The following is a 57,671-nucleotide window of genomic DNA, read 5'->3' as shown; positions in this document are numbered from 1 at the left end:
AAAGAAGCCCAATACCGGCTGAACCGCGGAAAATCCGACCTGTTGATGGAAACCGTAGTCGGTGAATATCAGAAAGTTGCCAAAGATGTAGATGTAGTGGTTATTGAAGGGCTTGTTCCGGATCGTCGTGAAGCCTATATCGCCAGACTCAACGTGGAAGTCGCGCGCAACCTCGGATCGGATGTCGTGCTGGTTAGTGCTCCTGGCAATAGCAGTCCAAGCGATCTGGACGAAGAGCTGGATTTCTCTGCCCGTCTGTTTTCCGATGCTTCTGCGCAGGATGTGATCGCCGTTATTCTCAATAAACTCGGTGAGCCCGAAAGATCTGGGTTGGAACCGTACAGCAACATCAGCCAAACTGAAGGTGAAACCCCTGATTACCGGAATGAGTGCAAGGTTTTCCGGGATGGTCGCTTCCGTTTACTTGGCGAGATCTCGTGGCAGTCCGACTTATTAGCGCCACGGGTCTCTGATATTGCTCGCGAACTTGATATGCCGGTGTTGCATGAAGGACAAATGCACTTGCGGCGCGTTCAAAAGGTATCTGTGTGTGCCCGCTCAATCCGCAACATGACGGAGACTCTAAGCCCAGGCACGCTCATGGTCACCCCGGGTGATCGGGAGGACATTATAGTGGCAACTGCTGTTGCGGCTTTAAATGGTGTTCCCATGGCTGGCCTCATGCTAACAGGTGGTCTTATGCCGGATCAGCGCGTTATTGATTTGTGCTCGCGCGCACTGCATACAGGGTTGCCAGTGCTGAGTTCCTCCGCCAATACCTACGAAACAGCCCACATGCTGGCAAACCTCTCCACCGCCATCCCCACCGACGATCCCGACCGGGTCGAGAAAGCGATGGAAGCAGTGGCAACGAAAATTGATACCGACTGGCTTCAAGAGCACCTTCGCGTTCAAGTTCAGAGCCGTTTATCCCCGCCGGCTTTTCGCTATCAGCTTTCTGAAAGAGCCAGAGCAGCGAACAAACGCATCGTGCTACCCGAAGGCAGTGAACCTCGCACGGTTGAGGCAGCAATCATTTGCCACCGACGTAAACTTGCACGCTGCGCTTTAATCGGCGATGAAGGCGAAATTCGTGGTGTTGCAACATCTCTGGGTTTTGAGCTACCCGATGATATTGAGATCATTGACCCGGCCCAAATGCGCAAAAACTACATCGCACCCATGGTTGAATTACGCAAGCACAAAGGACTCGCCCCAGATATGGCTGAGGCGATGCTAGAGGACAACGTGGTTCTGGGCACCATGATGGTCGCCCTCGATGAGGCCGACGGCCTTGTTTCAGGTGCTATTCACACCACCGCGAACACCGTGCGCCCTGCCCTGCAGCTGATCAAGACCCACGATCACGCGCGGGTTGTGTCGTCGGTTTTCTTCATGCTGCTACCCCAGCAGGTAGTCGTATACGGTGATTGCGCCATCAACCCAGATCCCAACGCAGAAGAGCTGGCTGATATTGCTATTCAAAGTGCGGAGTCTGCAGAAGCATTTGGTGTGGAACCTGTGGTCGCTATGATCAGCTATAGCACCGGTGAATCGGGCAGCGGGCACGATGTGGTTAAAGTTCGTGAAGCCACCAAAATTGCCCGTCAACGCCGGCCAGACCTACTCATTGACGGCCCTCTACAATACGACGCTGCGGCTATTGAAAGCGTGGCCAAGAGCAAGGCTCCGAACAGCAAAGTAGCGGGCAAAGCGACGGTATTTATCTTCCCGGATCTCAACACCGGCAATACCACCTACAAGGCGGTTCAGCGTAGCGCTAACGTGGTAAGTATTGGCCCCATGCTGCAGGGTTTGAGAAAGCCGGTTAACGACCTTTCAAGGGGAGCCTTGGTAGAGGATATCGTATTTACTATCGCACTGACGGCTGTTCAGGCAAAGCAGGTAGAGGATGCGGGGCTGGCCTAAGCCGCCCCGTCTGAATGTGAAGAAGACCTGTCAGCGCTTGAGGCTTTTCTGACGAGTCTTTTTAACTTTCCGCCCAGCCTTCAAATCATTATCCTGCTTGACCTTCTGCCGGGGTGTTTTACGGTCAACTTTATTGGCAAAGGGGTTCTCACTGGAACGGAACTCAAACCGTATCGGAGAGCCCGTAACCTTAAGCACGTTACGGAACGTATTTTCCAAATACCGCTTATATGATCCCGGCAAGGCGTCTGTTTGGTTGCCATGGACAACAATAACCGGTGGGTTTGAGCCACCTTGGTGAGCGTAGCGCAACTTGATCCTACGCCCGCGAACCATGGGCGGCTGATGCTGGGCAATAGCATCTTCGAGTATGGCTGTCAGGCGGTTCGTTGGCCATTTCGCCATAGCGGATTCATAGCATGCCTCTACCGATTCGTACAAAACGCCAACGCCTGAGCCATGGAGCGCAGAGATATAATGCTTGTCGGCATAATCCAAAAAGTCTAGGCGACGCTTCACCTGCTCTTTCACCTTGGCGCGATCTTCCGCATCCATGCCATCCCATTTATTGACCGCAACCACCAATGATCGACCGGCATCGAGAACAAATCCGATCAGGTGTAAATCCTGATCGACCAAGCCTTCCCGCGCATCGATAACCAGTATCACAACATGGGCATCATCGATTGCCTTCAGCGTTTTGATAATGGAGAATTTTTCCACCGCTTCATTAACGTTTTTTCGACGCCTGACACCGGCAGTATCAATGAGAGTGTACTGCTTTTCGTGACGCTCATAAGGAATATAAACGCTGTCCCGAGTCGTGCCCGGCATGTCATAAACGACGACTCGCTCCTCACCCAGCATCCGGTTAACCAGTGTAGATTTGCCAACGTTCGGGCGCCCAACAATACCTATGCGAATGCCCGGGTAGCGGTCCGCATGGTCAGCCGCTTCACGGTCTTCTTCGGAGGGAAGCAGCAACTCCAACATCGACCGAACGCCACGGTTGTGGGATGCAGCTATCATAAACGTTGAGGCGAAACCGAGACTATAGAAGTCCGCCGCTGCAACGTCCGGGTCCTGACCATCGGTCTTGTTTACGACCAAATGCGCTTGTTTACCCGACCGACGCAGGTGATCGGCAATCATTTCATCACCGGCAGTCAAGCCTGAGCGGCCATCAACCAAAAACAGTACTATGTCTGCTTCATCAACGGCTTGCATAGACTGGCGGGCCATTTCAAGATCCAGCCCTTCCTCTGTGCCTGTCAAGCCGCCGGTATCAATAACGATAAAGCGTTGGTCTTCGTAAGTGCCCTCACCATACTTACGATCGCGGGTTAGGCCGGGAAAATCCGCCACCAGAGCATCGCGGGTACGCGTCATCTGGTTAAACAATGTCGATTTACCAACATTTGGCCGGCCGACAAGGGCAATTACTGGGGTCATAATGGTTCGCTATACAGTCGTTTTAGGCTCTGCATGCGGCAGAGCGTTGGAGGCGAGGATCAGTTCCGCGTCTCCAGTTTGAATACAGACAGTTTGCCGCCGTTTCCGAAAACCATCAGGTTTCCGTTGGCCATGCGTTGCAATGGAACCCGCAGGCCATCACCGTCATAACTTTTTTGGCCCACAAGGCTTCCGTCCTCTCTTGAGAGCACATGCAGATAACCTTCATAGTCGCCCAAAACCAAATAGTCCTCATACACCGCTGGCTGGGTCGGCTGACGCCAGGACAAAGCACCCTGAAGCCATAATTCCCTGCGATCGGAGCCGCGGTATGCGATGACATCCCCGTTAGCGGAGGCTAGATAAATATTACCGCCGCCCACCATTGGGGCGTGCAAGCTGGACGCCTTACGACTCCAAATTTCCTGACCGGTACGAATATCCACCAGTGCGAGTTTACCCTGATAACCGGTAACCATCACCGCAGTATCAAGAACAAGCGGCTGGCCAGCTATGTCTACAAGCCTTTCAAGTTCCGTGCGCCCTTGCGGCTGCCCAACTTCGTACTGCCACAAAGGTTGGCCTGCATCGGCCGATAACGCCATGAGTTTTCCATTGGAAAACGATGCTATCACCACGTCGCCACCCACCAATGGAGCTGCAGCGGCACGCAGGGACAACACGGGTACCACGCCTTCATACTGCCAGCGCTTCTCGCCCTTAGCAGCATCAAACGCAAGAACCCGCCCATCTGTGGTTTGAGTGACCACCAACGTGCCGTTCGATTGCGGGGCTGCCAAAGCTTCTGTGGGCAAAGCACTGCGCCACAATTCTTGCCCGTCTTCACGGGAAAGAGCCACTAAGTCTGCTTCACGAGTAACCAGATAAAGCCGTTCCAAATCGCCGCCAACACCTGCAAAGATGCGGTTTTCCAGCTGTCGCTTCCATTTGCGCTTTCCAGTCTCGGCATCCACGGCAACCAACTCACCGTCAGCAGACGCCGCATACACAATGTCGCCAGTGTTCAGCGGTGCCAGATAAAGAAAGTCACCATCGTGTCCGTCTCCTACAGACCGGCTCCAGACTGTTTTGAACTCAACCGTTTCGTCCACTTCTGGGACAGGCACCGGCTGCTCAAAGGTATCTGTTGAGCTGCAACCGCTAATGCCCAGTGCTGCTACTAGAGCCGAGAAAACACCAGCATGAAACAGTCTGTTGCCCGCTAACAGCATCAGGCTTCCTCTCCAACACCGAGATCAGACAACTTGAGTTCCAAAATGCCACTGCGACCTTGCTGGCTTTGCTCGCGGGCGGCCAGATAAGCCTCTCGAGCACCTTTCTTGTCGCCCTGCACTAACAGAATATCGCCACGCAATTCGGAGAAAATCGCTGCAAAAGCTCCGGTGTTATCTATGCTTCCGGCGCTATCTATGGTGGCCAGTGCATCATCATAACGTTCTGCAGAGAACTGGGCGCGAGCAAGGCGATTACGCACCACCAAAGACAGCGCTTTGTGCTCCCCTGCTTTCTCTAGCGCCCATTGCAATGAACCAATGGCCGCTTCCGCATCGTTGTCTTCAACCAATTGCTGACGCGCCAGAATCAGGTTGCCGTATACGGCATAGGCGCTGTCGGTATAATCCTCACGCAGAGTATTCGCAACAAAGGCAACAGTTTCACCTGCAGTTTCATCTGCCTGATTGCTAAAGGCATTCAACAGACTTGCAAACTGGTTAGCGGCTTCGGCACGCTGCTGGTCCTGATGGTTTTGCCAAGCCTGCCAGCCAAATACAATTGCAAGAGCGGCACCGATACCAATCAGCAGAGAACTGCCATTTTTTTTCCACCAGTCTTTTATCGCCTGTACCTGTTCTTCTTCGGTGCGCAGTTCCGCCATGATAACTCCTGTAATAGGTTTTTACTTTTATAGTTGTGCGAATCAGTTCGTCAGAGCTTTCGCAAGCACAGTTGCTAGGTCAGCCTGACGCACACTGGTCTGTTCTTCATCTGAACGCAGTGGTTTAAGGCCTACTGTTGCGTTCTCTACTTCGATTTCGCCAAGAATGACTGCGTAACGGGCACCACTTTTATCCGCTTTTTTCATCTGGCTTTTGAAACTGCCACCACCACAATGGCTGATAACGATTCGACCTTGAAGCTGATTACGCAAGTTTTCGGCAAGCGCCAACGCAGGCGCTATGGCTGTGTCACCCATAGCCGTTACATAGACATCTGCATTGCTGTTAGCTTCTTCAGGCACCAACCCCAAGGTGTCCAGCAACAAGATAAGGCGTTCAAGACCCATGGCAAAACCAACGGCCGTTGTAGGCTTTCCACCAAGTTGCTCTACCAAACCATCGTAACGACCACCTGCGCAAATAGTACCCTGAGCGCCAAGGCTCTCAGTTACCCATTCAAAAACCGTCTTACCATAGTAATCAAGACCGCGCACAAGGGCCGGATTGACGGTGTAGACAATGCCGGCCGCATCCAACAGATCTTTTAACCGGGCAAAGTGGTCCCGCGATTCCTCATCAAGATAGTCTTCCAGACGCGGCGCATCTGCGAGCAACTTGCGGGTCCCGGGATCTTTGGTATCCAGAATACGGAGCGGGTTGGTCTCCAACCGCCTTTGGCTGTCTTCATCAAGTTCCGCTTTGAACTGGCTCAAATAATCCACTAAGGCACTACGAAACTCTTTGCGCGCAGCCGATGAGCCAATAGAGTTGATCTCTAGGCGAGCATGATTACCAAGCCCTAACTCTTGCCAGAGCCTGGCGGTAAGAATCAGTAGTTCCGCATCAATATCCGGGCCTTGAATACCAAAGCACTCAACGCCAATCTGATGGAACTGGCGATACCGCCCTTTTTGCGGACGCTCGTGCCGGAACATGGGCCCCGTATACCACAACCTGCGAGTCTGGTTGAATAATAAGCCGTGCTCTTCAGCCGCACGAACGCATCCGGCAGTGCCCTCGGGCCGCAATGTCAAGCTGTCGCCGTTGCGATCCTCAAAGGTATACATCTCTTTTTCAACGATGTCTGTCACTTCACCTATGGAACGCTTGAACAGATCTGTCTGCTCTACAATGGGCATCCGAATTTCTTGATAACCATATTGCCGCAACACTTTGCGCGCCGTGGACTCAACAAACTGCCAGACCGGTGTTTGCTCTGGCAGGATATCGTTCATCCCACGTATTGCCTGAATCTTAGCCAATGTAAACCCTTAATGCTTTCTGGATAGTCGTGCCTAACGAAGTGAACCGTTCACTTGTCTGAGCGCGCGATAATGGACTCTTCCTGTTCTTTTTTACGGGCGATCTCTTCACGTATTAGCCGCTCAAGATCATCCGTCAGGTTGGCATTATCAAGTTTTTGGTTTGGTTTTCCGCCTCTGTAAAACAGGTTTTTAGGGCTCCCCCCGGTTAGACCTATGTCAGCCACTTTGGCTTCACCGGGACCATTCACAATGCAGCCGATTATGGCAACGTCCAACGATTCGTTTACATCTTCTAAACGCACTTCAAGATCGTTCATGGTCTGAATAACATCGAAGTTCTGGCGAGAGCAACTTGGACAAGCAATAAAGTTAATGCCCCGACTACGCAAACGTAGGCTTTTGAGGATGTCGAAGCCCACCTTGATTTCCTGTACCGGATCCGCTGCTAGGGACACTCGGATGGTATCGCCGATGCCATCCATTAAAAGCATACCAAGGCCAATAGATGACTTAACCGTGCCTGATCGGAGGCCCCCGGCTTCGGTGATGCCAAGATGTAGGGGCTGGTCAATTTGGGTCGCAATTTTACGGTAGGCGTCAACTGTCATGAATACTTCAGACGCTTTAAGGCTAACTTTAAAGTTCTGAAAGTCATGCCGGTCAAGAATATCGATGTGGCGCATCGCCGATTCAACCAGCGCATCCGCTGTGGGTTCCCCATATTTACGCTGCAGTTCTTTTTCAAGAGAACCGGCATTTACGCCTATTCTCATGGGTATATTGCCGTCACGACAGGCGCTGATTACAGCACTCACGCGATCTTCACGGCCTATATTGCCGGGGTTGATACGCAGACAGTCAACCCCAAGCTCCGCAACCCGTAACGCGATTTTATGATCGAAGTGAATGTCTGCAACTAACGGCAAGGACACTCGCTCTCTGACCTTCCCGAAGGCGTCGGCGGCCTCCATGGAAGGTACAGATACTCGGACAATGTCGGCACCCGCATCTTGCAAAGCAGTTATCTGGCCCACCGTGGCATCCACATCACAGGTATTGGTGTTGGTCATGCTCTGGACCGCAATTGGCGCATCACCACCAACAGGTACGTTCCCAACCATAATTTGGCGGGATTTGCGTCTCTTGATCGGGGATTCGTGTTTCATGTGCTTACGACCGAAATAGGTAAGTGCAATAAAATAATCAGATTGTCAGCGTGAACTCTGAGCGGTTGTTCACCACAGGAAAGCCACCTATGTCCACAGGTTCGCCCTGAAAGCTGATGGCAGCAACCGTATCAACAGCACCGATTACTACTTTTAGCGGGGCTTCGCCGGAAACCTGCAGCTTGTCTCCTGCTCTTTGCAGTGAACTTGCAAGGCGGTTGCCGCTTGCATCGCGCACCTGAACCCAGCAGTCCCCGGTAAACTCGATTTCCAATACTCCCGATACCGGGCCTGCCGGTTCGCTGACAGACGGCTGCGCCAAAACAGGTTCAATAACTTCAGCTACAACGGGCACCTGCTCGGCTAATTCGGGCTGTGCAGGCTCAACATCCGAATCAAGTTGTTTATCGGCAGAGACACCAACCACAGAGGTAGGCTCAGGCTCAGGCTCAGCATCAACATTGTCATAGCCGGTAGTTTCAGATCCGCTAATGTTTTGCTCGGGTTCCAGCAGTGGCTCCGGCGTTTTCACCTCAGGTGCTGGGTCTGTTACCGCAGACAGTTCCTCACCTACATCTTCAGGGTTGAGCTTCGGCAAAACCACCCTGACAACTACGGCGGCGATAATCGCAGCTACTATGATCAGTAACAGCAACTTAGCGATTCTACGCTTTCTGCGTCTGCGGCGTTCAATATTAACCAGCGGGTTGGCTTCCAATTCCCGTGCTTTTTGAAGGCGTGCGGGCTCTAGCTCAATGTTGAGGTCGGCAATGATAGAATCGGCGTTGAGCCCCACCTGTTTGGCATAGGTACGGACATAACCCTTGAGAAAGAGCTCGCTATCTATTTGCTTGTAATCACCGCTTTCGATTGCTTGAATAACGCCGTTTCGTAAATGCTGTGCTTCAGCAATTTGGGAAACGCTTAAACCCTGCTTTTCCCTTGCCTTCTTCAGCTGCTGGCCAACGGATTCATTCCCTGCACTGTGTTGATTGTCTTCACTTGTCATTAGAAATCAGCGCCTTGTATTGTTGGTACTCTACTGACTCCGGGTAATTGTTTTTCAATTGCAGCCTCAGGCTGGCTTCTTGATTCCTGTCTCCTAAGTGCCGTGCAATACGAATACCTGTAAAGAGGCTCTCGGGTGAATGCTTCAATTTCGGATTACGCTGCATGATTACTAGCAGACGCCTGTAATAACGCGATGCACCCGCCACATCGCCTGACTCAACCATCACCCGAGAGAGCGAGAGCAAGGAACGCGGATCGCCACGCGTCAATTCTGAAGCGCGACGATACGAAGCAATTGCTTCTGTTTGTTGCCCAAGGCGCTCCTGCGTCATACCCAGATTGTAGAAAATGGAACCGCGATCTTTATAGTCTGTATCTTTGGAAGCCGCACGAAACTGGTCACGCGACTCCTCCAGCCGACCTTGTGCGTAGAGAAACGCACCATAATACACCCGCGCACGGGTGTATTTGGAGTCTTCGGAAATCGCCCTTTTAAAGCTCTTTTCGGCAAGCTCGGGTTCACCATCGCTGTTATAGATCAACCCTAAAGTTGCGAGAGCTTGGGGGCTATCGGGCTCAAGCTCCAGTGCCCTGTCCAGATGGTGTCGCGCGCGCTCGATGTTACCCTGACCAATATACGCAGAGGCGAGCTGAACGTAGTTTTCAACCGCTTTTTGGCGATCCGCCTCACGTGAAAAACGGCTATCTGTTGTGGTAACACACCCGGTGACCAAAAGAGCGACCAGCAAGGCTGCCAAGACAGCAAAGTGTTTATGTACCGATCTTATAAGCACAGAATGCGTTCCTCGCTGGTTAATCGTGGCAAGTGCCCACTCAGGTGTTCACCTGTTGAACATTAATATACCGCTGACTTCTACGGGTTCGATCTTCCACCTGCCCCACCAACTGGCCACAAGCCGCGTCTATATCGTCGCCACGGGTTGTTCTGATTGTAGCGACATAACCCGCTTCGTTAAGAACAGCCTGAAAGCGCCGGGTCGCATTCATGCTCGGCCGGCGGAAGTCGCTCTCGGGGAACGGGTTAAAGGGAATGAGATTGATCTTGCATGGAAGATCACGTAGCAATTCCGCCAGCTCGTGAGCGTGCTCCGGTTTATCGTTCATTCCCTCGATAACCGTATATTCTATCGTCGCTTTACGTTTTTCAGGAAGACGGCTGAAATAACGTTTTGTAGCCGCCAGAAGCTCTGCGATAGGGTATTTTTTGTTAAGCGGTACCAGCTTGTTTCGTAGCTCATCATTGGGTGCATGCAGCGAAATGGCCAGTGAAACATCCGTAACTTCCGCAAGACGATCAATGCCCGGAACAACGCCGGAAGTACTCAGTGTTACCCGCCGTTTGGAGATACCGTATGCGAGATCTTCCATCATCAGGTTCATGGCATCTACCACGTTGTCAAAGTTCATCAGGGGTTCACCCATCCCCATCATCACAACGTTGGTGATTGGCCTATCCGGGCCCGGCTCAAACGGCATAAAAGCTTTACGCGCAACCCACACCTGCCCAATAATTTCTGCGGCAGTCAGATTACGGTTAAAACCGCGCTTACCGGTGGAACAAAACGTACAGTCAAGGGTGCAGCCAATTTGCGAAGACACGCACAAAGTGCCGCGCTCACCGTCTGGGATAAGCACAGTTTCTACACTGTTGCCGTTGTCCATACGCATGACCCACTTACGGGTACCGTCTTTTGACGTTTCGTCGTAAACAACTTCCGGGCCGCGAATCACGGCAACTTGCTTGAGTTTGTCCCGCAGGGATTTACTCACATTGGTCATTTGATCGAAGTCATCCACACCGCGCTGGTGCATCCATTGCAGCAACTGAGTAGCGCGAAAACGTTTTTCACCCAAGGTTTCGAAGAAAGCCTCAAGCTTGTCTCTCGGCATTCCCAGAAGGTTGGTTTTTTCAGCGGCCGCTGTCATTTTATAACCTCGATCAGATAACCAATGCGGGGCTGCCTTTGGCAACCCCGACCAACAAAATCAACCGCGCGGGCAGATTTCGTTGTCATTGAAGAAGTATGCGATTTCACGCTCTGCAGACTCAGCAGAGTCAGAACCATGTACCGCGTTAGCATCGATTGATGTGGCGAAATCGGCGCGAATTGTGCCAGCATCAGCTTCTTTCGGGTTGGTAGCACCCATCAAGTCACGGTTTTTAAGGATAGCGCCTTCGCCCTCCAAAACCTGAACAACAACCGGGCCAGACGTCATAAATGCAACCAGATCGTTAAAGAACGGACGCTCTTTGTGCTCTGCATAGAAGCCTTCAGCCTGCTCTTGGGTAAGGTGCATCATGCGCGATGCAACAATGCTCAGGCCAGCCTTCTCGAAACGGCTGTAAATCTCACCGATAACATTTTTTGCAACTGCATCGGGCTTGATGATGGAAAGCGTACGTTCGTTAGCCATGGTATTTCTCCAGTAGGGTTGAGGTTAATGAGATTCAGGTAAATTTCAGGCCTGCGATTATACGCAGTCAAAGGCCCACTGCCTACCGCACTGCGCGAAGGCGGGTAACAACATCAACAATTTGCGCGCTGGCAAAAGCCATTTCGTCGGGCGTTGTGTAGCGACCAACAGAAAACCGTAGTGCCCTATGGGCCTGCTCATCGCTCAGCCCAATACCTCGAAGCACATAAGAAGGCTCAATAGTTGCTGAAGCACAGGCGGAGCCGGATGATACCGCCAAATTCCGCAAGCCCAGCATGAGAGATTCCGCGTTCACACCATCAAAGGACAGATTAATAATACCGGGGACACGAGAAACTTCAGAGCCATTGAGTGTCACTCCCGAGAGTCCGCTCAGCCCCTGCAAAAACGACGCGCGCAGGCTTTCCAGCAGGCGGGCTTCCTCGTCAAGGGTGCTCTGTGCGATAGCAAAGGCTTTTCCCATGCCGACTATTTGGTGGGTTGGTAAGGTACCGGATCGCATACCACGCTCATGGCCTCCACCGTGAATTTGCGCCTCTATGCGCACGTCCGGAGAACGCCTTACATAAAGAGCCCCCACGCCTTTGGGCCCGTATACTTTATGGCCGGAAAGTGCCATGAGATCCACCGACAATTCCGTAACATCCACAGGAAGCTTGCCGGCAGCCTGAGCTGCATCCACATGAAACAAAATGTCGCGCTCGCGCAACTCTTTACCAATAGTGGCTATATCGTTCACAGACCCCAGCTCATTGTTTACAAGCATCAGGCTAACCAGCGAGGTTTCCGGCCTAAGGGCTTCGAAGACTTGCTCAGGCAACACCACGCCATCACTGCCCGGCTCTAGCCAGGTAACCTCAACACCGCGTGTTTCAAGCCACTTACAGGTATCAACAACCGCTTTATGCTCGATTTTTGATGTTACAACGTGCGCTTTTTCGCGACCGGTAACCGCACCTTTGATAGCAAGATTGTCCGATTCAGTTGCGCCGGAAGTCCAAACAATTTCGCGAGGATCTGCGTGGATGAGGCTTGCTACTTGACCTCTAGCTGCCTCGACGGCAGCTTCTGCTTGCCAGCCAAAGCCATGAGAGCGAGAAGCCGGGTTACCAAAAACACCATCCGGCGTGAGGTATTTGATCATTTCTTCAGCGACAGCGGGATCAACGGGCGTCGTTGCCGCGTAATCGAGGTATACGGGCTTTTTCATAAATTACAGAGGCTTGATTCAGGCGGGCGCCTGATCTTTCAGACGCTCGGTGTTAATCGTGTCGGAATCCCCATCGGCCTGACGGCGATTCTGTCTGTCCGCAACTTGGCGGATTTCATGTCTTTCCATCAGGTCTCCGAGGCTAATCCCACTGAGAAACTGATGAATCTGGTCGCTAAGATCAGACCATAGGTGGTGAGTCAGGCATTTCTCGCCATTCTGACAGTCGCCTTTATTCCCACATCTTGTGGTGTCGAGTGACTCACTTACTGCGTCAACAACATCGGCAATGTAGATGTCGGCAGCTCCGCGACTCAAACGGTAACCACCGCCTGGCCCACGAACGCTAGCCACCAACTGCTGGCGGCGAAGGCGTGAGAAGAGTTGCTCCAGGTAGGAAAGTGAAATTTCCTGACGGGCTGAAATATCCGCTAGCGTTACCGGCCCCTGCCCCCCGTGGAGAGCAAGATCCAGCATAGCCGTAACAGCGTAGCGGCCTTTTGTAGTCAACTTCATGGCATCAGCCCCGTGATGGGATTGAATCTCAATATAGGAGCCTGAGTATGAATTGACCAAGTAATTCAGTCAAGTATTCAGCCCTGACCCTCTTTCTCATCACGCACACAATCAAAATCGTCTTCGTCCAGAACGGGCAGCTCGCCATTCTGGTACTCACTATTCACTTTGCGCAGGGCTTTGCACATGATTTCGATGCGATCATCCACCGCATGCATATGATCCAGCAAGGCCCGCATTGATCGAGCCATTGGGTCCGGCATTTCTTCGGTTACGCCATAGGCGTCAAAGCCCATGCGCTCTTCCATTATTTTGCGACGCGCGTCATCTTCGAATTTCTGTCTTACGATTATCCGGCCCGGTATGCCAACCACAGTCGCGCCTTCGGGAACGCTTTTGGTAACAACGGAATTAGAACCAATCTTGGCTCCCGCTCCCACCTCAAAAGGCCCCAATATTTTTGCTCCGGCACCAACTACCACTCCGTCACCAATCGTAGGGTGGCGCTTACCCTTATTCCAGCTAGTTCCGCCGAGGGTAACCCCCTGATACAGGGTGACGTCATCACCTATAACCGTGGTCTCACCTATCACCACACCCATCCCGTGATCGATAAAGAACCGTCGGCCAATTGTCGCGCCAGGGTGAATCTCTATGCCCGTGAACCATCTAGCTAAAGTGGAAATAGTGCGGGCCAACCACTTCAGTCCAGCATTCCACAGCCAATGGGAGAAGCGGTGAATCAACAAGGCATGCAGGCCCGGATAGTTGGTAAGCACCTCAAAGGTATTTCTGGCGGCAGGATCCCGATGAAAAACGCTGTTTATATCTTCACGTAAATGCCTAAACATGGCCACTTTCCTGTCCGGTAGACTCTTTACCGGCCTGTGTTGGTTTAGTGTTTCCGGAAACGCCTGCAGATTTCTGCACCGCGCTCAGAATACCCCGGAGAATATTGATTTCCATCTGATCAAGCTTTGCCCGCTGGAACAGCCTGCGCAGCCGGGACATTAGCTGTCTTGGGTTATCGCGCCGGTGAAAATCCACATCATGCAAGGTTTGCTCAAGGTGGGTAAAAAAGCCCTCAACATCGCCCACTTTAGCAAGAGGAACATCCCAACCTGCATCGCCAGGAGACTCCATCGATCTTAAATAAGGGCTACCCTCAGATTCTTCAAGGCTGCGCAAATACAGCATCCGCAACTCATAACACATGATTTGAACCGCCATAGAGAGGTTCAGAGAACTATAATCTGGGTTTGAGGGAATATGGATGTGGTAATGGCAAAGATGGAGCTCATCATTGCTCAACCCATGATTTTCCCGCCCAAAAACCAAAGCGATGGAACCACGCTGACTATTCTCTGCCGCAATGGCAGCAGCTTCCGGTGGAGGCATAACAGGCCAAGGTATTTTTCGCCCTCTCGCGCTGGTTCCCATAACCATCACGCAATCTTCCAGCGCCTTGTCCAAAGTGGGCACTACCTGTGCTCTGTCGAGTATGTCGGAAGCTCCAGCCGCACGGGCATAGGACGCTTCGTCCGGAAAAGAGTTCGGGTTAACCAGCCATAAATTGGCCAGTCCCATATTTTTCATTGCTCGGGCAACGGCCCCGATATTTCCCGAATGAGAGGTCTCGACAAGGACAATCCGGATGTTATCCTGAAACGCGTCCGGCCCTTCCAGAGGCGGAGATGGCTTATGCATTGGCGGCTGGCCCAAAGTTAAAATTTAAGGGCGTGCATGATACCAGAAAGCACTCTCTTTCTGCGCCCCGGATATTCCCTGACTAGGTGTAATCCGTGCTTTTCCTGAGCCAAAAAACATACAAGGAGGGTGATCTTTTGCTATCATACTCGGCCTTCACACACCCGGATAACGAACACTCAGATGCAACCAGCTATCAAAATGGCCCTGCGCGTCGCGCGTCAGGGGTCGGATTACCTGAAAGCCCACTTCGAGCGCCAGGAGCCCATCGGTAAGGATGACGACGAACGTCGCCGCCAGTTGGACCGGGTCGAGCAATCCATTTATGACAACTTTGCAGAGCAACTCGAAAAGGCTTACAAAGATCATACCATCGCGCCTCTGAACGAATCAGATGCCGGTACAACCGAACGAAGCTGGCATATTTTCCCAGTTTTGGGCCGCGAAAACTTCCTGCGAGGCATTCCCGAGTTCGCTCTGGCTTTGGCGCAGAAGAAGAACAACCGTACTGAGAATCTACTGATCGTAAACCCGGTTACCGGCGAAGAATACTCTGCCAGCCGTGGTCGTGGCGCTGCGCTAAACAGCCGTAGAGTAAGAGTTTCAGACGTTAAGCATGCTGAAAAGGCGGCTTTTGCAACTAACCTGCTTGATCAGGCTCGCCAAAGCGACGATCCGCTTCTTTGGGGTGAGATGGCCGCAGTGCTGGCGCAAAACTCATCCATGTTCCGCACGTCTGGCTGTGTGGTGCTGGATATTGCACGAGTTTCAGCCGGCCTTCTGGATGCTGCTGTTATTTTCCGCCCCGACGCAGTGGACTTGGACTTAGGCGTAGTTCTGGCCATGGAATCCGGCGCACTGACTGCCGACTTTTCAGGCAACCCATCAACAGATAAAGCGCGGCAACTCGTGGTCGCCAACCCGAAGTTGTTCCGTGAAGTCCTGAAGGCTCTACACCCCTTCCGAGGCCGCATGCCTAGCTAACCTGAGCACTCGGGCTAACATCACAGCCCGATATCAGGCACAAAAAAACCGCCAACTGATTAAAACAGTGGCGGTTTTTTTGTGCCTGGACATCAGTCCGGACGCAACATTATTACATGCGATTGAGCCATTCGGGCGGCTGCTCTTCCTCCTCGGAACCCTCCACACCTTCTTTGGCAGGAACCATGAGATCTTCACGAGACACGCCCATAACCATCAGCAGATTCGCAGAAACATAGATAGATGAGTAGGTACCCACTACAACACCGATTATCAACGCAAGAGCGAAGTTATTAATCGCCTCACCGCCTAAAAAGTACAACGCCAACAAAACCACCAAGGTGGTACCGGATGTATTGATAGTACGGGCGATGGTTTGGTGAATAGATTCATTGATGATCTCCCATGAATCGCCCACCCGCATCTTGCGGAAGTTTTCACGGATGCGGTCTGCCACAACGATGGTATCGTTCAGGGAATAACCGATTACCGCCAACAAAGCTGCCAGCACGGTTAGGTCGAACGTCCACTGAAACAGCGCAAAGATTCCGAGGATGATAATAACGTCGTGAGCCAAAGGCACCACAGATGCAATACCAAACTTGAACTGGAACCGCATACCCACATAGATGAGCACAACCACAAGCGCCAGCAAAAGCCCAAGACCACTGTCCTCTTTGAGCTCATCACCGACCTGCGACCCAACAAACTCGGAGCTTATCAGCTTCAGCTCGTCTCCAGTCGCGGACAGCGTATCCACAACCTCAAGTGCCAATTGGTCATTACCGGATTCCGACAAACGTACCAGAACAATTGTATCGGCGCCAAAATTCTGCACCACAAACTGATCATACCCAGCTTCTGTGAGTGTGGAGCGAACTTCATCCAGTTGCGGCGCTTGAGCATATTCGACCTCAACCGAGGTACCGCCGGTAAAATCCATGCCAAAGTTTAAGCCTCGTACTCCCAACAGCGCGATGGACGCCACTACCAGAATAATGGAGATCGCAGAAGCGACCTTCCTGAGCCCCATAAAATCAAATGCTTGCTTTTGATCATCAGACATTGGCGAGCTTTCCTCCGATCGACAATTTCTCGACCCTGCGGCCGCCGTATACCATGTTAACGATGCTCCGGCTAACCATCAGCCCTGAGAACATGGACGTCAGAATGCCGATGCACAGCGTCACCGCAAACCCTTTTACCGGACCGGAGCCCATCGCAAAGAGAATAATAGCCACCAGCAACGTAGTGATATTGGCATCAAAAATAGACACGAAAGCGCGGGAATAGCCGGAATTGATAGCCAATTGCGGCGATATACCAGATTTAAGCTCCTCCTTTATCCGCTCGAATATCAACACGTTTGCATCCACAGCCATACCTACAGTCAACACGATACCGGCAATACCCGGTAGCGTTAGCGTGGCAGAGAGTATGGACATGCAGGCAATCAACAGCATCAGGTTTACGGTGAGCGCGATATTCGCCACAACACCAAACCCGCGATAGTAAACCAGCATGTAAAGTAGAACGAGAATAAACCCAAGCCCGACAGACATCATGCCAGCGTCGATATTTTTCTGCCCTAGGCTTGGCCCAATGGTGCGCTCCTGTACGAAATACATGGGCGCAGCAAGAGCACCAGCGCGCAGGAGAAGCGCGAGTTCCGAAGCCTCAGGAATGGAATCCAGCCCCGTGATACGGAAGCTGCTGCCTAACGCGGACTGAACAGTCGCCAGACTAATAATCCCTTTTTCTACAACCCGCTTCTCAGATTCCACCGGCTCACCATTTACCATTTTGGTTTCGGTTTCCGTGCGGAATTCGATAAACAGAACCGCCATACGTCGACCGATGGCGTTGCGAGTAGCACGATTCATAAGGTCGCCACCCACCGAGTCCATGGTAATACTCACCTGCGGCTGACCATTTTCATCAAAAGCCTGCTGCGCATTGGCAACGTTGTTACCAGTAGCAATTACGTCACGCTCTAGGCGAGCCGTACGCTGGCGCTCGTCCCGGAAGCTGAACTGTTCAGTCTCGCTAGAGGCTGCGTCTTGGCGGGCCTCCATGCGAAACTCGAGATTTGCTGTCGCGCCCAAAACCCGCTTAGCTTGTGCGGTATCTTGAACACCAGGAAGCTCAACAATAATTCGGTCGGAACCCTGTTGCTGGACTAAGGGTTCCGCTACACCGAGTTCGTTCACTCGATTGCGAATAGTGGTCAGGTTCTGCTCCAGAGCGTACTTGCGAATAGCACTGACTTCAGCTTCTGACAGGGTAAGCACGATTTGCAGCTCATCGCCTTCGGTTCTTTGATCTAGTAAGAACTCGTTGTACTGGCGCTTAATCAGGTCAAAGGCCTCGGTGCGAGTACCCTCATCACGAAAACTCAGAACAATGTCGCGAGTGCCTTTTATATCACCGCCCCGATAGCGGATGCGCTCCTCGCGAAGTTCGCGTTTAATTTGGCCAGACACGGCCTCAAGTCTTTGGCCAACCGCAGTATCCATGTCGACTTCAAGCAAAAAGTGAACACCGCCGCGCAAATCGAGACCAAGCTTCATCGGCCCTGCCCCCACACTCTTCAGCCAGGCTGGCGTGGAAGGCGCCATATTAAGCGCGACAAGATAGTCTCTTCCGAGAGCGGCTTGCACCGCAGGGCGAGCACGCAATTGGTCGTCAGAACTGGTTAGTCGGATAAGAGCGTCCCGATCCTCAAGCGTACTACTTTTAACCTCGATGCCATCCGACTCCAGCGCTTTTACGGCTCTTTCAAGCACAGCGGCGTTCACTTCGGTACTGCTACGGGCGCCGGTAATTTGCACGGCGTAGTCATCGGGAAATAAATTGGGTAAGGCGTAGATGAACCCGATCACGATCGCGATCAGGATAATCAGGTTTTTCCAAAGCGGGTACTTGTTCAGCATAGGATCCCTTGTAGCCAGCCCGGAAGCTGGCCGTGGTGTTTCAGCCAGAAAGGTTCGGGCCGGCAGGTATCAGGGCCGACCAGAGACTCCTTGCTCAGATATCTTTGAGCGTACCTTTGGGCAGCGCAGCAGCAACAGCCACTTTCTGTACCTTTACCTCTACGTTGTTGGAAATCTCAACAACGATAAAGTCGTCTGTTACTTTGGTGATCTTTCCGGCGATGCCGCCAGAGGTAACCACTTCATCACCTTTATTAAGACCAGACATCAATGCTTTGTGCTCTTTCGCACGCTTGGACTGGGGGCGCCAGATCAGGAAATAGAAAATCAGAATAAAGCCAGCAAAGAAAATAACTTGGCCCATAACGCCCATGCCGCCAGGCTGGCCAGCCGCCTGAGCCATTGCCAGTGTGGGCATCATCGCTATGAGACCGATCAAAAACAACTTAACTGATTTCATTAAAACTCTCCGTTGATTAAGCAAAAGGTTTTACTCATTACCCATGGCTGGCACTGTCTCGCCGCGCAGAGCATAGAAGTCATTTATAAAGCCCGACAATGTACCTGCTTCAATGGCCCCGCGCAATCCAGCCATCAGGTTCTGGTAGTATCGGAGGTTGTGAATGGTATTCAGTTGCGAGCCCAGCATTTCTCCACACTTATCAAGATGATATAGGTAGCTTCTCGAGAAATTCTTGCAGGTATAACAGTCACACTGCTGATCCAGAGGTGCAGTATCGTGGCGATGTCTGGCGTTTCGGATCTTGACGATCCCGGTAGATGTGAACAAGTAGCCATTGCGGGCATTTCTTGTAGGCATCACGCAATCGAACATATCCACGCCACGTCGTACCGCTTCCACGAGATCCTCTGGCCGACCAACGCCCATGAGATACCGGGGCTTGTCTGCTGGCATCTTGGTTGGCAGGTGGTCGAGTATGCGAATCATGTCCTCTTTTGGCTCACCAACGGAAAGACCACCGATAGCGTAGCCGTCAAAGCCGATATCCGTAAGACCTTCCAGTGAGCGGTCCCGAAGGGATTCGTACATGCCGCCCTGAACAATGCCAAACAGCGCCGAAGGGCTATCTCCGTGAGCGTCTTTACTGCGCTTAGCCCAGCGCAGGGAAAGCTCCATGGATTCTCTCGCCTGCTTCTCCGTTGCTGGGTAGGGCGTACACTCATCAAAGATCATCACAATGTCAGAGCCAAGATCCCGCTGAACCTGAATTGCAATTTCCGGTGACAACTCCACAGGAGATCCATCTACCGGAGAACGAAACGTTACCTTCTCTTCGGTAATTTTGCGCATGTCGCCCAAGCTGAATACTTGGAAGCCGCCGGAATCCGTAAGTATTGGCCCTTTCCACTGGGTAAAATCATGAAGGTCGCCGTGGGCTTTTATCACTTCTGTTCCCGGACGCAACATCAAGTGGAATGTATTTCCAAGAATAATCTCTGCGCCGATCTCATGGATATCACGGGGAAGCATTCCCTTTACCGTGCCGTAGGTACCTACAGGCATAAACGCTGGCGTCTCAACCGTACCCCGGGGAAAAGTGAGTCTGCCGCGCCGGGCAAGGCCATCTTCGCCCAATTTTTCAAAGGACATGAAACAAGACTGACTCACGGTGTATCTCCGATGTTGGTTGTTTGAGTGCTGTCTGGCCCTGCAGACTCGCCCGTTTCGCCAAGCAGCATACCCATACTAGGCTCCTTCGCGGTTATAAACATGGCATCGCCATAACTGAAAAACCGGTATATCTCAGTCACCGCTTCGTGGTAGGCATGCATAACATGCTCATATCCCGCGAATGCGCTGACCAGCATAATGAGGGTGGATTCAGGCAAGTGAAAATTGGTCACCAATGCATCTACTGTTTGGAACCGGTAGCCCGGATGAATAAAAATATCCGTCTCGCCCCGAAAAGCCTTCAAATGACCGCCCCGGCTTGCAGATTCGAGAGATCGTACCGAGGTTGTTCCCACAGCAACTACTCGGCCACCGCGGGCTCGGGTGCGTTCTACCGCCTCGACCGCTTCCTCCGGCACGTGCACTATTTCACTGTGCATCACATGCTCGTCTATGCGATCTACGCGAACCGGTTGAAAGGTGCCAGCCCCTACGTGAAGAGTAACGTAGGTGCTTTCGACACCTCGCGCTTTCAGCGCTTGCAATACAGCCTCATCAAAATGCAGACCTGCGGTCGGTGCTGCTACGGCACCAGCTTCCTTCGCGTAGATAGTTTGATACCGCTCGCGATCTTCTGATTCATCAGGGCGATCAACATAAGGCGGCAAAGGCATGTGCCCGATGCGCTCCAGCAGATCCAAAACCGGCTCACCGGCCTCGCTTTCAAGATGGAACAAGGCGTCGCTTCGCCCTGTCATACACAGCGCACTGCCATCCTCAAGAATGACCTTCTGTCCGCCCTTCAGTGCTTTAGACGCACGGACATGGGCAATAAGCTGGTGTTCGCCGGCCACTCTCTCAACAAGCACTTCAACTTGACCACCGGTTTCTTTTTTACCGAATAGGCGCGCCGGAATAACACGGGTATTGTTGAATACAAGGAGGTCGCCGGGCTGCAGGAGATCCGGTAGGTCAGTAAAATACCGGTGTGCAGTATCGCCGGACATGCCATCAAGACATAGTAGACGGGAAGCGCTACGCTCCCTGAGAGGGTACCGGGCGATGAGTTCATCCGGGAGATCAAAATGAAAATCGGAGACGTTCATGGACTGGGCTGTTCACGACGCCGCATTACGCGACTTTAGTATGGTAGCGGCGGGCGGACTCGAACCGCCACGCTATTTCTAGCAACGGATTTTGAATCCGTCGTGTCTACCAATTTCACCACGCCGCCAACGAAGAGTGGGGGAATTATACTTAGCTTGATCGTGAAAGCAATACACAGATCGCGCTAGTTTTAAAAAAATCCCTGTAATTACAATCGGTCGAATAGCGACAGCTGGGAAACCTGCGCAAAAGACTGTTGTGCAGCCTGCAGAACAAAGCTCTGGAAGCTAAGATTGCTGATCGCTTCTGCATAATCCACATCTTGCAGTTGCGAGCGGATTTCATTGGAGTACACCGAAGAATCTGCAAGGAAACTCTTGGTGGATTCCACCGCATTCATGCGCCCTCCAAGTTCAGTTTGCTTCAGAATGAAGCTCTCTTGGGCGTTATCGAGGTTAACGAGCGACTGAGCTACCATATCATCGTACTGAGCTCGACCTTCCGGAGTCCCCTTGTCCAACGATTCGAGGCCAGAAATGAGGTTTTCGATGGTGCCAAACACTGACTGCTTTTCATTGACCTTTAAAGTAAAAACATCTGTTGAGCCCAGTGCCATGCCTGAAATAGTTGCCTCTATACCAGCGACCACGAAAGGCTCACCGCTTTCATAGGTGGCCGGGGTAACGGGAAGTATATTGCCTAGACTGTCTTGCGCCTGAATATTATTAGCGGCATCGACAGTGATTGTAATGTCATCTGGAAATGAGCCACTGTAAGCCGCGTTAAGTGCAGCCTCATTCACTAGATTTACGCCAGAAATAAACCCGCCTGAAGCATTGGTGGTGTACTCTCCGGTGATAGCAGCAGGCACACTCATAAAAATGTCCTTGCCGTTATCGCTAATGGGTACAGTCACACCGTCATCAATTTCCAGAACTCGCTGGCCTTCGTCGCCATTGTATTCATACATACCGGCAGCGTTCTTCTGGAATGCCTGAACCGACCCCTGAAATCCACTAAAAATGTATTCGCCAGAAGCATCTCGCGTGTTCCCGATATTCGCAAGCTGCCCTAAACGCTCCTTCAGTTCAGAAGAAATCGACCGACGGTCATTGGGCGACAGAGCCCCGTTGCCAGCTTGCACAGTAAGCTCACGGATGCGCTGAATAACATCGACCGCACTTGTTAGAGCATTCTCTTCCTGACTGAGTCGGTTATCCGCAAGATTGGCATTGCGCTCATAGGTTTTAACCCGGGAAAGCTCCTGATCCAGTTTCAGAATACGGGCGGCCGCTACAGGGTCATCAGAGGGCTTGTTCACCCGCTTACCCGTGGATATCTGCTGTTGCGTGTTATTCAAGTTGCTGTTCAGCTCCTGCATCCGGTTGATACCGTTTGAAAACACCTGTTGTGATGAAATTCTGATCATGTCACATCACCTCGTCTTTTACCGGAACGTCTGCAGCAACGTGTTGAACAAATCCTGGGCTACCGAAATGACCTGTGCCGAGGCGTTATAGGCAGCCTGATACTGAATAAGCCTGCCCGCTTCTTCATCAAGATTAACCCCTGAAACTGACTCCCTTTGAGCCGTCGATTGCTCCAACAGGGTCTTTCCGGCCTCCAAATCAAACTGACTCTGGCGAGTCTTTACGCCGATGTCTTCTACCAATCCGGCGTAGCCCTCGGTAAAGTTCTGACTCTTGCCGTTCAGTATATTGGCAGTGCCAAGGGCAGCCAACAATTCGGCATTGCGATTATCTGAAACGCCGTTGCTGTTGTAAGCAATCTCAAACGTATCTCCGGCTGCGGGCTTGCCTGTCAGTTTGAATTGAAATCCCTGATAGTCAGCTCCGTCTGCCGGATCACCACTAAACACAGTATTTATTATTCCAGGATCGTAAGCCTGATTGGGCGTACCAATAACTGTGTTGGCTGGTGGTGGCCCGGTTACCGTAAATACCAGAGCTGTAGGATCGCCTGGGTCAGGCGCAAAAGTAATGGTCAAAGGCCCATTCGTCAGCTCCCCTGCCGTCTGAAATCCCGGCAACAGCGAGCCGGTAAACGGGTTGCGCACGTTCAGCATAGTGCCCTGGTCGATTTGACCGGTTCCAATGTTCTGATCACCAGTAGTGGCTCGTATCGGGCTCGCAAACGCCAAGTCCTCTTCCCGGCTCACCTGCAAGCCAATGGACTCTGCCGCATTGCGGCTGGGCTGAATTAGGTACTTGTCGCCAGCATTGAAGGTGCCTCCCTCAACACGAATATTAAAGCCGGGCATCGTGACTTCAGATTGCACAGGGTCCGGCAACCGACCCTGATTGACCACTTTTCCGGATGCCTTATCTATAAGCTCAAAGTTGCGTCCATCTCCGCTGAACTGCAAGGTCCAGCTTCCAGCAGGCAACTCGCTGCTATCGGTAATCTCAACCGCCAACTGGCCGTTATTTGGCGCAAGATTGTTGGCGTTGGCCACAACGCGGCTTCTCTGGGTGGCAAGAGCATTAACATCGTTGAAAAACAGCCCTCCGAGGTCACCCTCAAGGTCCATTCCAATTTCGTGCTGATGATTTAAGCTGGACGCGAGCCCTATGGCGATCCGGCCCAACTCATCAAAAGCAGGTTTCAGTGCCTCGCTGTCAAAGCGCCTCAAACCACCTAGTTTTCCGCCAGTGATTTGCTCGTCAATGTTGAGAATGCGGCCGCCGTTGGTAAGGTTGAACTCCAATCGCGAAGGGTCTTCTGCGCTGCGCTGTGTATCAAGCTTCGCAGCGTTATTTCCAATCACAAGGGACAATCCGTTGGACAACGATACGTTTACCTGACTCCCCTCGGTATCCGTTACCCGAATATTGACCAACTCCGAGAGCTGGCGTAACTTTTCGTCCCGTTGATCCAACAGTTCATTTGGCATTCTGCCCTGCGCCAAACCCGGAGATTCCGAAATAGCCAAATTGAGATCGGCTATACTGTTTAGCAAGGTGTTAACGTCCTTAACGCCTTGCTGCATTTGCGTTTTCACCGATTCCCGCTGCTGGATAAACTCCTGACTCAGCGCTTGAAAACGATTAACCACTTGCTGGGCCTCGCTCAGCACTAATTGGCGCTGTGGCAAAGACGTTGGGTCTTCTGCGGCGTTCTGAAGGCTTGCGAAGAAATTATTCAGAGCATTGTTTAGGCCAGTGGTCTCGCCACCGAGCAAATTATCCAGTCGGCTTAGCTCATTGTTTAACGCTTGCTGCTCTCCGGTCAGGGTGCTGTCTTCTCGAACCTGCTGAACCAAAAACTCATTCGCCAATCGACGAATATCGACAACACTGACGCCTTTGCCAATTGTACCGGCACCCGTGCGTTGTCCCTGCTGGGTTTCAAATATCACCTCCTGACGGCTGTAGCCAGGCGTGTTAGCGTTAGTGATATTGTTGCCCGTAGTGTTCAGAGCACTCTGGTGGCCAAGGATACCGGTTAGGCCAATACCAATCAGTCCCGCCATAACTATTGCTCCTCTGCCCCGCCATTCAAGGCCTTATTACCCATAGAGTCGCTGCCCATGGAAAGTGTCATCAGAGAATCACGGTTCATAATTCTGTTGATCTTGTCTCCATACTGCGGGTCGGTGGCATAGCCAGCTTCCTGCAGCTTTCTGGCAAATACATCGGGTTGATCCGCACTAGCCAGTACATCTCGGTAGCGAGGGTTAGATTCCAGAAATGCCACGTAATCACGAAAGCTGGACTCGTAATCCGGATAGGCCCGAAAATTCGCACGTTCTTTCATGGGCACCCCCTCACGAAATTCCGTGGTAGTTATGGTCACCGAATCACCCTGCCATCGGCTGTCGGCTTTGATGCCGAATAGGTTATAGCTCGGCTCGCGGGCATCGCCCTTTATCATGTGGCGCCCCCAGCCTGTCTCCAGTGCCGCCTGCGCAACCATCAGCTTCGGATTGATTCCAGTATCTGCAGCGATTTTTTCGGCAACTGGCAAGAGTGCGCTTACAAACTGCTCTGGCGACTCGAACTGCTCAGGTAACTCAGGAGTGTCAGTAGCAGGCGCTACTGTTTTATTCGCCACCACCTCGACTACCTCATCAACCCTTTGTGGCAAGTGCGGCGACATAGGCGGCAAACTGCGCTCATAATCCGTAAGGGCCTTTTTATGGGAAGCCAAGGGGTTACCGCCCTGATCTATGCCCGGAATATTTTTACCCAATTGACGTACCAGAGCATCGGCAAGGCCTGTGCCCTGCCCGCCAGCCATGGTAAGGCTCAGCTGGCTATCAAACATGTCGCGATACATCTCGGATTGGTTACTGTTTAGGTAATTACCTTCAGCAAACACGTCTCCAGCTTTACGCATGGACTTCAGCATTTCAGACAGAAAAATACTTTCAAACTGGCGTGCCACTTCCTTCAGCGCTGTCAGCTTGTCGTCCCCCGCGCTGTGCTTAAGCGCATTCAGGCCGCTGAAATCGGTGTAGACTCTGGCTTGTTGAAGCTGATAGTCCTGCATCACATCACCTAGATAACAATAAGCTCAGCGCGAAGTGCGCCAGCCTGTTTGAGTGCTTCCAACACAGCCATAACATCCCCCGGTGCAGCACCTACTTGGTTCACGGCCTGAACGATCTCATTCAGGGTAACTGCCGGTCCAAACTTGAACATGCGCGCCGGGTCCTCGGTAATCGCAATCTGGGTATCTTGTTCGATCGCGGTTGTGCCTGCGGCAAAGGGGTTGGGCTGCTGAACTTCTGGGTTTTCCTGGATGGTAACGGTGAGATTGCCATGAGTAACCGCCGCAGGATTTACTCTCACGTTCTGCCCCACAACAATCGTTCCGGTACGGCTATTAATAACAACTTTTGCTGCATCTTCTGCGGGATCTACTTCCAGGTTTTCCAAAATGGAAAGAAAGCTAACTCGCTGAGAGGGATCGCGAGGCGCGCGCACGGAGATCGATGTCGCATCGTGGGCATAGGCCATATCCGGGCCCAAACTCTCATTGACGACCTCTACAACTCGACGCGCGGTTGTGAAGTCCGGGCGCATCAAGTGAAACGTAATCGTGTCGCCCTGAGTAAAGGGGGACACGATTTCGCGTTCAATGGTTGCACCGTTTGGAATACGGCCAACACTGGGCACGTTTACAGTTATGCGCGAGCCGTCTTGACCCTCGGCACCGAACCCACCCACAACAAGGCTGCCCTGCGCCATTGCGTACACGTTGCCGTCTGCACCCTTAAGTGGAGACATCAGTAAGGTGCCGCCTCTTAGGCTGTCTGAGTTGCCAATAGACGATACGGTAATATCTATTTCCTGCCCGGCTTTGGCAAACGGCGGCAAGTTCGCGCTCACAGTTACCGCCGCTACGTTCGCCAGATTCGGATTAACGCCCTCTGGTAACGTGATCCCGAACTGGTTCATCATGTTGCGGAAGGTTTGGTTGGTGAACGGGGCTTTATCGCCTGTTCCATCCAGACCAACCACCAAGCCATAACCCACAAGCTGGTTATTACGCACGCCTTTGATCCGCGCCAGATCCTTTAAGCGATCAGCCATTACAGGTGCCGCCATTACAGCAAGTATCAGCGAAAACACTACGCATCGGCGTATAGTCATAGGGGCCACCACTCGCTGTTAAAGAAGCGGGCCAACCAGCCCATTTGATTCGCCTGATCAAAATCACCTGTGCCGCCGTAGGCTATGCGCGCATCGGCTATGCGACTGGAAGCGACAACATTGCCCGGGTCGATATCCTGAGGGCGCACAAGGCCTGTCAACCGCACATATTCGTCGCCGTTGGTCAGTGATATCCACTTCTCGCCACGGACTTTTAGTACGCCGTTTGGCAAAACCTCTGTCACCGTTACGGTGATGCTGCCCGCCAGACTGTTGCTCTGATCTGCTTCGGCTTTACCTTGGAAGTCCCTTTCACTTTTGATGGACGTTGCGATGCCAAAATTACCCTTACCCAGAATATTGGGTTCCGGCATTGAGATATCACTGTCTTTGTTGATCTTGGTTTCTGCATTTTTGCTGGCGCGGGTGGATTCATTAAGAGTGACGGTTAATACATCACCAATATTGAGAGCCACTGTATCGCCGTAAAAATTATAGTTGCGCGAACTTTGGTAAATAGCGCCAGATTCCGGATCACGCTGCATCATTGCCTGAGCGCGAACGGGGGCGTATGCCGGATCGTTAGGCTCGGCCCGAGGCCGGCTCATGGCCGTACATCCCTGTAGCAGGACCAGCAACCAAACCAACAGAAGAGTTCCTGTCGATCTGGTCAACCACGTTGATGTAGTCGGTTTCATGAGTTCTCCCCTCACATTTTTACTCTCACGCACAATTACAAACCCCATAACTTCATAGGGTTAGCCGATATTCTGCGTAATAAACTGGAGCATTTGGTCGGTGGTAGAAACCACTTTCGAGTTCATCTCGTAAGCGCGCTGGGTGGTAATCATATTCACCAGCTCTTCAACCACTTCTACGTTGGATGACTCGATCATGCCTTGCTCCAGCGAACCCAACCCAGCCAGTCCTGGCTCACCCTCAGCCGGATCACCACTGGCATTGGTTTCTTTAAACAGGTTGTTGCCTATGGCCTGTAAGCCCTGAGGATTAATGAAGTCCACCAGAGTAATCTGGCCCAGAACTACGGGAGCTGCCTGATCGTCAGTAATGGCAGAGACTGTACCGTCCTTGCCGATGGTCACGCTCGTGGCGTTCTCTGGGATATTGATGTTTGGCTGGAGTGCATAACCATCGGGTGTAACAACATCGCCGTTAGCGTTGAGCTGGAACTGACCGTCTCTCGTGTAGGCGGTCTGCCCGTCCGGGAGCTGCACCTGCAGAAAGCCGCGACCACTAACCGCTAAATCAAGGGGCTGCTCGGTAATCTGTAGATTGCCCTGACCAAACTGCTTCGCTGTGCCGACCACACGTACACCGGTACCTAACTGCAGACCGGAAGGTAGTTCGGAGTTTTGTGTGTTCAAACCGCCAGGCTGCCGGTTGATTTGGTACAGCAAGTCCTGAAACACCGCCCGATCCCGCTTAAAGCCTGTGGTATTCACGTTGGCCAAGTTGTTCGAGATGGTGGACATATTGGTGTCCTGAGCGCTAAGCCCTGTTTTACTTACCCAAAGTGCCGGATGCATCGTTATTACTCCTTGCCGTTACCTTGCGAGCGGCGAATGTTTGCCGCTTATAGCCTGGTCGGCTTTGTTTTCAATAGTTATCAGAGGTTCTGCAACAGCCGTGCCGCCGCTTCGGAATTCTCGTTTGCCGTGCGCATCACCTTCACCTGCATCTCGTACTGGCGGGAGAGTTGAAGGTTGGACACCATCTCCTCCACAGCATTTACGTTCGAGCTTTCAAGGAAGCCGGAAGCCACGCGCAAGGCAGCATCTACTGGCTCTCCGCCGTCGATAGCCTGATCGGGCTTGCGGCGAATAAAGCCGTCCAAACCTTTCTCAAGCACTTCCGGCGGCGGGTTCACCAGCTTCAGCCGATCCACTTCCACTAACTGGTCTGGCGGGCCGCCAGCAGGAACAATAGAGACAGTGCCATCGGCACCAATCTGGAGGTTATCAAAGGGGGGAAGCGCAACCGGGCCGCCATTGCCCAACACCATTTCGCCACTGGCAAGGCGCATCAAACCATTCACATCAATTTGCATGCTTCCGGAGCGGGTAAATACTTCTTCGCCAAGATTGTTCTGAATAGCCAGCCAGCCGTCGCCTTCTAATGCGACGTCCATCTTCCGGCCGGTTTGCATCAATGCCCCTGCGGAGAGATCAGTTCCGGGACGCTCTGACATGGCGTAGGCACGGGTAGGATGGTGCTCGCCGAACACAGGCATGCTGCGGGCTTGGGCAAAGTCCTTTTTGAAGCCTGTGGTGTTTACGTTAGCCAGATTGTTGGCATGGGCGCGCTGCGACAGCATATTCTGCTTGGCGCCCGACATACCTATATAAAGTGCTTTGTCCATGGGAAAACTCCTGCCGGAATTTTGACTGTTTCCAGTGCTCTTCCATAGTTCAAGCAGGAGTCATGCCAAAGTCACACTAAAGCCATTTAGCGAAGGTTGATGATGGTCTGGGTGACCGCATCGGACGTTTCGATGGTTTTCGCGTTAGCCTGATAGTTGCGCTGGGCAATGATCAGGTTAACCAGTTGGGCGGAAAGATCCACGTTGGACTCCTCCACCGAACTTGACTTGATTCCGCCAAGAGTTCCGGTATCCGGCTGACCAATAATCGGCTGCCCGGACTCAAAGGTTTCAACCCAACTGGTATCTCCCACAGGCGACAAACCGTTTGTATTATTAAACGCAGCCAAGGCAACCTGCCCCAAGGCTTTGGACTGGCCATTCGTGTACCGGGCAAAAAGCACCCCTTGATTCGAAACATCAAGCCCAGACAAGCGCCCGGTGGTGTAGCCATTCTGGCGCTGATCATTCACGCCGAAGGTTGCGCCATATTGGGTAGTGTCCCCAAGACTCAACACAAAAGCTGACGTAGTGGGTGGCTCTGGAATAGGCGTCACAACGGTCTCGCCCGGAAGCGGTGGACCGTCAGCACCGTTGGGGTCGCCATTTGCATCTCTCGGAACCCAGTCGGTTATCAAAATCTCACCGTTCGCATCGCCGTCGATAGATTGCAAAACGCCGTCTTGATCAAATCTCGCTGTGTAAGGGGTAACATCCGTCCCTGCAACCAACTCGCCGTCGATTTGCAAATACACAGACCACTCACTCACGCCAACGCCATCCCCTGGGGACGGTGCTTTAACGAAAAACTGCGTCAGCTCATGGGAATTGCCTAAGCTATCAAAAATCGAAGTGGATGTGGCGTGGTTGTAGGTTCGCTGATCGAGCGGGTTAAATGCATTAGTAATTCGGACAGGTGAAACCGGGAACTCATCCGCTAGGTTCGTGCTCGGGCCACCTGTTCCGTTAATTCCCGTAACGGTTCGGTCGGCAGTGACTTGAATACTACCCTCTGCAGTTATAGGAGCTCCGCCGTTAACCACAACACTAAGGTTTTCACCTTGGTTGTGGATAATTCTCAATTCATCTGTGCCTGTACCATCATCAACAATCGCAGCCGATATCGAAGTGTTGTCAGAGCGGTTGATTGCATCTCTTAGGTCTTGAATAGTAGAGAGGTTAGTGGGGTCAACGTTTAGTGGGCTACCGTTAATCTCAATGGTAAACGTAAACCCGGGTGCTGCGACAACGGCATCAGTGATGGGTACCGGTGCCGTGGTCGTCGCCGACGCACTCAAACCAGGTATAGCGTCTATTCTATTTACAATCTGGCTCGCACTGGTAAACGGAACCTGAGCACCACCGTTGTCTACGTCGTATAGCTGTATGGGAATTGCGGGCTCTCCATTAGCATACTCAACCTCAAATTCTTCACCATTAATAGTTGAGAATGCCAAAGGCGCGAAATCGCGCACCCGAGATTCCAGCACGGATTCGCGCGAATCGAGGTTCAAGTCAGAGCTCAAGTTCGTGGTGCGACGGGGCGCCAAATTATCGGTTGCAATTTCAAGATCCCCACGAACACCAGAAAGGTTGCCGTCATCATCTGCGGTATAGCCCTGTACACGCATAGATTGGTTATTTATCACAAAGCCGTCTTTATCAATAGTGAACTGGCCCGCCCGTGAATATCGGGTTTCGCCGCCGTTGTTCAAAATAAAGAAACCGTCGCCTTGTATGGCCATATCCAAGCCATTATCGGTAAAACTGACATTTCCCTGACTGAATGACTGTTCTATGTTCTGAACATTTACGCCGTCGCCAATCGGATTGGAGCCTCCGCTCAAAAAACCGCTGGCGTACAGGTCACCGAACTGTACTCGGCTGCCTTTAAACCCAACCGTACTGGCGTTGGCAATATTGTTGCCGGTTACGTCCAGATCTACCGCTGCCGCCCTTAAACCGCTAAGCCCCGTATTAAAAGCCATAAATCACCTCTGGTATGACACCGGTATTAATTAATTTGTTTAACGTCCGACAGAGCGATGGAACCCATGCCTGCCAAATTCAAAGTAACGGATCCGCCCTTACCCAGTGACACACTGTCTACATTGGCGCTTACGAGAGTGGGCAGCTGCACACTGCCATCAGGATAGGAAGCCTCAGCCACAATCCGGTAAGGACCGGCCGGCAAACTATTGCCGTTACCGTCTTTTCCGTCCCAGTTGAACGACTTAACACCTGCTGAACTGCTACCTAGATCGATTTGCCGCACCAACTCACCGCCGGGACTCATTACAGACAAGCGCACTCCACCGGTGGATGCAGGCACTTCAATATTGCCGGATATTTCGCCCTCGGCACCGAGAATGCCAACCTCAGAAGGCGCAAGAACCGTCTTACCAACCATCGCCGAGGCCTGAAGAGCTTGCGTGGAGCGGAACTGCCCCACCACATCATCCACAGTGCCCGACAGCTTCTGCATTTCTTCCAGCGAACTGAATTGCGCCAACTGAGAGATAAACTCGCCGTTATCCTGAGGCTCCAGAGGGTTCTGGTTTTTCAGCTGTGCCAGCATTAGCTCCATGAACTCGTTCTTGCCAAGCTCACTTTTGCCGCTAGCGCCGTCCTGTTGCTGGGTTCTGTATTGCCCCAGTACGTCAGAGGCTTCTGTTGCGTTAATTGCACTCATGGTTCAGACCCCGCCCCGTTACTGCTGACCAAGTGTCAGGATGCGCTGCATCATGGATTTGGCCGTGTTCATAGTGTCCACGTTCATCTGAAAGCTTCTTGAGGAAGACATCATGTCAGCCATCTCTTCCACTACATTTACATTGGGATAATAAACATAGCCGTCTTCATTGGCCGCTGGATGATCGGGTTCGTAGCGCATCTGCAACTCTGCATCGCTTTCAACAATGCCTTCTACACGAACTCCCGCGCTGGCATTGTCCGATATTTCTGTGCCGAAGCCTTGCTGTGTTGGGTTCATCATGGATTGCTGGATTGCCGAGAAAACGGGCTTGCGTGCGCGGTATGTGGTGTCCGTGCTTGAGCTCGCCGTTTCAGCGTTTGCAATGTTTGAGGCGGTAGTATTCAGCCGCAGCGATTGCGCTGTCATGCCGGAACCGGCGATATCAAAAATGCTGCCAAGTGACATGATGTCTCTCCTTCGCTAATCGGGAAACGGCTGCTTACTCGCCTTTCAGGGCTTTGGTCAGCCCAGTAAACTTACCATTTAGAAACTGAAAACTGGCTTGGTAATCCATCGCATTACGCATGAACCGGGTCTGCTCTGCTTGAGCATCAACTGTATTCCCATCCACAGACGGCTGGTTCGGCACTCGGTACAGCAAATCTGAATCTGCGGCACCAGAAGAGGCATCCATGTGGCCGGAGTGGGTTTTCTCCATGCCAAAACCACTCATGTTGTCCTGCGCCTTTTGCATCATGGCCTGAAAGTCCAGATCCCGGGCTTTAAAACCCGGCGTGTCTGCGTTGGCCAGATTGCTCGCCAGAACTTCAGCGCGCTTTACTCTGGCTTCCAGTGCATGCTGGTGAATACCAAGAGCGTTATCAAAAGTGATCGCCATACAACCTCCAAAATCCTGTTACCAGCAGTAAAGACCTTGCCGGTTTCGTTCTATGACAGAAACAAAGCAATGCTAATGCCAAAATTCGAAAGCCCTTAAAATTAGGGCGTTGTGGAGGGTTTCGAGAGGAAAAAGTTAGAAAAGGCAGAAGGGTAGCGGCAAATTTCGCTGAAAGCGGCAAGCTGTTTCCCCCACCGGAATAGTGAGGGAAACACTCAGGATTCTTTTATCGGCCAATGCGCGACAAATTCGGAAAGCTCGGGTCTGGGAACCGCAGGTTTAGCAGAGGACACCGTGCCTGTGTAAAGAAAGCCGATGATGGATTCGCCTTTTCCAAGGCCAAGGCCCTGAAGAACCACCGAATTATATGCCATGTCGCCCGTACGCCACATAACACCAAAACCCGCGTCTTGCAGAGCCAATGCTAAGAAACTCAGGCTTGTCCCGGCAGAAAGCACCTGCTCAACTTCCGGCACCTTAGGATGTTTTTTGGGAGAAGCGATACCAACAATGACCATTGGTGCACGCATGGCCTTTTTATGCATTTTCTCCCGCTTGGCATCATCAATATTCTCAGAGTAGGCAGCGGCAAACAGATCGCCGAGCGCTTTCAGGTCTTCCCCCGCGATAACCAGATAGCGCCAAGGCCGCAATAGAGCATGGTCTGGCGCACGCGCGGCACAAGCAAAAGCCCTTTCAAGCGTTGCGGTAGATGGGGCTGGCGCTTCCAGCCGCGGCTCAGATGCCCTATTGAGCAAAAAGTCAGTGACTGAACTCATCATAATTCATTTCCGGTAACTGAAGTCTGGTCAGTTATCATCAAAACCAGATCAGTGAATTGTGGGTTATACGTAATGCTGATAACCTTTAGTCTTACTATCGAGCGTTAGTTTTTAACATACTTTCTTTATTACCTTTAAACGAAACGGTTTCAGCGCCATGAGTGATCAGCGTACATGATGGGTGCTCCTGCAGATCTTCGCAATGCCAGCAATAGTTTAGGGAAATCTCTGGCATCCGATGCCCCGAACAGGCCTGTGGCCATTCCGCCGATGCCTGACTACAGCGGGCGCATTCTTGCGTATGCGGCCGCAGCCGCCACTATTTCGGCAGGTGTTTGGCAGGGCGTATTCCAGCCATGGAATATTTGGCTGGTTGCTGCAGCGCTCATTTGGCCGCACCTCGCACACCTGCTCACACGGCGCACCTTTCTAAGAAATTCCCCCCGCATCCGCCAGAGAATGTTAACGACTGACTGCCTTATCGGGGGCGGTTTCGCTGGCTGTATCGGTCTAGTGGCAATTCCTTCTGCCATGGTGGCCCTAATGCTTACCTTTACCAGCCTGATCATCGGCGGGGTGCGTCAGTGGTTGATCGGCTGTGGCTTCATGGCTGTTTCCACTTTGGTCTTTTTGACCATTTTTGGACCGGCAGAATCCTATCAATCACCGCTGCTTACCAGCATGCTTTCGATACTATTCACCGGTATCTTTATCTGTGTGACAGCATTTTATTCGCACCAGCAGGCCCGCGCCCTTATGCTGGCAAAAACCCAGATTCAGAACCAACGCGAGCAGTCCATAGCGCTATCTCATAAGCTATCGAAATACCTCTCCCCCCAGGTGTGGCAATCCATTTTTACCGGGGAACGAGATGTGCGCCTTGAAACCCAACGCAAAAAGCTCGCCGTTTTCTTCTCGGATATAAAAGGCTTTACCGAACTCTCGGAAGAAATGGAGCCGGAAGCATTGACCGAGTTGCTAAACCACTACTTCAACGGAATGTCTGAAGTAGCGCTGAAATACGGCGGCACCATCGACAAGTTCGTCGGCGATTCCATTATGGTATTTTTTGGTGACCCCACCAGCCGTGGCCAGCGTGAAGACGCCTTCGCCTGCGTATCTATGGCCATCGACATGCGTAAACACATGAAAATAATGCGGCAGAAGTGGCGCAGCCAAGGCATAAAGTCGCCGCTTGAAATCCGCATGGGCATCAGTACCGGCTACACAACGGTGGGCAATTTTGGCGCTGAAAACCGCATGGATTACACCATCATCGGCAAAGAGGTAAACCTTGCCAGCCGGCTAGAATCTCTGGCGGAGCCGGGTGAAATTCTCGTTTCCTACGAGACCTTCTCCCTGATCAAAGATCGAATCATGTGTCGGGACAAAGGTGAAATTACGGTAAAAGGCTTCGGCAAACCCGTGCCAATCTATGAAGTTGTAGATTTCCGTAGGGATATGGGCCCCAACCACAGCTTTATGGAGCACGAGCACAGCGGCTTTGCCATGTATCTGGATTCTGAAAAAATCACAGATAAAGAACGGCAGAGCATTCTCAGCGCGCTGGAGGGTGCCGCAGAACGTCTGCGGCACGAGGAAGACAGCGCCCGCGAATAAAGACTACTGACGAACCAACCTTGGCCCAGCTTGCTCTTCTGGCTCTGTGCTACGCCAAGGGTTGATATCCAAGCCTCCTCGGCGGGTGTAGCGGGCGCAAACGGTTAGACTCTCAGGCTTACACCGGCTCAGTAAATCGGTGAACAAGGTCTCTACACAATGCTCGTGAAAATCCTGCTTCTGCCGAAAGCTTACGATATAGCGTAACAAGCCTGCGCGGTTAATGGCTGACCCGGTATAGCTAATCAGCACCGTGCCCCAATCGGGCTGCCCGGTTACCGGGCAATTACTCTTCAAAAGATGTGAGCACAGCTTCTCGCTAACCACCGCTCCGGAAGCGGAGAGCGACTCTGGTGCGTAGTCATACACCACGTCATCAACCGCTTCGTTATCAATCAACTCGTAGCCTGCCGGACGCCCGGTCGCTGGAGCAGAATCGTCCACACTGAGAAAACGCACATTCACGGCGGCTCCGCAGGCGCTGGACAAGTCACCGGTCACGGTTTCAACAACCTGATCAGCCGATGAGAACACCGTCTGATTCAGGGAATTGAGATAGAGCTTCAGGGATTTGGATTCAATAATGGAGGGCGATGCGGCCGGAAACCGGATTTCTGCCCAGGCAAGATCCGGAACACCGCCGGGGCGTAACCAGGAAATTTCCCATGCTTGCCATAAGTCCCCACCAAACCAAGGCCAGCGCCCATCGTCAAGACCAATACGCCTACGATTCTCATCGCGCGCCACAGGGAACAGTAACGATGGATCGTAGCGATCCGGGTAATCGCTGGTTTTGCCTAGAGGCGCATTATCAAGGGCCATAGAGCTTCCTAAAAATAACTATTATTGAACAACTGTTACCGAGTTAATGCCGTATGCCCTTGCCCCGCGCCAACAACCTAAGCGCTATGAAGGTAAGCACAGCAATAAAAGCGAGAATCGTGCCAAGGGATACGAAGGGGTTTACGTCAGAAACGCCGAGTATGCCGAACCGGAACCCATTTACCATATACAGAATCGGGTTCGCCATAGATACGCCCTGCCAAAAGTCCGGCAACAGATCAATACTGTAAAACACCCCGCCAAGATACGTTAGCGGCGTTAGCACAAAGGTTGGCACAATGGATACGTCATCAAATTTGGTTGCCAGTAGCGCGTTAATAAAACCGCCCACAGAGAACAGCGCAGATGTCAGAAATACAGTCACAACAACCATTGGTAGGCTGTGAATTTTTAACTGGGTAAACGCCAACGACAACAGGGTGACGATTACTCCTATACCCAGCCCACGCGCCATGCCACCCGTTACATAGCCAGCCAATATGACCCAGTTAGGTACGGGAGATACAAGCAGTTCTTCAACGCTGCGCTGAAACTTCATGGAGAAAAACGACGACACCACGTTGGCATAGGAGTTCGTTATGACTGCCATCATAATCAGGCCGGGCACTATGAATGACATATAATCGAAACCGCCCATTTCGCCGATTCGAGAGCCGATCAGGTTGCCGAAAATTATGAAATAGAGCGTCATGGTAACGGCGGGGGGCAACAGAGTCTGTGGCCAAATGCGGGTGAAGCGGCGAATTTCACGCAACACAATCGTCGTGTAAGCGGTAAACAAAGCCTGAGCATTCATGCCCTGCCCTCCGTCTTTGTTTCGCCTTTGGGTGCATTGTGCTCCACCATTCGGATAAACAACTCTTCCAGCCGGTTTGCCTTGGTGCGCATACTGACAACTTTTACTCTCTGTTGCTCCAATTGCATAAACACATCATTTAGAGCCTGCCCTTTGTGCACATCCACCTCTAACACACCTTCGTCGTCCAGCCGACACGAAAAGCCCTCCAGATCTGGCGCGGTATCTAACGCCAACTCAGTATCCAGTAAAAATGTCTCAAGGCTTAGTTGCTGCAGAAGTTCCCGCTTGCTGGTATTCCTCACAATACGGCCATGGTCAATAATGGCGATATTACGGCACAGAGCTTCTGCTTCTTCCAGATAGTGGGTGGTAAGAATAATGGTGGTGCCCTGTCGGTTCATGTCTTCAAGAAAAGACCACATAGAGCGCCTTAGCTCTATATCTACGCCTGCAGTTGGCTCATCCAAAATTAACAGTTTTGGCTCGTGCACTAGGGCGCGAGCAATCATCAGCCTACGCTTCATGCCCCCTGACAACATACGTGCTGGCGTATTGCGTTTATCCCAGAGTCCAAGTTTTTTCAGATACTTTTCTGCGGAAACAGCGGCTTTTTTTAATGGAATCCCATAGTAACCCGCCTGAATGGTGACAATATCAAACACCTTTTCAAACTGGTTAAAGTTGAACTCCTGAGGAACAACGCCCAGATGAAGCTTGGCATCGGACAGATGGGTATCAATGTCGTAACCAAACACGCTCACCTTGCCAGCACTCTTGGTTACAAGAGAGCAGACAATGCCCAATGTGGTTGATTTGCCCGCGCCGTTCGGGCCGAGCAGCGCAAAGAAATCACCCTGCGCCACTTTAAGGTCAATTCCCTTGAGTGCTTCAAACCCGCTGCCATATGTTTTGGTAAGCCCCTCGATGTCCAGAGCATTGGTCATAAAAAGTTCCGATTGAGAATTAGCAATGTTCAGGGAACATTAATTAGTTGAGGCTTATCAAATTTTTTCAAGGCTGGTGCGCACCTTCTCAGATAAGGCAAAATCCACAAACTGCGACAGGTATCCCGATATACCCCGATTTGCCTCCCTATAATGCGGTGACAACAATTTACAGAAGGCCGTCCACCGCTGCCCAGCTGGCGTGCCCCAAACTCAGGGAATGTACAACGAACCATGGCTGCCGTTCACCTAGCTCGCCCATTAATTACCCTGCCCCGCGTGTTTTTTGCTGCTTTGTTTATCAGCCCGCTACTGTCCGGATGTTCAAGCAGCGATGGCAACAACAGCAGCGATACCAATACCGGTAAAATAAACGATCAGGGAATCAGCGGATTAACCTACGAGACCGCCAGCCAATCCGGTACAACAAATGCCGAAGGCCAGTTTCAGTACTATCCGGGAGAGACTCTCAGCCTTAGTGTTGGCAACCTGCCAATAGCCGAGGGTGTGCCAGCACAAGAGTGGATTACACCGCTGGAGTTCTTCCCCGATATCCGTACCCAACTCATGACACCCGCCGTTGATGAGGAAGGTCTCAGCACCCATGTAGAAACAGAGCAGCTACTTCTTAGAAACGTACCACTGACCAATCTCACACGCTTCCTGATGCTGTTAAACTGGACAGCCAATATCGAGGAAGGTGAAAGCATTGAAATACGTGACCGCGTTGTCGAACAGCTAAATGCAGCCCTGCCCAATCTCACTGCTCCGATTGATTTTTACGTTAGTGAAGCCGAGTTCGACGCAGCCGGCAACGCACCGTCTCCTGCAAACCAATTGCTAGCCGCCATATGCTTTTATCCAGAAGACGATGAGTTATGTACAGCGCCCCCAACAGAAGACGATATTGAGACCGCGCCGATACGCCCGGAAAACGAGGACGACTGGGACGCTGATGTGGAATACCAACAAGATTTGCGCGCCAAAAGGCAACGCATTCTTGACTCGGTACGCTCCATGGAAGACATAGATGCGGAAGATGCTAGGGCCTATTTGACGCAAGAGCTAGACAGCATAAAAACTGAAATTGGAAAGCGATACTATCTCGATAAAGATACCGCTGAATCCCCGGCCAGCGACACCGCTATCAAGCAAATCAAGATTCGCCGCATTGACAGCACTGCTGAGCTTTCAGACATAGAAGCCATAACGACGCGCCCCCAAGATGTCGTTCTGCACTCCTATAGCTGGCAAACGGCGGAGGTAGAGTATTTTGTGGCCGGTCCCGCCGGTGGCGAATCCGAGATCGTGATTAGCTTTTTGCCCGAGGATACCTACAGGTGGGTACGGAAGACACTTAGAGTGATTATTACCGAGTGATATGGCGCGGGATTAGCGGCTAATAAACCGACTGATATTCCAACGGGATTCTGCGCCGGTTACATCGTGACCGGCCGGGTTCAATCCCTCGGTTCCGTGGGCGAGGCATTCCTTGATCGCCAGTACCTCGGCCGCTGAACGGCTTTTGTTGAATTTTGCCAGATCAATAACTTTAGCGGTTTTTAGCGGCGTGTGATGGCTATCCGTCATAACCATGACTCTGGGCCATAGCCTACGCTCGGGAGAGTGCGAAACCACTACGCCACGCTGGCCATCCGTTAATTCTACAAGACTTCCTGAAGGGTAAATCCCGATCGCCTGAATAAAACCCTCTACAAGCTCATCCTGAAACTCAATATTCCTCATATCATAAAGCAAGGTTACAGCTCTTGCGGGAGTCATCGGCTCTACAACGCTTTCACGAGGCTCAATTAGCGTTTCGAAGAACTCGGCAAGCCCGGCGATTTTAGCCAGTAATGGAATCCTATCGCCGCGAATGCCTTCAGGAAAACCTGAACCGTTATGTCGCTCCCGATGCCCCTGAACAACGCTCATTACTGCCCGTGAGAGTCCGCTGTCCTCAAGCATTGCAACGCCTTTCTCAACATAAGTCCGATACACGGCATATTCTTCAGCATCATGCTGACCTTCCCGGCTGAGCAGGTCTTTAGACAGCTGGACTTTACCCACCTGAGATAACATGCAGCCCAAGCCAAGATGGTTCAACAGCCCTTCGTTCAGCCCTAACTGTCGCCCGCAAACCAACGCCCAAACGGAGGTGTTGAGAGCATGCTTATATACGTGGTTGTCGTGCTGGTGAACACGACTTAGCCACAGCAAAGCATCTGGTTGACGAACAACGCTTCGAACCATCTTACTGATAATCGAAGCAACCGGGCGCAGGTCACGCTTTTCTTGAGTATTTACCGCAGCATATAAGCGCTCAAGCGCAACCCCAGCATCTTCGAGTAAATGCTTTGAGGTTTTCATCTCACGTTTTAGCGTGGTGATCGTCTGATATTTTACAGGTTCACGAATGCTTAATGGCGGAAGATGGAGCTTTTCGCGGCCGTCATTCTTACGCTGGACTTTGGATCCGAAAGCTGGGCGAGCAATCCTCGAAAGCTCAACCGAACCACGGGTTTCTGCAACATCAATAGAAACCCATTTGCAGTATGAAACCAAAGCACGAATATCGTCCTCGGAACGGATATGAAAGCCCTGAATGGGAAACGGCGTCTGGTGCCACGGTCGATCAAGATCAGACACAAACATGCCCACCTCAAGATCATGTACCGATATTTTTTTCTGACAGACACCCACCGCTTCGCTCCCGAAGAGATACTTTTTGATTGATACTATGATCAAACGAATGCAGGGAATAGTCCATTACAATTTGGTAGCCGAAAGTTACAGCTTCGGCACAAAACGTAACGACAACTTTCAACCAGTAATGGACTGTATCAGTGTGACGGAGTTCACATAAAATCAGATTGGATCACACTCCGCACTATCAAACTTTGGCGGTCGAGCATTGAGAGATCCACGAAGTGTTTTGCGAGTATAAACGGTGTAGGGAACCGAAGATGCCCGAATATAATCAACATTTACGGCATCCTTTCCTTCACCCTTGGTCGCAGATGCCGGTTCGCACGCCACCAACAGCTCAAGCCGACCAGACACTGTGGCTATTCGTGCTTGCGGGTCACTTGCATTTACAGCCATACATTGGTCATTCGAACTTGCAACCTGACCTTCAGATGTTAAACGATCCAGGTTGCTATCCCCGCAGGCGCGGATACCTTCGCCACAACTCCCAGCCTCTGCATGGCTATCGTCAAACAACCGCCACACTCGCTCGCTACACTGGGTTTCAAGTGTTATCGGCGTGGCCCGGTTGGATAAGAACCACCAACCGGGATACTCAGCGCTCTGCCAAGACACCCTGACGGTTCGCGGTTCGCCCTGAGAGTTCTCGGCCGGAAACATGGCGTAGTGGGAGTAATACGTTGCACAACCAGACTGCACCATCAATAACCCAGCCATGACCAAAAAGCGCGAAACGCCTTTGGTCAATCTTTGAAATTGGGAATTGGTTATGAGTCGCACGTTATTCCTTAACGACAATCTCACGGTAGGACACCTATTCAATCGGCACTTTCATCAAATTGTAACCCATAACCATCGACGGTTTTGCGAACGACCACCATCTTTAGCACTGGGGCCGGCACAGGAAGACCTTGTACCTGAACATCCACCTTGTCCCCCATTTGCGGAGCGAACGGCTCATCATCAACCACGATGAATACGCCGCCATCTGAAATATCACGAGTAGAGAAAGTAAACTCTCCCAACGATTCATGGGTTATTTTCACCTTGGCACTCATTGCGGTGCGACAATGTATTCTGCGGTCATCTACAGCCATCGGCAAGGTTCCACTGCTTCACTAAGGTACGTTGTAGATTTCTGTGTTATTGCGAATCATATCTTTTATATATTAAACAGAAGAATAACACTATTTTGAGGGATTACACCAAAGGGAATATTGACTTCGGGCGAAACACAAATGAGAATGGTTGGCGTTTCTTGACAGCTGTATAGCTCAAATGCAGCTGCGACCCCAACATTCTCTTCTAAGGACGACCTTATGCGCATGAAACTCGCTGCAACTGCAGCAATCGCCCTAACTGCTTTACCTATTGCTGCCTCAGCAAGCGACGAAGTGAATATCTATTCTTACCGCCAAGCTTATCTTCTTGAACCGCTACTGAATGCGTTCGAGAAAGAAACCGGCATCAAGAGCAACGTGGTGTTTGCGAAGCAAGGTCTAGCCGAGCGCTTGGAGCGCGAAGGCCGTAACAGCCCTGCGGATATCGTGATGACAGTGGATATTTCGCGCCTCAACGAACTGGTAGAGCGCGATCTTGTTCAAGAGCTCGACAACGACGTGTTGGAAAAGAACGTCCCTGAGAACCTGCGCCACCCGGATGGCAAATGGTTTGGCCTCACTACCCGGGCCCGTTTGATTTACACCTCTAAAGAGCGCGTTGAAGAAGGCGAAATCACAACTTACGAGCAGCTTGCAGATGACAAGTGGGAAAACCGTATTTGCACCCGCAGCGGCAAGCACCCGTACAACATCGCCCTGATTTCATCCATGATCTCGCACCACGGCGAAGCCGAGACAGAAACTTGGCTCAAAGGCCTAAAAGACAATCTGGCCCGCAAGCCCCAAGGCGGTGACCGTGACCAGATCAAAGCTATCGCAGAAGGCGTGTGCGACATTTCTATCGGAAACAGCTACTACTACGGCAACATGCTGCAGGACGAAAGCCAACGCCCGGCCGCAGAAGCTGTTCGATTGGTGTTCCCTAACGCCGACGGCCGTGGTACTCACATCAACATCAGCGGTGTCGCTCTGACCAAGAGCGCTCCTAACCGTGACAGCGCTGTGAAACTGATGGAATTCCTCTCGTCTCCGGAAGCTCAAGGTATCTACGCAACAGCAAATACCGAGTATCCGGCAAACCCGAATGTGCAGCCGACAGGATTAGTTGCAGAGTGGGGCAAAATCAACCCAGACAGTTTGTCTCTGCAAGAGATTGCTGACAAGCGTAATGCAGCCGTTAAACTTGTCGACCGCGTAGACTACGACGGCGAATAAGTGTTTTTATGAAGGCGGCAGTGCCGCCTTCATTTTCACTTCTAGCAGTTCTCAATCACTATCAATCACAGGAACAAATGATTCTGATCATTGCAGCGGCAATTTGAGCTGACTACAATCGTCAACCTTCGGTCTGGCTTACCTCTTTACCAAAGAACCAGAGCCGTCGTTTTACCTCTTCCATTTTTATAACAGGAACCCTATGAGCGAGGCCGCGACCAGCGTTAACCCCGGGCTTACCCAGCCCTTGCTGGCAAAGCGCACCTCCCGCCGCTGGCTGTTCAGTGCCCTATTAACTACAGCCATTGTTGCCTTGCCGGTACTCTCCGTTATATTTCTGGCTTTTTTCCCGGAAGAGAATATCTGGCCGCATTTGCTGGACACCACCCTACCCCGCTATCTAGTCACAACCATCAAGCTGATGGCAGGCGTTGGCGCGATTACCTTGGTCATCGGCCTTTCAACCGCCTGGGCGGTTACCATGTGCGACTTCCCGGGGCGCAAGTTTTTCGAATGGGCCATGCTACTGCCTTTCGCTGTACCGGCCTATGTAATCGCTTATGTTTACACCAGCCTTTTGGATTACGCAGGCCCCGTACAGGGCGCCTTAAGGGACTTATTTGGCTGGACCAACGCAGCAGACTATTGGTTTCCTGAAATCCGTAGCCTGGAAGGCGCTACGCTAATGATAGGTCTGGTACTCTACCCTTACGTTTACCTCCTTGCCCGCGCTGCTTTTTTAGAACAGTCCCCGTCTTTGTTTGCTGTCAGCCGCAGCCTTGGCCATTCAGCGCTGAGCACTTTTTTTAAAGTAGTGTTACCCATCGCTCGCCCAGCTGTTGCAGTAGGCCTCTCGTTAGTGCTGATGGAAACGCTGAACGATTTCGGCACCGTGGATTTCTTTGCGGTACAAACACTCACTGCCGGTCTATTCGATACTTGGATGAACCTCGGGAATCTCGGTGGTGCCGCCCAAATAGCCACAACCATGCTTATCTTCGTTGTTATTCTCGTTACGCTTGAGCGCTACTCCCGGCGGCGCCAGCAGCAGTTCGCAGCAAGGGATAACCGCGACCCTATACGCAGGTTTACCATGTCGTTCCCACGACAGCTCATCTGCGTTGCCGTTTGCGCCATACCCGTAGTGCTAGGCTTCGTAATTCCCGGGGTTACACTTGGCGTGTATGCCTGGGAGTATTTTGGTGAAAGCTGGAATCCGGATTTCATCCGCAACACCTTCAACAGTCTTTTTCTTTCAGGCACCGCAGCACTAACCACGCTTTTGATCGGTATTACCCTCGCTTACAGCCGCAGGCTTCATAACACCCGTGGAATGCAAGTGCTCATGCGTCTTTCAAGCTTAGGGTATGCAATGCCGGGCGCAGTGCTGGCTGTTGGGGTGATCGTGCCTTTGGCAGGTTTTGATAACTGGCTGGACAGCTTAATGCGGGACTATTTTGGCGTAAGCACTGGCCTACTGCTCAGCGGCTCCGCTTTCGCCATTGTGTTTGCCTACACCGTGCGATTTCTGGCGGTATCAGCAGGTAGCGTGGAAAGCGCTCTGCAGAAAATCACTCCGAGTATGGATATGGCCTCCCGGTCTCTGGGGAACAGCCCTGGCAAAACACTGGTAAAGGTACATCTCCCCATGCTGCGCGGTACATTGATAACCGCTGCATTAGTGGTTTTTGTTGACTGCATGAAGGAATTACCGGCTACGCTGATACTTCGGCCGTTTAACTTTGAAACTCTGGCGACCTATGTGTACCAATTTGCCTCTGACGAGCGCCTGTATCACAGCGCCTTGCCCGCGCTTATCATTGTATTGGCAGGCATCATTCCAATCATCCTGATGAGCCGTTCAATCTCCAACACCCGTTCTATGGCGTAATGCGCCGTCACCTCAAAGCTGGGGCGCTAGCTTTGAGCGAGCATCTTGAACCACAAACCGACCTTGAAACACGGCCACAGGATCACCTTGGGGTAGGTTGTTCGGCGTTCCGCAGAATACCTCAGTGGTCAAATCCAGACGTCCTTTGCCGTGCCTTGCAAGACTCTTTCTGAAACGTTCCGGTATCTCATCGCCCGGCAGGCGGCAAATCGCGTAGAAATCTGAGGTCACCGGGTCCAGATAATCAATACTGCCGGTCTGTACCACCACGTTGCCCTTTAAACCGAGATCGGCCAGTGCAAGCTCCGTAAGCCCCCATGCGGCGGTTACAGCCACCGAGTAAACGCTACCACCAAAACCGGTGCCCTGATGGTTGGTGTTAGGCGCGAGCGGCGCACTGATAAGCAGTGAACTTCCATCCCAGAAATGCAATTCGATACCAAGCGCACGGGAAAGCGGAATTTCCTCATGAATACGCTTTTGGAATGCAGAAAGCTGAGCCATAAACCCCTCCTAATATGAGTTAATTCTATGCCCGTCATCCGCTTTTCCCTATGCGACCAATGTCGGCTCTAAAACGAATCAGGCCCGGCTTAGCCGGGCCTGATCTGAACACACTACAGCTTGCGCATTACTGCCAAACAACCTTCTTACGCTGCGCGTACCACTCGTTTACCTGATTCTCATAGGTGTTTTCAACAACGTTCCGCTTGAGCTTCAACGTTGGCGTCAGGAAGCTGTTCTCAATCGTCCACTCGTCGCTAACAATGATCACAAAGGCCAACTGCTCGTGGGGATCCACGGTTTTATTCACCGTTTCGACCAGCTCCGTCAATTCCGCTTCAAGCTCCTTGCGCACATTCGGATCACCAACCGTTGGTCGAATACCTTCGGCTAACTGAATCATGGCAAAGGGCTGTGTCTGGTTAGCACCAGACACGCAAACCAATTCAATCGACTGGTTTGCCATCAGCTTGTTTTCAATCGGCGCAGGCGCAATGTACTTACCTTTGCTGGTTTTGAAAATTTCCTTCATCCGGCCAGTGATTTTTAGGCGACCCATCTCGTCGATTTCGCCCTTATCGCCGGTTTTCAAATAGCCGTCTTCTGTAAAGGTAGATTTGGTGTTTTCCTCATCCTTATAGTAGCCCATCATAGTGGCTGGGCTCTTGATTAGGATTTCACCTTCAGGGCTTATTTTAGTGTCTACGCCTGGCATGGATTCGCCAACATACCCCGTGCGGGAACGCCCCGGCTTATTGATATGCGAGTAGGCAAAGTTCTCGGACATCCCGTAGCCTTCAAGCAGTTCCAAACCAAGGTTTCGGTACCAATCCAACACATCTCCAGCCAGAGGTGCAGAGCCACTACCGGCCAGCTTCACTTTATCCAGCCCAAGCCCTTTGAGGACTTTTTTCTTGATCAGCTTGCTGACTACCGGGATTTTCAACAGCTTATTGAGTTTCTTCTGTGGCAGCTTTTGCAAAACGCCCTGCTGAAACCTAACCCACAGTCGCGGTACCGATAGGAACAGCGTTGGTTGGGCGCGCTTCATATCGTCAACAAACGTGTCGAGAGACTCTGCAAAGAACAGATGAAATCCAGCGTACAAAGATGCCAGCTCAACAAAGGTACGTTCAAACACGTGTGCCAGCGGGAGATAAGACAACATGCGCTCTTCAGGACCTACCTGAAGGACTTCCATGCCACCCTCGGCGGCAAAAGCCATATTGCGGAAGCTCAGCATCACGCCTTTAGGCTTCCCTGTGCTGCCTGAGGTGTACACGATGGTTGCCAGCTCATCCGCATCGCGCTGAACGTTTTCTTCCAGAGGCGGGTATTTGGCAACAATGTCATCCCAGGTTTCAAAATCGTTAGGTGGGCTCAAAGGGTAAGAAATGCAGCGAACAGATTCCGGTACACCCGGCTTCATCATGTCCCAGTCATCCAGCTTGCCAACGAATAGAACGTCGCATTCTGCGTGGTTCAGAACGTATTTCACTGTGTCGGCATTCAGCGTGGGGTACAAAGGCACAGAAATGTGCCCGGCCATCCAAATGGCCCAGTCAGTCATGATCCAATGCGCGCAGTTCTTGGAAATCAGGCCAACACGGCTCTTTTCTGGTAAGTTCAGAGATTTTAGATAAGACGCCATACGGCGAGCTTCATCAACAGCTCTCCCCCAGGTGTATTCAACCACTTTGCCGTCGCCAATAGGCTGAGTCATATACAACGAGTTCGACTTGACGGACTCCCAGTGATAGACCATATCCAGCGGAAGTTTATTTTTTGTTTGCATGAACTTTCCTTGCATTCGTTATTTAATTTATTGGGGGCATTATTTAGACTTTAGTAGTGTATTTCAACACATTATGGCCCGCTAAAGCGTGACTCAGGCCAACAGATGAGAAACTCACCTAGAGAATGTCAGATCAGGCCATCACCACACTAACATGACCTATCACCAAGTTGGTGGTGCTGTGATAAACTCTCGCACCTTATTACCGCAAACACTGTAACAAACCTCGGAGATAGGCATATGGCCAAGAAAACACTGCGCACCCTGCTGGGCGCGTCATTAATGGCGTTGACGAGTCTTTCAATGGCTGCAGAGCCTCGGGTTGTCGCAATTACACAGATTGTAGAGCACCCAGCGCTAGATGCTGTTCATCAAGGCGTTAAAGATAAACTGGCCGAACGAGGCTATAAAGAAGGTGAAAACCTGAAGCTCATGCATGAAAGCGCGCAGGGTAACTCCGCCATTGCCTCCCAGATTGCCCGCAAGTTCGTGGGTGAAGGTGTAGATGTGATTGTGGCCATCGCAACCCCGTCCGCACAAACCGTTGCTGCTGCCGCCCGTAATATCCCTGTTGTGTTTGCTGCCGTAACCGACCCAGTCGGAGCCAAGCTGGTGAAGAGTGCTGAAGCACCGGGTGCGAACATTACCGGCGTGAGCGACATGCTGCCTATTGACAAACATTTGGATATGCTCATGCGTATGGTTCCGGATGCCAAGCGCATTGGCACTGTATACAACCCTGGTGAAGCCAACGCGGTGTCATTGATTGAACTGCTCGAAGAGCGCTTGCAAGCCCGCGGCCTACCTTTGGTTAAAGGTGCCGCAACTAAAACGTCTGAAGTACTGGGCGCGGCCCGTTCATTGGTGGGCAAAGCCGACGCCATTTACCTCACTACCGATAACACCGTGATCAGCGCGGCAGAAGCCGTCATCTCTGTAGGCGAACGCGCTAAAATCCCGGTATTTGCAGCCGACACAGCTACCGTTGCCCGTGGCGCTGTTGCAGCATTGGGTTTTGATTACTACGACCACGGCCGCCAAGCTGGCGTAATGGTTGCGCGCATTCTTGAGGGTGAGAAGCCGGGGGATATGGCCGTAGAAACCATGGAAAAACTCAACCTGTTTGTTAACCCGGAAGCTGGCGAGCGCATGGGCATTACCTTGTCTGATGACATCATTGCCGAAGCTGCAGAAATCGTTGAGAGCGACAAGTAACGCCTGACTTACACGGGCGGGTTCTGTATAAAGGGCCCGCCCGTTTTTCTACCACAGCGAATCTTTCCCATGCTCAGTGAAATTGCATTTTACGGCGCAGTTGAGACTGGCCTTATTTATGGCCTGGTTGCGTTCGGTATTTACCTCTCTTTTCGTGTACTCGATTTCCCGGATCTGACCGTAGACGGCAGCTTTCCTCTAGGCGCTGCAGTTGCAGCCGTGCTTATTATGGAAGGCTGGAACCCCTGGCTGGCAACTGGCTCAGCCGTTCTGGCTGGCATGGCTGCCGGTGCAGTAACCGCCATTCTTAACGTAAAGCTGAACATTCTGAACCTGCTGGCGTCCATCCTCACGATGATTGCGCTGTATTCCGTTAACCTTCGGGTTATGGGTCGGCCGAACATCGCGTTACTTGGTGAAGAAACCGTACTCACGCCTTGGTACTCGCTAGACCTCGCCTACCATCAGGTACCGGTGCTTCTGTTTTCGATTGTAATCCTTATCTCCCTGATACTGCTCTGGCGATTCATGAAGTCAGAAACCGGTCTCGCCATGCGCGCTACCGGTGCTAACCCCAGAATGGCACGCGCTCAGGGCATAGCCACTGGCACTATGATTATTCTTGGTGTTGCCGTCTCAAACGGCATGGTTGGCCTCGCCGGTGCGCTGTTTGCACAGAGCCAAGGCGCAGCAGACGTAACCATGGGTGTTGGCGTCATTGTTATCGGCCTAGCATCACTGATTGGTGGCGAAGCGGTCATAACACCATCTACCGTTGTTCGCGCTTTGATTGCATGCGTGGTTGGCGCCATCATTTACCGGCTGGCCATTGCCTTTGCTCTGAACGCCGATTTCCTCGGTTTACAGGCTCAGGATCTAAACTTGATAACAGCTGTACTGGTTACTCTGGCCATCGTGTTGCCTGGCGTTCGCAACTCACTGGTTAGCAAACTCACCCGCAAAAAAGCCTAAGGAGGCAATATGATCACTGCAACCGACCTCCGGCTTACCTTTGGCAAAGGCACCCCGCTGGAAAACCCCGCACTAAGAGGCATGAGCCTCACCGTCAATCAAGGTGAATTTGTTACCGTAATTGGCAGTAACGGGGCTGGCAAATCCACCTTTCTGAACGCTCTGGCGGGCGAAACTCTGGTCGATAGCGGCACCATTGTTGTCGACAACGTGAACGTAACCAAATTGCCAACCCACAAACGGGCGGGCCGTGTAGCGCGGGTATTTCAAGACCCACTGGCAGGCACCTGCGAAGGCTTGAGCATTGAGGAAAATCTCGCTCTCGCCATCAAACGCGGCCAGCGCCGTGGGCTGAGCACAGCAGTAAAAAAGCAGTATATGGAGCGGTTTAAGGAAAGCCTTTCCTCCCTAAACCTAGGGCTGGAGAACCGCCTGGGTGACAAGATGGGCCTACTCTCGGGAGGCCAGCGTCAGGCTGTCAGCCTGTTGATGGCAAGCCTTACACCATCTGCCATTCTCCTGCTAGATGAGCACACCGCAGCGCTGGACCCCAAAACGGCGGCCTTCGTATTGGCGCTCACCACAAAAATCATCGAAGACCAAAAGCTAACCGCATTGATGGTTACCCACAGCATGAAACAGGCGCTGGAAGTTGGCACCCGCACAGTCATGCTGCACCAAGGGCAAGTCGTGTTTGATATTGAAGGCAAAGACCGGGAAGGTCTGGAAGTAAAAGATCTACTGGAGTTGTTTGAAAAACAACGCGGGCTTTCAGTGGATGACGACAGCCTACTGCTTGGCTAACGAAAAGCGGGAGCCTCGTGAGCTCCCGCTTTATTTACTGCACTAACCTCTAGTGACCGTAGATACGCATTGCGGTATCCGTAATCGCCAGATTGTCCACAAAGATACTGCCAACGGACTGCTGGCCAACAATCAGCTCGTTTATCCCGATATCGGCCTCGAAATATGGCATATCAATCGCCAGGGACGACCAGCCGTTAGAGAACCGTGCACCTTCGTAGATATAAAGATCCACCTCGGCAAACAGATCCAGCGGGCTTGGGAAAGTGCGGTCGTAATCGGCACCGGTTATTTGCATGCCGCGAACGCCAATGCCCAGAAACGGCACATCAAACTGCATATTCTCTATCGCAAAAGCCGTCCTGAAGCGCATTATGTCTGAGGCCGTATCAATACGAATCGAGCCGCGCGCCATCAAGCCTTCCGCTAGAAAATTATCAATCAGATCGGTGTACTCATTGCTTCCATTGGTCGCCGCCAAATACCAAGCCCCTGTGGTCACTCGGAAATCAACGGCAGCAAAGTTGGTAGGCGCAATATTAATGGCAGCATCGCCATCGGCAAGCACATCAATATCGATACGGATGTTGTCCAGACGGTCATTGGCAGTAGACCCGCTAATCCCATTAAACCCGAAAAAATCCGTGCGCTCCGCACCCCCGATACTGATGTTCTCTATGGCCAAGGCACCCTCATCAAAATAAAGGAAACGGCCGATATCAATCTTTGTCTCAAGTTCAATGCTCACGCCTGCCTGCCCCGTGATGTCACCCATCATAGAATCATCCAAGCGTTGTATCTCAGCCATGACTGCAGGCGGAGCCCCTGCAATACACAGCGCTAGCAATGTAGGTTTCAGGCCTTTCATTGTTCTTTTCCTTTTTATGGTCGTTATCACCTCCTGTGGGCCACTACGATGCTCGACTCCACATCGCTACTTTAACGACACGCTTATTCTGAGTACGTGCAGAAGTCACAGATTGTGTGAGTTTGTTAACAGAATTAGCCTGAGTGGTACATTTTTTAGTCACAACATATAGTAATTCTTAGCTTTTCCACTCAAGCGCCGGATTTCCCAGAGTTTTCCTTCTTGCAAGCCATTCTCCATTGATTTTCTTTGCCGGAAGTCACTTATCAATAGTCCCGCTTAAATTCACAAACCACTATATCCTGTTATACTCCCTTGAAAATAAAACTACATATAGGGCTAACAGCTGTATAGCAAACATACGCCCAAACACGCCTTCCCGCGGTCAAAGCCCCACAGGCTGCCGCAATCGGGGCGTATTTATTGAGTGCTAGGGCGTTACCTCAGATTATCGCAAGCACCACATATAGTGTTTTTTTTCGGCGAGAAATTGAAAACAGCATAGAAAGCAAGAGCGCCAGCCCAGATTTTGCGGCGCTCTACGCTCTACAGGGACAGCGCCAATAATCGGTGCCTTCGACAACAGACATACTTGAAGATTTAGGGGTGGCAATGAACGCTAAGGCAGAGGCAGTGGTTACAACGATTCCGATGCAGGAAACTTCGCTCGACATCTGGAACAGCAAATACCAGCTTAAAACCAAGACCGGCGAACCTGTAGACAAAGACATCAACGCCACATACCACCGCGTTGCTACGGCCTTGGCGCAAGTCGAAAACAAAGACGTGCGCGCCGAGCAGATGAAGAACTTTGCCTGGGCCCTCAAAAACGGCGCCATTCCCGCAGGCCGAATTACCTCCAACGCCGGTGCCGAAGCGCACAAGCCTGCAACCTCCACCATCAACTGCACCGTATCTGGGTCCGTTCAGGATTCCATGAACGACATTCTGGAGAAAAACCACGAAGCAGGCCTAACCCTAAAGGCAGGCTGTGGGATTGGTTACGAATTCTCTACCCTGCGCCCTAAAGGTGCTTATGTTGCTGGCGCCGGCGCAACCACATCTGGCCCGCTGTCATTCATGGATATCTTCGACCGCATGTGCTTTACCGTGTCTTCTGCTGGTGGCCGCCGTGGTGCGCAAATGGCTACCTTTGACGTTCACCACCCAGACGTAATCGACTTCATTCAGGCCAAGCGTGAAGATGGCCGCCTGCGCCAGTTCAACCTGTCCTTGCTGATCACCGAAGACTTTATCGAAGCCGTTCGTAACGACAGCGACTGGCATCTCTCCTTCCCGGTTACCGAGAAAGAAGTAGCGGAAGAAGGCCTAGACCTCACCGATCCAAACCAATTCGTATATCGTGACTTCCCGATATTAGATGGCTATGTGGTTAACGATGAAGGCAAGGTGGCGTGCCGTATCTACCGCACCCTGAAAGCCCAGCTCATCTGGGACACCATCATGACCTCCACCTATGACTACGCAGAACCCGGCTTTATCCTGATCGACAAGGTCAACCAGATGAACAACAACTGGTTCTGCGAAGACATCCGCGCTACTAACCCCTGTGGTGAGCAGCCCCTACCCCCCTACGGCAGCTGCCTGCTGGGCTCTGTGAACCTGACCAAGTTTGTGGATTACCCGTTCACTGAAAAGGCCAGCTTCAACTATGAGAAGTACCGCAAGGTTGTGGGCATCTTCACCCGCATGCTGGACAACGTAGTAGAAATCAACGGCCTGCCACTGGCCGAACAGCGCCACGAAATCACCTACAAGCGCCGTCACGGCATGGGCATTCTGGGCTTGGGCTCAACTCTTGCCATGCTGCGCATGCCATACGGCTCGGATGAATCCGTACAGTTCACCGAAGATGTAGTACGTGAAATGGCCGTAGAAGGCTGGCGCCAGTCGTTGGCCCTGGCAGAAGAAAAAGGCGTTGCGCCCATCATGGACGACGACTTTGAAATTACCCCGAAAATGATGGGTAAAAACCCTCAACTGGCCAAAGATGGCCACAATATCGGCGATAAACTGCCAGGCCGCGTGCTGCACGCCAAATACAGCCGCTACATGCAGGAAATTGCCAAAGTTGAGCCTGAGCTGGTTGAAAAGCTGGCTGAGAAAGGTGGCCGCTTTACCCACCACACCTCCATTGCACCCACTGGCACCATCAGCCTGTCGCTAGCCAACAACGCCAGTAACGGCATAGAGCCAAGCTTCTCGCACCATTACGCCCGTAACGTCATCCGCGAAGGCCGTAAAACCAAAGAAAAAGTCGACGTATTCTCCTTCGAGCTGTTGGCCTACCGGCACCTAGTTAACCCAGGCGCCATGCCCTTCTCTGAAGAAGCAGACAAAAAACTGCCCAGCTACTTCACCACCGCAGATGATGTAAGCCCGGCACAGCACGTAGACATCCAGGCCGCGGCCCAGAAATGGGTAGACTCCTCGATCTCCAAAACCGCGAACGTACCGACCGACTTTGAATATCAGGACTTCAAAAACATTTACCTCTACGCCTACGACATGGGACTGAAAGGCTGCACCACCTTCCGCTTTAACCCGGAAGCCTTCCAGGGCGTACTGGTAAAAGAGAAAGACCTTGAAAACACCCTCTACGAGTTCACCCTCGACGACGGCAGCAAAGTAGAGCTGAAAGGCAACGAACAGGTAGAGTACGATGGCGAAATGCACACCGCCGCCAACCTGTTTGACGCGCTTAAAGAAGGCACCTACGGAAAGTATTGATCCGGAACACCGACACAGGACATTTAGAAATGACAGTTAAAATCAGCAATAAAATTGTCGGCTACCGGGTAAAGAAAGCCGACACAGATGCTCCCAGCGAACAGCAGGCAGCACAGCCGGAATCTTCCTTGGTGAAGATGAACGAATACATCGAACGGCCGGAATTTCTTGTAGGCACCACCTACAAGATCAAACCACCGGTGGCCGAGCACGCGATGTACATCACCATCAACGACATCATACTGAACGAAGACACAGACCACGAAAGCCGTCAGCCGTACGAAGTGTTCATCAACTCCAAATCCATGGAGCACTTCCAGTGGGTAATCGCCCTCACCCGCGTAATCTCTGCGGTATTCCGCAAAGGCGGCGACCTTACCTTCCTAGTGGAAGAGCTGCGCTCCGTATACGACCCCAACGGCGGCTACTTCAAAAAAGGCGGCGTATTCATGCCCTCCTTGGTAGCTGAAATTGGCGCGGTGATCGAGAAGCATCTGAAGGCCGTAGGCCTGATGGAAAGCGAGGAAATGAGCGAAACCACCAAGCGCATCCTCGCCGAAAAGCGCGCGGAGTTTGAAGCCAACAACGCCAAGGCAACCAACGACGACAAGGCTGGCGACTTCCCACCCAACGCCACCATGTGCGGCAAATGCAGCACTAAGGCGGTAATCGTGATGGACGGTTGTGCGACTTGCTTGTCTTGTGGTGATAGTAAGTGTGGTTGAAGTGCGTGATTGATAGGTAAAACAGAAAGGCCCTTAGCTTGCGCTTCGGGCCTTTTTTGTTTGTGCCCTCACCCACTGCGACCGTGTAATCGCGTGACCGCTTCGCTATTGAGTAGTGATATTACAAAATTTGATGATTTGACGCTGGTAATTGCTTGGTTTTAGGCCATTTTTTTGAACAGACTCTTAAGATTATTGAATAATAACGAAGCGTACTTTTGCGGATATCAAAGATCTCTAATCACGAAGTGGTCAGTCTAACAAGCTGTTAAGTTTACAAGGAGATTTCATTGCAGGCAGCTACTATAAAACTTTTCCTCGTGCACGGAAGTCCAAATGGGCTAAGAACCGCCGAGCTCTCCAATTGGTCTGGAAAGGCTATCGCCGCTCCTCGTACTGAAATATCCGAACTACTCAAGCGGGCGTGGCCAAGCATGGAATTAGCATTCGGTTGGCGTGTGTGGTGTACGGCATCAGCGAGACCTGCTATCGCTACCAAGCAGTAAGCGTTCATTCCAAGACGTCCTGCCACCTCGCTGAAATTCGCCCTACAGTAACCTCACATTTTCCAACACGAGGTTACCCCCATGAGAAAGCACCGCACGTCAGAACAGTGGCAGTCCCTGGTCAATCAACAACGTGATAGTGGTCTGTCAGCACCGCAGTTTTGCAAACGGGAGAGTATCGGTTACGCCAGTTTCTGCAACTGGCGTAAGCGCCTTTCTGACCCGTCGACGGATGAGTCATCAGGTTCCGGTGAAGCCGGTTTTCTCGATCTCTCGTCGTTGATGGGCAACTCTCCATCCTCCGGCCCAACCTGGAACATTGTGCTCAGCCTGGGCAACGGTGTGGAGTTGCGGCTGAGCCAGAACGGATGATCGGGCTCGATAGCCAGGCCCGGATCTGGCTGTGCACCGAGCCCACCGATATGCGCAAGTCGTTCCGGGGCTTGAGCGCTCTGGTCCGGAATCAGCTAAAACACGATCCACTCAGTGGCCAGTATTTCGTCTTCGTTAATCGACGTAAAACCCAGATGAAGATGCTGTACTTTACGGCCACTGGATATTGCCTGTGGGCCAAGCGCCTGGAGCAGGGACAGTTCCGGGTGCCGTTGTCCGCCTCCGGTCAGCGAGCCCTGACCCTGACGGATCTGCAGCTGCTGATTGACGGCATTGAGGTGCAAAAATACCGTCAATTCAAGCGTTTTCGAGGGGTATAAACTGTGCGGTTCCGGTATAATATCAGCCATGAATTCAACGGCTTCCACTCCTCATTCCAACGCAACTTCTGACTCGGCTCTGGCCGAGGAGAATGCGTTGTTGCGGGCGCAGCTGGATGCCCAAACGGAAGCGATTCGGCAGCTGACCCATCAACTGGACTGGTTCAAAAAGCAGCTGTTCGGCCCCAAATCCGAGAAGCAGGTCTATGACCTACCGGGGCAGGATGACCTGTTCCAGCCGGAGGACGCCCCCACGCCGGAGAAGCCTGCTGATGAAGAAAAACGCATCATTAAGGCCTACCAGCGCGGCACCGGCAAAAAGCAGCGGGACGACGACTGTCTGAACGACACCGGCCTGCGCTTTACCGCCGATGTGCCGGTGGACGTCATTGAACACCTGCCACCAGAACTGACCGGCCCAGAGGCCGACCAGTACGAAGTGATCGGCAGCAAGACCACCTACCGGCTTGCCCAGCGGGCTTCCAGCTATGTGGTGCTCAAGTGCGAACGTCCGGTGTTCCGTCGTAAGGGAACCGAGAAGCCGATGACAACTCCGGCTCCGTTCAATGTGCTGGACAATAGCCTGGCCGATGTCAGTCTGCTGGCCGGGTTGCTGGTAGACAAGTTCCAGTTCCATCTGCCGCTGTATCGTCAGCATCAGCGTATTCAGCAAGCGGGTATTACCGTGAGCCGCAGTACCCTTACGAATCTGGTTAAGCGTACCATCGACCTGCTTCGGCCCATTGTGGATGCACAGACCGACAGCGTCTTGCGCAGCCGGGTGCTGGCCATGGACGAAACGCCCATCAAGGCCGGCCACCAGGGCCGGGCAGGCCCGCAAAAAGGCAGGATGAAAACCGGCTGGTTCTGGCCGCTGTACGGCGATGCCGACGAAGTGGTGTTCACCTACTCGAACAGCCGCGGGCGTGCCCACATCGAAGACGTCCTCAGCGAATCGTTCAGCGGCACTCTGATCAGTGACGGTTACGCGGCTTATGCCCGCTATGCCGCCGCTCAAAAAGATATTATCCACGCCCAATGCTGGGTGCACAGCCGCCGTTACTTTATCGAAGCGCAGAAGGATCATCCGGAGAAGGTCTCCGACGCACTGCAACAGATCGCGAAGTTATACCGGAATGAAGAGGCCATCAAAACTCAGGGGCTGACGGGTGAGAAGAAACGCCAGTACCGGCTGGATCACTCGAGGCCGGTGGTCAGCGGCTTCTTCCAGTGGTGTCGGGATCAGTTGGAACAAGGTGGCTTGGTGCCCAGCGATCCACTGACCAAGGCCCTGAACTACGTGCTGAGCCGCGAAGCCAGCCTGACCGTGTTCCTGGAAGACCCCGACGTACAGCCAGACACCAACCACCTGGAACGGGCCTTGCGGCCCATCCCAATGGGCAAGAAAAACTGGATGTTCTGCTGGACTGAATTGGGTGCGGAACATCTGGGGATCATCCAGAGCCTGATCAGCACCTGCAAGCTGCACGATATTAACCCCTACACTTATCTGGTGGACGTGCTGCAGCGAATCAGCCAGCATCCGGCCAGTGAAGTCAGCGACCTGACGCCCCGACTCTGGAAAACTCGATTCGCAGAGAACCCATTACGGGCACTAATCGAACCACGCCATCCTGATCGACAGAGCAAACAACCGGAGGTTAGCGTCCGTGCGCATTGACGACATGAGCATCGAGCAGTTGCTGGAACTGAACCAGATCATCTGCCAGCGCATTGATGAACTGCGGGATCGGGAAAATCTGCAGGCACTGAGTCAGTTGCGGGTTGGCCTGAAGGTGACCTTCGAGGGCCGGGAAGGTCCGGTGTTTGGGATCGTCACCAAGATTAACCGCAAGAGTGTGATCGTGCTGGGCGATGATGGCAGGACGCAGTACAAGGTCTCGCCAGAGTTACTACGGCCACTTCGTGATGTGAAGAAAAAGTAGGTCAACTACGTCGTGGAATGAACGCTTAC

At 52.1% G+C, this 57,671-nt stretch carries 54 protein-coding genes and 1 tRNA gene (1 of these 55 running past the window's edge); 15 read left to right on the top strand and 40 right to left on the bottom strand.

Annotation, left to right across the window (positions count from 1 at the left end; all coding sequences use genetic code 11):
• On the top strand, positions 1-1,929 hold the 3' portion of the coding sequence (gene pta / locus MWU62_RS15675; protein WP_247115769.1) for a phosphate acetyltransferase. The gene continues 228 nt to the left of window position 1, outside the view; only the last 1,929 of its 2,157 coding nucleotides appear in the window; its start codon lies beyond the left edge, outside the window; the stop codon is at positions 1,927-1,929.
• Between the two features lie 30 nt (positions 1,930-1,959).
• On the opposite strand, the gene der is transcribed toward pta, so the two are convergent.
• The 13 genes from der to trmJ form a co-directional block, all read right to left on the bottom strand.
• Positions 1,960-3,381 (bottom strand): ribosome biogenesis GTPase Der, encoded by a 1,422-nt coding sequence (gene der / locus MWU62_RS15670; RefSeq protein WP_247115768.1) that lies wholly within the window; start codon positions 3,379-3,381, stop codon positions 1,960-1,962.
• A 59-nt stretch (positions 3,382-3,440) separates the two neighbouring features.
• On the bottom strand, positions 3,441-4,613 hold the full coding sequence (gene bamB / locus MWU62_RS15665) for an outer membrane protein assembly factor BamB (protein WP_247115767.1): 1,173 nt from the start codon (positions 4,611-4,613) through the stop codon (positions 3,441-3,443).
• Positions 4,613-5,278, bottom strand: coding sequence for a tetratricopeptide repeat protein (locus MWU62_RS15660; RefSeq protein WP_247115766.1), 666 nt, complete (start codon positions 5,276-5,278; stop codon positions 4,613-4,615). Before MWU62_RS15660 ends, bamB begins: the two co-directional genes overlap by 1 nt.
• 42 nt (positions 5,279-5,320) lie before the next feature.
• On the bottom strand, positions 5,321-6,601 hold the full coding sequence (gene hisS / locus MWU62_RS15655; protein WP_247115765.1) for a histidine--tRNA ligase: 1,281 nt from the start codon (positions 6,599-6,601) through the stop codon (positions 5,321-5,323).
• 50 nt (positions 6,602-6,651) lie between these two features.
• The gene (gene ispG, locus MWU62_RS15650) at positions 6,652-7,770 is read right to left on the bottom strand and encodes a flavodoxin-dependent (E)-4-hydroxy-3-methylbut-2-enyl-diphosphate synthase (protein ID WP_247115764.1); all 1,119 of its coding nucleotides are present in this window, start codon (positions 7,768-7,770) and stop codon (positions 6,652-6,654) included.
• A gap of 37 nt (positions 7,771-7,807) precedes the next feature.
• Complete coding sequence (locus MWU62_RS15645) at positions 7,808-8,779, bottom strand: RodZ domain-containing protein (protein ID WP_247115763.1); 972 nt, start codon at positions 8,777-8,779, stop codon at positions 7,808-7,810.
• A complete protein-coding gene (gene pilW, locus MWU62_RS15640; protein WP_247115762.1) occupies positions 8,769-9,575 on the bottom strand; it encodes a type IV pilus biogenesis/stability protein PilW in 807 nt (268 codons plus the stop codon). Before pilW ends, MWU62_RS15645 begins: the two co-directional genes overlap by 11 nt.
• A gap of 40 nt (positions 9,576-9,615) precedes the next feature.
• Positions 9,616-10,728, bottom strand: a complete 1,113-nt coding sequence (rlmN, locus tag MWU62_RS15635; protein ID WP_247115761.1) for a 23S rRNA (adenine(2503)-C(2))-methyltransferase RlmN — start codon at positions 10,726-10,728, stop codon at positions 9,616-9,618.
• 60 nt (positions 10,729-10,788) lie between these two features.
• Complete coding sequence (ndk, locus tag MWU62_RS15630) at positions 10,789-11,217, bottom strand: nucleoside-diphosphate kinase (protein ID WP_200364107.1); 429 nt, start codon at positions 11,215-11,217, stop codon at positions 10,789-10,791.
• 82 nt (positions 11,218-11,299) lie between these two features.
• Complete coding sequence (locus MWU62_RS15625; protein WP_247115760.1) at positions 11,300-12,448, bottom strand: IscS subfamily cysteine desulfurase; 1,149 nt, start codon at positions 12,446-12,448, stop codon at positions 11,300-11,302.
• A gap of 18 nt (positions 12,449-12,466) precedes the next feature.
• Positions 12,467-12,964 (bottom strand): Fe-S cluster assembly transcriptional regulator IscR, encoded by a 498-nt coding sequence (iscR, locus tag MWU62_RS15620; RefSeq protein WP_247115759.1) that lies wholly within the window; start codon positions 12,962-12,964, stop codon positions 12,467-12,469.
• Positions 12,965-13,041: 77 nt separating this feature from the next.
• A complete protein-coding gene (gene cysE / locus MWU62_RS15615; RefSeq protein WP_247115758.1) occupies positions 13,042-13,815 on the bottom strand; it encodes a serine O-acetyltransferase in 774 nt (257 codons plus the stop codon).
• Positions 13,808-14,671 carry a tRNA (cytosine(32)/uridine(32)-2'-O)-methyltransferase TrmJ gene (trmJ, locus tag MWU62_RS15610; protein WP_247115757.1) on the bottom strand — a complete coding sequence of 288 codons (864 nt, stop codon included), beginning with the start codon at positions 14,669-14,671 and terminating at the stop codon, positions 13,808-13,810. Before trmJ ends, cysE begins: the two co-directional genes overlap by 8 nt.
• A 183-nt stretch (positions 14,672-14,854) precedes the next feature.
• Here trmJ and MWU62_RS15605 point away from each other — a divergent pair, with 183 nt between their 5' ends.
• Entirely contained in the window at positions 14,855-15,655 is an 801-nt protein-coding gene (locus MWU62_RS15605) for an inositol monophosphatase family protein (RefSeq protein WP_247115756.1), read from the top strand.
• A 112-nt stretch (positions 15,656-15,767) separates the two neighbouring features.
• On the opposite strand, the gene secF is transcribed toward MWU62_RS15605, so the two are convergent.
• The 18 genes from secF to MWU62_RS15515 form a co-directional block, all read right to left on the bottom strand.
• Positions 15,768-16,721, bottom strand: coding sequence for a protein translocase subunit SecF (gene secF / locus MWU62_RS15600; RefSeq protein ID WP_247115755.1), 954 nt, complete (start codon positions 16,719-16,721; stop codon positions 15,768-15,770).
• On the bottom strand, positions 16,714-18,588 hold the full coding sequence (gene secD / locus MWU62_RS15595; protein ID WP_247115754.1) for a protein translocase subunit SecD: 1,875 nt from the start codon (positions 18,586-18,588) through the stop codon (positions 16,714-16,716). The genes secF and secD overlap by 8 nt, the downstream gene beginning before the upstream one ends.
• Before the next feature lie 94 nt (positions 18,589-18,682).
• On the bottom strand, positions 18,683-18,961 hold the full coding sequence (gene yajC, locus MWU62_RS15590; RefSeq protein ID WP_247115836.1) for a preprotein translocase subunit YajC: 279 nt from the start codon (positions 18,959-18,961) through the stop codon (positions 18,683-18,685).
• Positions 18,962-19,078: 117 nt separating this feature from the next.
• A complete protein-coding gene (gene tgt / locus MWU62_RS15585) occupies positions 19,079-20,200 on the bottom strand; it encodes a tRNA guanosine(34) transglycosylase Tgt (protein WP_247115835.1) in 1,122 nt (373 codons plus the stop codon).
• A 14-nt stretch (positions 20,201-20,214) separates the two neighbouring features.
• Positions 20,215-21,327, bottom strand: coding sequence for a tRNA preQ1(34) S-adenosylmethionine ribosyltransferase-isomerase QueA (gene queA, locus MWU62_RS15580; RefSeq protein WP_247115753.1), 1,113 nt, complete (start codon positions 21,325-21,327; stop codon positions 20,215-20,217).
• 41 nt (positions 21,328-21,368) lie between these two features.
• Positions 21,369-21,455 (bottom strand) — tRNA-Leu (locus tag MWU62_RS15575).
• 81 nt (positions 21,456-21,536) lie between these two features.
• Positions 21,537-22,757, bottom strand: a complete 1,221-nt coding sequence (gene flgL, locus MWU62_RS15570) for a flagellar hook-associated protein FlgL (protein WP_247115752.1) — start codon at positions 22,755-22,757, stop codon at positions 21,537-21,539.
• 18 nt (positions 22,758-22,775) lie between these two features.
• Positions 22,776-24,821: a flagellar hook-associated protein FlgK gene (gene flgK, locus MWU62_RS15565; RefSeq protein WP_247115751.1), complete on the bottom strand. Its 2,046-nt coding sequence runs from the start codon at positions 24,819-24,821 to the stop codon at positions 22,776-22,778.
• A gap of 2 nt (positions 24,822-24,823) precedes the next feature.
• Positions 24,824-25,840, bottom strand: a complete 1,017-nt coding sequence (gene flgJ / locus MWU62_RS15560) for a flagellar assembly peptidoglycan hydrolase FlgJ (RefSeq protein WP_247115750.1) — start codon at positions 25,838-25,840, stop codon at positions 24,824-24,826.
• A gap of 8 nt (positions 25,841-25,848) precedes the next feature.
• On the bottom strand, positions 25,849-26,946 hold the full coding sequence (locus tag MWU62_RS15555) for a flagellar basal body P-ring protein FlgI (protein WP_247115749.1): 1,098 nt from the start codon (positions 26,944-26,946) through the stop codon (positions 25,849-25,851).
• Positions 26,943-27,644 (bottom strand): flagellar basal body L-ring protein FlgH, encoded by a 702-nt coding sequence (flgH, locus tag MWU62_RS15550; RefSeq protein ID WP_247115748.1) that lies wholly within the window; start codon positions 27,642-27,644, stop codon positions 26,943-26,945. The genes MWU62_RS15555 and flgH overlap by 4 nt, the downstream gene beginning before the upstream one ends.
• A gap of 60 nt (positions 27,645-27,704) precedes the next feature.
• On the bottom strand, positions 27,705-28,493 hold the full coding sequence (flgG, locus tag MWU62_RS15545) for a flagellar basal-body rod protein FlgG (RefSeq protein ID WP_200364075.1): 789 nt from the start codon (positions 28,491-28,493) through the stop codon (positions 27,705-27,707).
• Positions 28,494-28,573: 80 nt separating this feature from the next.
• Positions 28,574-29,326, bottom strand: a complete 753-nt coding sequence (locus MWU62_RS15540; protein ID WP_247115747.1) for a flagellar basal body rod protein FlgF — start codon at positions 29,324-29,326, stop codon at positions 28,574-28,576.
• Positions 29,327-29,412: 86 nt separating this feature from the next.
• On the bottom strand, positions 29,413-31,314 hold the full coding sequence (locus MWU62_RS15535) for a flagellar hook protein FlgE (RefSeq protein WP_247115746.1): 1,902 nt from the start codon (positions 31,312-31,314) through the stop codon (positions 29,413-29,415).
• A 26-nt stretch (positions 31,315-31,340) separates the two neighbouring features.
• Positions 31,341-32,018 (bottom strand): flagellar hook assembly protein FlgD, encoded by a 678-nt coding sequence (locus MWU62_RS15530; protein WP_247115745.1) that lies wholly within the window; start codon positions 32,016-32,018, stop codon positions 31,341-31,343.
• Between the two features lie 18 nt (positions 32,019-32,036).
• Positions 32,037-32,486 (bottom strand): flagellar basal body rod protein FlgC, encoded by a 450-nt coding sequence (gene flgC / locus MWU62_RS15525; RefSeq protein WP_247115744.1) that lies wholly within the window; start codon positions 32,484-32,486, stop codon positions 32,037-32,039.
• Between the two features lie 34 nt (positions 32,487-32,520).
• Positions 32,521-32,919 carry a flagellar basal body rod protein FlgB gene (gene flgB, locus MWU62_RS15520; protein ID WP_247115743.1) on the bottom strand — a complete coding sequence of 133 codons (399 nt, stop codon included), beginning with the start codon at positions 32,917-32,919 and terminating at the stop codon, positions 32,521-32,523.
• Positions 32,920-33,134: 215 nt separating this feature from the next.
• Complete coding sequence (locus MWU62_RS15515; protein ID WP_247115834.1) at positions 33,135-33,698, bottom strand: nitroreductase; 564 nt, start codon at positions 33,696-33,698, stop codon at positions 33,135-33,137.
• A 177-nt stretch (positions 33,699-33,875) separates the two neighbouring features.
• On the opposite strand from MWU62_RS15515, the gene MWU62_RS15510 reads away from it, so the two are divergent.
• Positions 33,876-35,321: an adenylate/guanylate cyclase domain-containing protein gene (locus MWU62_RS15510; protein ID WP_247115742.1), complete on the top strand. Its 1,446-nt coding sequence runs from the start codon at positions 33,876-33,878 to the stop codon at positions 35,319-35,321.
• Positions 35,322-35,324: 3 nt separating this feature from the next.
• Here the strand turns inward: MWU62_RS15510 and queF are convergent, their stop codons facing one another.
• Genes queF through MWU62_RS15495 form a run of 3 tightly spaced genes read right to left on the bottom strand, consistent with a single transcriptional unit; the run spans position 35,325 to position 37,907 of the window.
• Positions 35,325-36,143, bottom strand: a complete 819-nt coding sequence (queF, locus tag MWU62_RS15505; RefSeq protein ID WP_247115741.1) for an NADPH-dependent 7-cyano-7-deazaguanine reductase QueF — start codon at positions 36,141-36,143, stop codon at positions 35,325-35,327.
• A gap of 43 nt (positions 36,144-36,186) precedes the next feature.
• A complete protein-coding gene (locus tag MWU62_RS15500; RefSeq protein ID WP_247115740.1) occupies positions 36,187-36,960 on the bottom strand; it encodes an ABC transporter permease in 774 nt (257 codons plus the stop codon).
• Entirely contained in the window at positions 36,957-37,907 is a 951-nt protein-coding gene (locus MWU62_RS15495) for an ABC transporter ATP-binding protein (protein WP_200364054.1), read from the bottom strand. Before MWU62_RS15495 ends, MWU62_RS15500 begins: the two co-directional genes overlap by 4 nt.
• A gap of 234 nt (positions 37,908-38,141) precedes the next feature.
• On the opposite strand from MWU62_RS15495, the gene MWU62_RS15490 reads away from it, so the two are divergent.
• The gene (locus tag MWU62_RS15490) at positions 38,142-39,287 is read left to right on the top strand and encodes an organic solvent ABC transporter permease (RefSeq protein WP_247115739.1); all 1,146 of its coding nucleotides are present in this window, start codon (positions 38,142-38,144) and stop codon (positions 39,285-39,287) included.
• 12 nt (positions 39,288-39,299) lie between these two features.
• On the opposite strand, the gene MWU62_RS15485 is transcribed toward MWU62_RS15490, so the two are convergent.
• The 3 genes from MWU62_RS15485 to MWU62_RS15475 form a co-directional block, all read right to left on the bottom strand.
• The gene (locus MWU62_RS15485; RefSeq protein WP_348645654.1) at positions 39,300-40,610 is read right to left on the bottom strand and encodes an HD domain-containing phosphohydrolase; all 1,311 of its coding nucleotides are present in this window, start codon (positions 40,608-40,610) and stop codon (positions 39,300-39,302) included.
• Positions 40,611-40,775: 165 nt separating this feature from the next.
• Entirely contained in the window at positions 40,776-41,396 is a 621-nt protein-coding gene (locus MWU62_RS15480; RefSeq protein ID WP_247115737.1) for a hypothetical protein, read from the bottom strand.
• Between the two features lie 38 nt (positions 41,397-41,434).
• On the bottom strand, positions 41,435-41,713 hold the full coding sequence (locus MWU62_RS15475; protein ID WP_247115736.1) for a PilZ domain-containing protein: 279 nt from the start codon (positions 41,711-41,713) through the stop codon (positions 41,435-41,437).
• Between the two features lie 222 nt (positions 41,714-41,935).
• Here MWU62_RS15475 and MWU62_RS15470 point away from each other — a divergent pair, with 222 nt between their 5' ends.
• Positions 41,936-42,952 carry a Fe(3+) ABC transporter substrate-binding protein gene (locus MWU62_RS15470; protein ID WP_247115735.1) on the top strand — a complete coding sequence of 339 codons (1,017 nt, stop codon included), beginning with the start codon at positions 41,936-41,938 and terminating at the stop codon, positions 42,950-42,952.
• A 202-nt stretch (positions 42,953-43,154) separates the two neighbouring features.
• A complete protein-coding gene (locus MWU62_RS15465; protein ID WP_247115734.1) occupies positions 43,155-44,843 on the top strand; it encodes an iron ABC transporter permease in 1,689 nt (562 codons plus the stop codon).
• A 12-nt stretch (positions 44,844-44,855) separates the two neighbouring features.
• On the opposite strand, the gene MWU62_RS15460 is transcribed toward MWU62_RS15465, so the two are convergent.
• Both MWU62_RS15460 and MWU62_RS15455 read right to left on the bottom strand, forming a co-directional pair.
• On the bottom strand, positions 44,856-45,347 hold the full coding sequence (locus MWU62_RS15460) for a thioesterase domain-containing protein (RefSeq protein ID WP_247115733.1): 492 nt from the start codon (positions 45,345-45,347) through the stop codon (positions 44,856-44,858).
• Between the two features lie 127 nt (positions 45,348-45,474).
• Positions 45,475-47,142, bottom strand: coding sequence for an AMP-binding protein (locus MWU62_RS15455; protein ID WP_247115732.1), 1,668 nt, complete (start codon positions 47,140-47,142; stop codon positions 45,475-45,477).
• Between the two features lie 240 nt (positions 47,143-47,382).
• On the opposite strand from MWU62_RS15455, the gene MWU62_RS15450 reads away from it, so the two are divergent.
• The 3 genes from MWU62_RS15450 (at position 47,383) to MWU62_RS15440 (ending at position 50,133) form a co-directional block, all read left to right on the top strand.
• Complete coding sequence (locus MWU62_RS15450; protein WP_247115731.1) at positions 47,383-48,357, top strand: ABC transporter substrate-binding protein; 975 nt, start codon at positions 47,383-47,385, stop codon at positions 48,355-48,357.
• Between the two features lie 69 nt (positions 48,358-48,426).
• Positions 48,427-49,329, top strand: coding sequence for an ABC transporter permease (locus MWU62_RS15445; protein WP_247115730.1), 903 nt, complete (start codon positions 48,427-48,429; stop codon positions 49,327-49,329).
• Positions 49,330-49,338: 9 nt separating this feature from the next.
• On the top strand, positions 49,339-50,133 hold the full coding sequence (locus MWU62_RS15440; protein WP_247115729.1) for an ABC transporter ATP-binding protein: 795 nt from the start codon (positions 49,339-49,341) through the stop codon (positions 50,131-50,133).
• Positions 50,134-50,182: 49 nt separating this feature from the next.
• Here MWU62_RS15440 and MWU62_RS15435 read toward each other — a convergent pair whose 3' ends face one another.
• Positions 50,183-51,001 carry a DUF6160 family protein gene (locus MWU62_RS15435; protein ID WP_247115728.1) on the bottom strand — a complete coding sequence of 273 codons (819 nt, stop codon included), beginning with the start codon at positions 50,999-51,001 and terminating at the stop codon, positions 50,183-50,185.
• A 612-nt stretch (positions 51,002-51,613) separates the two neighbouring features.
• Between MWU62_RS15435 and MWU62_RS15430 the strand changes: the two genes are divergently transcribed.
• The 6 genes from MWU62_RS15430 to MWU62_RS15405 all read left to right on the top strand — a co-directional run bounded on the left by MWU62_RS15430 (position 51,614) and on the right by MWU62_RS15405 (position 57,642).
• Positions 51,614-53,752, top strand: coding sequence for an adenosylcobalamin-dependent ribonucleoside-diphosphate reductase (locus tag MWU62_RS15430; RefSeq protein ID WP_247115727.1), 2,139 nt, complete (start codon positions 51,614-51,616; stop codon positions 53,750-53,752).
• A gap of 29 nt (positions 53,753-53,781) precedes the next feature.
• Positions 53,782-54,477 carry an NrdJb gene (locus tag MWU62_RS15425; protein ID WP_247115726.1) on the top strand — a complete coding sequence of 232 codons (696 nt, stop codon included), beginning with the start codon at positions 53,782-53,784 and terminating at the stop codon, positions 54,475-54,477.
• Between the two features lie 587 nt (positions 54,478-55,064).
• Positions 55,065-55,355 carry an IS66 family insertion sequence element accessory protein TnpB gene (locus MWU62_RS15420; protein WP_247115367.1) on the top strand — a complete coding sequence of 97 codons (291 nt, stop codon included), beginning with the start codon at positions 55,065-55,067 and terminating at the stop codon, positions 55,353-55,355.
• Positions 55,352-55,696 carry an IS66 family insertion sequence element accessory protein TnpB gene (tnpB, locus tag MWU62_RS15415; RefSeq protein WP_016915087.1) on the top strand — a complete coding sequence of 115 codons (345 nt, stop codon included), beginning with the start codon at positions 55,352-55,354 and terminating at the stop codon, positions 55,694-55,696. Before MWU62_RS15420 ends, tnpB begins: the two co-directional genes overlap by 4 nt.
• Before the next feature lie 28 nt (positions 55,697-55,724).
• Positions 55,725-57,377, top strand: coding sequence for an IS66 family transposase (locus MWU62_RS15410; RefSeq protein ID WP_247115368.1), 1,653 nt, complete (start codon positions 55,725-55,727; stop codon positions 57,375-57,377).
• Positions 57,367-57,642, top strand: coding sequence for a hypothetical protein (locus MWU62_RS15405; protein WP_247115369.1), 276 nt, complete (start codon positions 57,367-57,369; stop codon positions 57,640-57,642). Before MWU62_RS15410 ends, MWU62_RS15405 begins: the two co-directional genes overlap by 11 nt.
• The last annotated feature ends 29 nt before the right edge of the window (positions 57,643-57,671 follow it).

Source organism: Marinobacter sp. S6332 (assembly GCF_023016045.1).
Lineage (GTDB): Bacteria > Pseudomonadota > Gammaproteobacteria > Pseudomonadales > Oleiphilaceae > Marinobacter.
This window is presented reverse-complemented; position numbering and strand designations above follow the sequence as displayed.

Bases quoted from the DNA above. Each gene is read 5' to 3' on its own strand.
- der (WP_247115768.1), bottom strand. From the start codon at position 3,381: ATGACCCCAGTAATTGCCCTTGTCGGCCGGCCAAATGTTGGTAAATCG.
- bamB (WP_247115767.1), bottom strand. From the start codon at position 4,613: ATGCTGTTAGCGGGCAACAGACTGTTTCATGCTGGTGTTTTCTCGGCT.
- MWU62_RS15660 (WP_247115766.1), bottom strand. From the start codon at position 5,278: ATGGCGGAACTGCGCACCGAAGAAGAACAGGTACAGGCGATAAAAGAC.
- ispG (WP_247115764.1), bottom strand. From the start codon at position 7,770: ATGAAACACGAATCCCCGATCAAGAGACGCAAATCCCGCCAAATTATG.
- MWU62_RS15645 (WP_247115763.1), bottom strand. From the start codon at position 8,779: ATGACAAGTGAAGACAATCAACACAGTGCAGGGAATGAATCCGTTGGC.
- rlmN (WP_247115761.1), bottom strand. From the start codon at position 10,728: ATGACAGCGGCCGCTGAAAAAACCAACCTTCTGGGAATGCCGAGAGAC.
- ndk (WP_200364107.1), bottom strand. From the start codon at position 11,217: ATGGCTAACGAACGTACGCTTTCCATCATCAAGCCCGATGCAGTTGCA.
- MWU62_RS15625 (WP_247115760.1), bottom strand. From the start codon at position 12,448: ATGAAAAAGCCCGTATACCTCGATTACGCGGCAACGACGCCCGTTGAT.
- iscR (WP_247115759.1), bottom strand. From the start codon at position 12,964: ATGAAGTTGACTACAAAAGGCCGCTACGCTGTTACGGCTATGCTGGAT.
- cysE (WP_247115758.1), bottom strand. From the start codon at position 13,815: ATGTTTAGGCATTTACGTGAAGATATAAACAGCGTTTTTCATCGGGAT.
- trmJ (WP_247115757.1), bottom strand. From the start codon at position 14,671: ATGCATAAGCCATCTCCGCCTCTGGAAGGGCCGGACGCGTTTCAGGAT.
- MWU62_RS15605 (WP_247115756.1), top strand. From the start codon at position 14,855: ATGCAACCAGCTATCAAAATGGCCCTGCGCGTCGCGCGTCAGGGGTCG.
- secF (WP_247115755.1), bottom strand. From the start codon at position 16,721: ATGTCTGATGATCAAAAGCAAGCATTTGATTTTATGGGGCTCAGGAAG.
- secD (WP_247115754.1), bottom strand. From the start codon at position 18,588: ATGCTGAACAAGTACCCGCTTTGGAAAAACCTGATTATCCTGATCGCG.
- yajC (WP_247115836.1), bottom strand. From the start codon at position 18,961: ATGGGCGTTATGGGCCAAGTTATTTTCTTTGCTGGCTTTATTCTGATT.
- tgt (WP_247115835.1), bottom strand. From the start codon at position 20,200: ATGTCCTTTGAAAAATTGGGCGAAGATGGCCTTGCCCGGCGCGGCAGA.
- queA (WP_247115753.1), bottom strand. From the start codon at position 21,327: ATGAACGTCTCCGATTTTCATTTTGATCTCCCGGATGAACTCATCGCC.
- flgL (WP_247115752.1), bottom strand. From the start codon at position 22,757: ATGATCAGAATTTCATCACAACAGGTGTTTTCAAACGGTATCAACCGG.
- flgK (WP_247115751.1), bottom strand. From the start codon at position 24,821: ATGGCGGGACTGATTGGTATTGGCCTAACCGGTATCCTTGGCCACCAG.
- flgJ (WP_247115750.1), bottom strand. From the start codon at position 25,840: ATGCAGGACTATCAGCTTCAACAAGCCAGAGTCTACACCGATTTCAGC.
- MWU62_RS15555 (WP_247115749.1), bottom strand. From the start codon at position 26,946: ATGACTATACGCCGATGCGTAGTGTTTTCGCTGATACTTGCTGTAATG.
- flgH (WP_247115748.1), bottom strand. From the start codon at position 27,644: ATGAAACCGACTACATCAACGTGGTTGACCAGATCGACAGGAACTCTT.
- flgG (WP_200364075.1), bottom strand. From the start codon at position 28,493: ATGCATCCGGCACTTTGGGTAAGTAAAACAGGGCTTAGCGCTCAGGAC.
- MWU62_RS15540 (WP_247115747.1), bottom strand. From the start codon at position 29,326: ATGGACAAAGCACTTTATATAGGTATGTCGGGCGCCAAGCAGAATATG.
- MWU62_RS15535 (WP_247115746.1), bottom strand. From the start codon at position 31,314: ATGGCTTTTAATACGGGGCTTAGCGGTTTAAGGGCGGCAGCGGTAGAT.
- MWU62_RS15530 (WP_247115745.1), bottom strand. From the start codon at position 32,018: ATGAGTGCAATTAACGCAACAGAAGCCTCTGACGTACTGGGGCAATAC.
- flgC (WP_247115744.1), bottom strand. From the start codon at position 32,486: ATGTCACTTGGCAGCATTTTTGATATCGCCGGTTCCGGCATGACAGCG.
- flgB (WP_247115743.1), bottom strand. From the start codon at position 32,919: ATGGCGATCACTTTTGATAACGCTCTTGGTATTCACCAGCATGCACTG.
- MWU62_RS15515 (WP_247115834.1), bottom strand. From the start codon at position 33,698: ATGAGTTCAGTCACTGACTTTTTGCTCAATAGGGCATCTGAGCCGCGG.
- MWU62_RS15510 (WP_247115742.1), top strand. From the start codon at position 33,876: ATGATGGGTGCTCCTGCAGATCTTCGCAATGCCAGCAATAGTTTAGGG.
- queF (WP_247115741.1), bottom strand. From the start codon at position 36,143: ATGGCCCTTGATAATGCGCCTCTAGGCAAAACCAGCGATTACCCGGAT.
- MWU62_RS15500 (WP_247115740.1), bottom strand. From the start codon at position 36,960: ATGAATGCTCAGGCTTTGTTTACCGCTTACACGACGATTGTGTTGCGT.
- MWU62_RS15495 (WP_200364054.1), bottom strand. From the start codon at position 37,907: ATGACCAATGCTCTGGACATCGAGGGGCTTACCAAAACATATGGCAGC.
- MWU62_RS15490 (WP_247115739.1), top strand. From the start codon at position 38,142: ATGGCTGCCGTTCACCTAGCTCGCCCATTAATTACCCTGCCCCGCGTG.
- MWU62_RS15475 (WP_247115736.1), bottom strand. From the start codon at position 41,713: ATGGCTGTAGATGACCGCAGAATACATTGTCGCACCGCAATGAGTGCC.
- MWU62_RS15470 (WP_247115735.1), top strand. From the start codon at position 41,936: ATGCGCATGAAACTCGCTGCAACTGCAGCAATCGCCCTAACTGCTTTA.
- MWU62_RS15465 (WP_247115734.1), top strand. From the start codon at position 43,155: ATGAGCGAGGCCGCGACCAGCGTTAACCCCGGGCTTACCCAGCCCTTG.
- MWU62_RS15460 (WP_247115733.1), bottom strand. From the start codon at position 45,347: ATGGCTCAGCTTTCTGCATTCCAAAAGCGTATTCATGAGGAAATTCCG.
- MWU62_RS15455 (WP_247115732.1), bottom strand. From the start codon at position 47,142: ATGCAAACAAAAAATAAACTTCCGCTGGATATGGTCTATCACTGGGAG.
- MWU62_RS15450 (WP_247115731.1), top strand. From the start codon at position 47,383: ATGGCCAAGAAAACACTGCGCACCCTGCTGGGCGCGTCATTAATGGCG.
- MWU62_RS15445 (WP_247115730.1), top strand. From the start codon at position 48,427: ATGCTCAGTGAAATTGCATTTTACGGCGCAGTTGAGACTGGCCTTATT.
- MWU62_RS15440 (WP_247115729.1), top strand. From the start codon at position 49,339: ATGATCACTGCAACCGACCTCCGGCTTACCTTTGGCAAAGGCACCCCG.
- MWU62_RS15435 (WP_247115728.1), bottom strand. From the start codon at position 51,001: ATGAAAGGCCTGAAACCTACATTGCTAGCGCTGTGTATTGCAGGGGCT.
- MWU62_RS15430 (WP_247115727.1), top strand. From the start codon at position 51,614: ATGAACGCTAAGGCAGAGGCAGTGGTTACAACGATTCCGATGCAGGAA.
- MWU62_RS15425 (WP_247115726.1), top strand. From the start codon at position 53,782: ATGACAGTTAAAATCAGCAATAAAATTGTCGGCTACCGGGTAAAGAAA.
- MWU62_RS15420 (WP_247115367.1), top strand. From the start codon at position 55,065: ATGAGAAAGCACCGCACGTCAGAACAGTGGCAGTCCCTGGTCAATCAA.
- tnpB (WP_016915087.1), top strand. From the start codon at position 55,352: ATGATCGGGCTCGATAGCCAGGCCCGGATCTGGCTGTGCACCGAGCCC.
- MWU62_RS15410 (WP_247115368.1), top strand. From the start codon at position 55,725: ATGAATTCAACGGCTTCCACTCCTCATTCCAACGCAACTTCTGACTCG.